This is a genomic window from Azomonas macrocytogenes, assembly GCF_014191985.1.
Taxonomy (GTDB): domain Bacteria; phylum Pseudomonadota; class Gammaproteobacteria; order Pseudomonadales; family Pseudomonadaceae; genus Azomonas; species Azomonas macrocytogenes.
This window is the reverse complement of sequence record NZ_JACHXI010000001.1, coordinates 398,794-456,464: the sequence shown is the minus strand read 5'-3', so window position 1 is coordinate 456,464 and position 57,671 is coordinate 398,794. Positions and strand designations below refer to the sequence as shown.

At 58.0% G+C, this 57,671-nt stretch carries 51 protein-coding genes, 1 tRNA gene and 1 pseudogene (2 of these 53 only partly in view); 25 read left to right on the top strand and 28 right to left on the bottom strand.

Translation table 11 applies throughout. The features are described 5' to 3' along the window. Positions 1–50 carry the 5' end (the start) of a cAMP-activated global transcriptional regulator CRP gene (gene crp / locus FHR87_RS02165; RefSeq protein WP_183165031.1) on the bottom strand. Its footprint begins 595 nt before the window's first position, so 50 of the gene's 645 nt are visible here — the first part of the coding sequence; its start codon is at positions 48–50; the stop codon falls past the left edge of the window. 178 nt (positions 51–228) lie between these two features. Between crp and FHR87_RS02160 the strand changes: the two genes are divergently transcribed. Further along, positions 229–657 (top strand): OsmC family protein, encoded by a 429-nt coding sequence (locus tag FHR87_RS02160; protein WP_183165030.1) that lies wholly within the window; start codon positions 229–231, stop codon positions 655–657. A 232-nt stretch (positions 658–889) separates the two neighbouring features. Beyond that, complete coding sequence (speD, locus tag FHR87_RS02155; RefSeq protein WP_183165146.1) at positions 890–1,684, top strand: adenosylmethionine decarboxylase; 795 nt, start codon at positions 890–892, stop codon at positions 1,682–1,684. Positions 1,685–1,772: 88 nt separating this feature from the next. Here the strand turns inward: speD and coq7 are convergent, their stop codons facing one another. From coq7 to cra, 6 genes are all read right to left on the bottom strand, one after another. After that, complete coding sequence (gene coq7 / locus FHR87_RS02150) at positions 1,773–2,426, bottom strand: 2-polyprenyl-3-methyl-6-methoxy-1,4-benzoquinone monooxygenase (protein WP_183165029.1); 654 nt, start codon at positions 2,424–2,426, stop codon at positions 1,773–1,775. 73 nt (positions 2,427–2,499) lie between these two features. Beyond that, on the bottom strand, positions 2,500–2,841 hold the full coding sequence (locus FHR87_RS02145; RefSeq protein WP_183165028.1) for a histidine triad nucleotide-binding protein: 342 nt from the start codon (positions 2,839–2,841) through the stop codon (positions 2,500–2,502). Positions 2,842–2,929: 88 nt separating this feature from the next. Further along, complete coding sequence (locus FHR87_RS02140) at positions 2,930–3,496, bottom strand: DUF4136 domain-containing protein (RefSeq protein ID WP_183165027.1); 567 nt, start codon at positions 3,494–3,496, stop codon at positions 2,930–2,932. Between the two features lie 34 nt (positions 3,497–3,530). Then, a complete protein-coding gene (locus tag FHR87_RS02135) occupies positions 3,531–4,289 on the bottom strand; it encodes a methyltransferase domain-containing protein (RefSeq protein WP_183165026.1) in 759 nt (252 codons plus the stop codon). Further along, on the bottom strand, positions 4,286–4,591 hold the full coding sequence (locus tag FHR87_RS02130) for a nucleotide pyrophosphohydrolase (protein ID WP_183165025.1): 306 nt from the start codon (positions 4,589–4,591) through the stop codon (positions 4,286–4,288). The genes FHR87_RS02135 and FHR87_RS02130 overlap by 4 nt, the downstream gene beginning before the upstream one ends. Before the next feature lie 87 nt (positions 4,592–4,678). After that, complete coding sequence (gene cra, locus FHR87_RS02125) at positions 4,679–5,698, bottom strand: catabolite repressor/activator (protein ID WP_183165024.1); 1,020 nt, start codon at positions 5,696–5,698, stop codon at positions 4,679–4,681. A 310-nt stretch (positions 5,699–6,008) separates the two neighbouring features. Here cra and ptsP point away from each other — a divergent pair, with 310 nt between their 5' ends. From ptsP to FHR87_RS02105, 4 genes are all read left to right on the top strand, one after another. After that, positions 6,009–8,885, top strand: a complete 2,877-nt coding sequence (gene ptsP, locus FHR87_RS02120) for a phosphoenolpyruvate--protein phosphotransferase (RefSeq protein WP_183165023.1) — start codon at positions 6,009–6,011, stop codon at positions 8,883–8,885. Further along, on the top strand, positions 8,885–9,853 hold the full coding sequence (pfkB, locus tag FHR87_RS02115) for a 1-phosphofructokinase (protein ID WP_183165022.1): 969 nt from the start codon (positions 8,885–8,887) through the stop codon (positions 9,851–9,853). The genes ptsP and pfkB overlap by 1 nt, the downstream gene beginning before the upstream one ends. A gap of 16 nt (positions 9,854–9,869) precedes the next feature. Beyond that, positions 9,870–11,615: a PTS fructose-like transporter subunit IIB gene (locus FHR87_RS02110; RefSeq protein ID WP_183165021.1), complete on the top strand. Its 1,746-nt coding sequence runs from the start codon at positions 9,870–9,872 to the stop codon at positions 11,613–11,615. A gap of 73 nt (positions 11,616–11,688) precedes the next feature. Next, on the top strand, positions 11,689–13,254 hold the full coding sequence (locus tag FHR87_RS02105; RefSeq protein WP_183165020.1) for an alkaline phosphatase D family protein: 1,566 nt from the start codon (positions 11,689–11,691) through the stop codon (positions 13,252–13,254). On the opposite strand, the gene FHR87_RS02100 is transcribed toward FHR87_RS02105, so the two are convergent. Together FHR87_RS02100 and FHR87_RS02095 are read right to left on the bottom strand one after the other, a co-directional pair. Then, positions 13,255–13,614, bottom strand: coding sequence for an endonuclease domain-containing protein (locus tag FHR87_RS02100; RefSeq protein WP_183165019.1), 360 nt, complete (start codon positions 13,612–13,614; stop codon positions 13,255–13,257). It abuts the gene before it with no gap. A 520-nt stretch (positions 13,615–14,134) separates the two neighbouring features. Then, on the bottom strand, positions 14,135–15,718 hold the full coding sequence (locus FHR87_RS02095) for a peptide chain release factor 3 (protein ID WP_183165018.1): 1,584 nt from the start codon (positions 15,716–15,718) through the stop codon (positions 14,135–14,137). Between the two features lie 546 nt (positions 15,719–16,264). Between FHR87_RS02095 and FHR87_RS02090 the strand changes: the two genes are divergently transcribed. Further along, on the top strand, positions 16,265–17,431 hold the full coding sequence (locus FHR87_RS02090; RefSeq protein WP_183165017.1) for a type III PLP-dependent enzyme: 1,167 nt from the start codon (positions 16,265–16,267) through the stop codon (positions 17,429–17,431). A 79-nt stretch (positions 17,432–17,510) separates the two neighbouring features. Here the strand turns inward: FHR87_RS02090 and FHR87_RS02085 are convergent, their stop codons facing one another. After that, complete coding sequence (locus tag FHR87_RS02085; protein ID WP_183165016.1) at positions 17,511–18,290, bottom strand: SEL1-like repeat protein; 780 nt, start codon at positions 18,288–18,290, stop codon at positions 17,511–17,513. Beyond that, a complete protein-coding gene (locus FHR87_RS02080; protein ID WP_183165015.1) occupies positions 18,291–18,971 on the bottom strand; it encodes a Fe2+-dependent dioxygenase in 681 nt (226 codons plus the stop codon). 154 nt (positions 18,972–19,125) lie between these two features. On the opposite strand from FHR87_RS02080, the gene FHR87_RS02075 reads away from it, so the two are divergent. Further along, on the top strand, positions 19,126–21,411 hold the full coding sequence (locus FHR87_RS02075) for a TonB-dependent receptor (protein WP_183165145.1): 2,286 nt from the start codon (positions 19,126–19,128) through the stop codon (positions 21,409–21,411). Between the two features lie 78 nt (positions 21,412–21,489). Here FHR87_RS02075 and FHR87_RS02070 read toward each other — a convergent pair whose 3' ends face one another. The 4 genes from FHR87_RS02070 to FHR87_RS02055 all read right to left on the bottom strand — a co-directional run bounded on the left by FHR87_RS02070 (position 21,490) and on the right by FHR87_RS02055 (position 25,164). Beyond that, positions 21,490–23,061 (bottom strand): sulfite reductase subunit alpha, encoded by a 1,572-nt coding sequence (locus tag FHR87_RS02070; RefSeq protein WP_183165014.1) that lies wholly within the window; start codon positions 23,059–23,061, stop codon positions 21,490–21,492. 63 nt (positions 23,062–23,124) lie between these two features. Next, entirely contained in the window at positions 23,125–24,000 is an 876-nt protein-coding gene (locus FHR87_RS02065) for a DUF4198 domain-containing protein (protein WP_183165013.1), read from the bottom strand. Positions 24,001–24,046: 46 nt separating this feature from the next. Then, the gene (locus FHR87_RS02060; RefSeq protein ID WP_183165012.1) at positions 24,047–24,559 is read right to left on the bottom strand and encodes a DUF2271 domain-containing protein; all 513 of its coding nucleotides are present in this window, start codon (positions 24,557–24,559) and stop codon (positions 24,047–24,049) included. Positions 24,560–24,570: 11 nt separating this feature from the next. After that, positions 24,571–25,164 (bottom strand): PepSY-associated TM helix domain-containing protein, encoded by a 594-nt coding sequence (locus FHR87_RS02055; RefSeq protein WP_183165011.1) that lies wholly within the window; start codon positions 25,162–25,164, stop codon positions 24,571–24,573. Positions 25,165–25,378: 214 nt separating this feature from the next. On the opposite strand from FHR87_RS02055, the gene FHR87_RS02050 reads away from it, so the two are divergent. The 3 genes from FHR87_RS02050 to FHR87_RS02040 are packed head-to-tail and all read left to right on the top strand — an operon-like array spanning position 25,379 to position 27,707. Further along, positions 25,379–26,125 carry a 5-oxoprolinase subunit PxpA gene (locus FHR87_RS02050; protein ID WP_183165010.1) on the top strand — a complete coding sequence of 249 codons (747 nt, stop codon included), beginning with the start codon at positions 25,379–25,381 and terminating at the stop codon, positions 26,123–26,125. Beyond that, positions 26,122–26,790, top strand: coding sequence for a 5-oxoprolinase subunit PxpB (gene pxpB / locus FHR87_RS02045; RefSeq protein WP_183165009.1), 669 nt, complete (start codon positions 26,122–26,124; stop codon positions 26,788–26,790). Before FHR87_RS02050 ends, pxpB begins: the two co-directional genes overlap by 4 nt. Next, positions 26,790–27,707, top strand: a complete 918-nt coding sequence (locus tag FHR87_RS02040; RefSeq protein WP_183165008.1) for a 5-oxoprolinase/urea amidolyase family protein — start codon at positions 26,790–26,792, stop codon at positions 27,705–27,707. Before pxpB ends, FHR87_RS02040 begins: the two co-directional genes overlap by 1 nt. Here the strand turns inward: FHR87_RS02040 and FHR87_RS02035 are convergent. After that, positions 27,704–28,411, bottom strand: coding sequence for an SIMPL domain-containing protein (locus FHR87_RS02035; RefSeq protein ID WP_183165007.1), 708 nt, complete (start codon positions 28,409–28,411; stop codon positions 27,704–27,706). The genes FHR87_RS02040 and FHR87_RS02035 overlap by 4 nt on opposite strands. 144 nt (positions 28,412–28,555) lie before the next feature. Between FHR87_RS02035 and FHR87_RS02030 the strand changes: the two genes are divergently transcribed. The 3 genes from FHR87_RS02030 to FHR87_RS02020 all read left to right on the top strand — a co-directional run bounded on the left by FHR87_RS02030 (position 28,556) and on the right by FHR87_RS02020 (position 31,424). Continuing rightward, positions 28,556–29,809, top strand: coding sequence for an ATP-binding protein (locus FHR87_RS02030; RefSeq protein ID WP_183165006.1), 1,254 nt, complete (start codon positions 28,556–28,558; stop codon positions 29,807–29,809). Positions 29,810–29,831: 22 nt separating this feature from the next. Next, positions 29,832–30,392 (top strand): response regulator transcription factor, encoded by a 561-nt coding sequence (locus tag FHR87_RS02025; RefSeq protein ID WP_183165005.1) that lies wholly within the window; start codon positions 29,832–29,834, stop codon positions 30,390–30,392. 90 nt (positions 30,393–30,482) lie between these two features. After that, positions 30,483–31,424, top strand: coding sequence for an AEC family transporter (locus FHR87_RS02020; protein ID WP_183165004.1), 942 nt, complete (start codon positions 30,483–30,485; stop codon positions 31,422–31,424). 155 nt (positions 31,425–31,579) lie between these two features. On the opposite strand, the gene FHR87_RS02015 is transcribed toward FHR87_RS02020, so the two are convergent. Continuing rightward, positions 31,580–32,557, bottom strand: coding sequence for a LysR family transcriptional regulator (locus tag FHR87_RS02015; protein WP_183165003.1), 978 nt, complete (start codon positions 32,555–32,557; stop codon positions 31,580–31,582). Between the two features lie 217 nt (positions 32,558–32,774). Here FHR87_RS02015 and FHR87_RS19540 point away from each other — a divergent pair. Together FHR87_RS19540 and FHR87_RS02010 are read left to right on the top strand one after the other, a co-directional pair. Beyond that, positions 32,775–33,431: pseudogene (locus tag FHR87_RS19540) on the top strand (TonB-dependent receptor); the annotation flags it as partial. 195 nt (positions 33,432–33,626) lie between these two features. Beyond that, entirely contained in the window at positions 33,627–35,378 is a 1,752-nt protein-coding gene (locus FHR87_RS02010) for an aryl-sulfate sulfotransferase (protein WP_221189704.1), read from the top strand. A gap of 84 nt (positions 35,379–35,462) precedes the next feature. On the opposite strand, the gene FHR87_RS02005 is transcribed toward FHR87_RS02010, so the two are convergent. Both FHR87_RS02005 and FHR87_RS02000 read right to left on the bottom strand, forming a co-directional pair. Then, entirely contained in the window at positions 35,463–36,305 is an 843-nt protein-coding gene (locus FHR87_RS02005; protein ID WP_183165001.1) for an ABC transporter ATP-binding protein, read from the bottom strand. Then, positions 36,302–37,894: an ABC transporter permease gene (locus FHR87_RS02000; RefSeq protein WP_183165000.1), complete on the bottom strand. Its 1,593-nt coding sequence runs from the start codon at positions 37,892–37,894 to the stop codon at positions 36,302–36,304. Before FHR87_RS02000 ends, FHR87_RS02005 begins: the two co-directional genes overlap by 4 nt. Positions 37,895–38,227: 333 nt before the next feature. Here FHR87_RS02000 and FHR87_RS01995 point away from each other — a divergent pair, with 333 nt between their 5' ends. Further along, positions 38,228–39,274, top strand: coding sequence for an ABC transporter substrate-binding protein (locus FHR87_RS01995; protein ID WP_183164999.1), 1,047 nt, complete (start codon positions 38,228–38,230; stop codon positions 39,272–39,274). 18 nt (positions 39,275–39,292) lie between these two features. On the opposite strand, the gene FHR87_RS01990 is transcribed toward FHR87_RS01995, so the two are convergent. Continuing rightward, on the bottom strand, positions 39,293–40,210 hold the full coding sequence (locus FHR87_RS01990; RefSeq protein ID WP_338021215.1) for a LysR family transcriptional regulator: 918 nt from the start codon (positions 40,208–40,210) through the stop codon (positions 39,293–39,295). A gap of 330 nt (positions 40,211–40,540) precedes the next feature. Between FHR87_RS01990 and FHR87_RS01985 the strand changes: the two genes are divergently transcribed. After that, positions 40,541–42,910: a TonB-dependent receptor gene (locus FHR87_RS01985; RefSeq protein WP_183165143.1), complete on the top strand. Its 2,370-nt coding sequence runs from the start codon at positions 40,541–40,543 to the stop codon at positions 42,908–42,910. Between the two features lie 37 nt (positions 42,911–42,947). Further along, positions 42,948–43,844 carry a TauD/TfdA dioxygenase family protein gene (locus FHR87_RS01980; RefSeq protein ID WP_183164997.1) on the top strand — a complete coding sequence of 299 codons (897 nt, stop codon included), beginning with the start codon at positions 42,948–42,950 and terminating at the stop codon, positions 43,842–43,844. 164 nt (positions 43,845–44,008) lie between these two features. On the opposite strand, the gene FHR87_RS01975 is transcribed toward FHR87_RS01980, so the two are convergent. From FHR87_RS01975 to FHR87_RS01945, 7 genes are all read right to left on the bottom strand, one after another. Further along, on the bottom strand, positions 44,009–45,403 hold the full coding sequence (locus tag FHR87_RS01975) for a cytochrome c peroxidase (protein ID WP_183164996.1): 1,395 nt from the start codon (positions 45,401–45,403) through the stop codon (positions 44,009–44,011). Positions 45,404–45,697: 294 nt separating this feature from the next. After that, entirely contained in the window at positions 45,698–47,407 is a 1,710-nt protein-coding gene (locus FHR87_RS01970) for an ABC transporter ATP-binding protein (RefSeq protein ID WP_183164995.1), read from the bottom strand. Between the two features lie 121 nt (positions 47,408–47,528). Next, complete coding sequence (spt, locus tag FHR87_RS01965; RefSeq protein ID WP_183164994.1) at positions 47,529–48,761, bottom strand: serine palmitoyltransferase; 1,233 nt, start codon at positions 48,759–48,761, stop codon at positions 47,529–47,531. Then, entirely contained in the window at positions 48,745–49,008 is a 264-nt protein-coding gene (locus tag FHR87_RS01960; RefSeq protein WP_183164993.1) for an acyl carrier protein, read from the bottom strand. Before FHR87_RS01960 ends, spt begins: the two co-directional genes overlap by 17 nt. A gap of 43 nt (positions 49,009–49,051) precedes the next feature. Then, on the bottom strand, positions 49,052–49,963 hold the full coding sequence (locus FHR87_RS01955; protein WP_183164992.1) for an NAD-dependent epimerase/dehydratase family protein: 912 nt from the start codon (positions 49,961–49,963) through the stop codon (positions 49,052–49,054). A gap of 7 nt (positions 49,964–49,970) precedes the next feature. Further along, the gene (locus FHR87_RS01950) at positions 49,971–51,722 is read right to left on the bottom strand and encodes a fatty acyl-AMP ligase (RefSeq protein ID WP_221189683.1); all 1,752 of its coding nucleotides are present in this window, start codon (positions 51,720–51,722) and stop codon (positions 49,971–49,973) included. A 15-nt stretch (positions 51,723–51,737) separates the two neighbouring features. Next, complete coding sequence (locus tag FHR87_RS01945) at positions 51,738–52,010, bottom strand: hypothetical protein (RefSeq protein ID WP_183164991.1); 273 nt, start codon at positions 52,008–52,010, stop codon at positions 51,738–51,740. Positions 52,011–52,094: 84 nt separating this feature from the next. Between FHR87_RS01945 and FHR87_RS01940 the strand changes: the two genes are divergently transcribed. Then, the gene (locus FHR87_RS01940) at positions 52,095–53,270 is read left to right on the top strand and encodes an N-acetyltransferase (protein ID WP_246335748.1); all 1,176 of its coding nucleotides are present in this window, start codon (positions 52,095–52,097) and stop codon (positions 53,268–53,270) included. Continuing rightward, on the top strand, positions 53,254–54,051 hold the full coding sequence (locus tag FHR87_RS01935) for a nucleotidyltransferase family protein (protein WP_183164990.1): 798 nt from the start codon (positions 53,254–53,256) through the stop codon (positions 54,049–54,051). Before FHR87_RS01940 ends, FHR87_RS01935 begins: the two co-directional genes overlap by 17 nt. An 11-nt stretch (positions 54,052–54,062) precedes the next feature. Here FHR87_RS01935 and FHR87_RS01930 read toward each other — a convergent pair whose 3' ends face one another. After that, positions 54,063–54,848: a phosphocholine cytidylyltransferase family protein gene (locus tag FHR87_RS01930; RefSeq protein WP_221189682.1), complete on the bottom strand. Its 786-nt coding sequence runs from the start codon at positions 54,846–54,848 to the stop codon at positions 54,063–54,065. A gap of 376 nt (positions 54,849–55,224) precedes the next feature. Between FHR87_RS01930 and FHR87_RS01925 the strand changes: the two genes are divergently transcribed. From FHR87_RS01925 to infB, 4 genes are all read left to right on the top strand, one after another. Then, positions 55,225–55,301, top strand: a tRNA-Met gene (locus FHR87_RS01925). A gap of 126 nt (positions 55,302–55,427) precedes the next feature. Beyond that, a complete protein-coding gene (gene rimP, locus FHR87_RS01920; protein ID WP_183164989.1) occupies positions 55,428–55,886 on the top strand; it encodes a ribosome maturation factor RimP in 459 nt (152 codons plus the stop codon). 47 nt (positions 55,887–55,933) lie between these two features. After that, a complete protein-coding gene (gene nusA / locus FHR87_RS01915; RefSeq protein WP_183164988.1) occupies positions 55,934–57,415 on the top strand; it encodes a transcription termination factor NusA in 1,482 nt (493 codons plus the stop codon). A 24-nt stretch (positions 57,416–57,439) separates the two neighbouring features. Then, positions 57,440–57,671, top strand: partial view of a translation initiation factor IF-2 gene (infB, locus tag FHR87_RS01910; RefSeq protein ID WP_183164987.1) — the 5' portion only. 2,297 nt of this gene lie beyond the right edge of the window; the window shows 232 of its 2,529 coding nt (coding positions 1–232); the start codon lies at positions 57,440–57,442; its stop codon lies beyond the right edge, outside the window.

Below are 57,671 nucleotides of genomic sequence, written 5' to 3'. Positions count from 1 at the left end.
ATAAACTTGTCGATATTCTTGATTTTAGGTGTAGAGGCGATAGCTACCATGCAAAATGAATCCAATTCATAAGGTTTATCCGTACTGCTCTGGTCGAGCTTAACAGAGGATTTCAATTCCCAACCAGAAACGAACGGATTAAAGCCGATGAATTGTCTTCAGCCAGGCGGGGATAACATCGGCGCAAGCGCAATATATTCCTGATCATATATACGAGGTTGCTAATAGATGAAGGCGCGTATTCAATGGGCTGGCGAGGCCATGTTTCTGGGGGAGTCGGGCAGTGGTCATGCAGTTGTCATGGATGGACCTCCCGAGGCAGGGGGGCGGAATCTGGGCGTGCGGCCCATGGAAATGCTATTGATCGGTCTGGGTGGCTGCAGCAGCTTCGATGTGGTCAGCATTCTGAAAAAATCCCGCCAGCCGGTTGAGGGGTGTGAAGCCTTTCTTGAAGCCGAGCGAGCCGCCGAAGACCCCAAGGTTTTCACTCGCATTCATCTGCACTTCGTTATCAAGGGACGCGGCCTCAAGGAGCCGCAGGTCAAGCGGGCTGTCGAGCTGTCGGCGGAGAAATACTGCTCGGCATCGATCATGCTGGGCCGAGCCGGGGTCGAGATCACGCATGATTATGAAATAGTCGATCCGGGCCAGGCCTGATGGGGCATGGGGCAGGTCGTGATCGATTCGCATACTCCTGTCCCTCAGTACTGGCATGGAATGGCATCGGTCTGCATAATTCGCCCCCCCCGTTCGCCGGTCATCATGTTTTAAAGCACATACATCCATAATCGCCAATGCGAAGAGGTGTCCAACGCCCTACGCAGCCGTTTAGTGGCTGACGGGCAGGCTCAACCGTGCGGCAGAGCCGCCTTGAAGAGAGTTTCCAATGGTGAAAAGCAAACTCAAGCTCCATGGGTTCAACAACCTGACCAAGACCCTGAGCTTCAACATCTATGACATCTGCTATGCGGAAACGCCGGAAGATCAGCAGGCCTACGTCCAGTATATCGATCAGGAGTACGATGCCGAGCGCCTGACGCAGATTCTGACTGATGTGGTTGACATCATTGGTGCCAATATCCTCAACATCGCCCGCCAGGATTACGATCCGCAGGGGGCGAGTGTGACCATCCTCATTTCCGAGCAACCGGTCACGCCGACCGACAGCCAGATCGAGGAATCGCCTGGCCCATTGCGGGATACGATTCTGGCTCACCTGGACAAGAGCCATATCACGGTTCACACCTACCCGGAAATCCATCCGGTGGACGGCATCGCCACCTTTCGTGTGGATATCGATGTTTCCACCTGTGGGGTGATTTCACCGTTGAAGGCCTTGAATTACCTGATCCACCAGTTCGATTCTGACATCGTCACCGTAGACTACCGCGTGCGCGGTTTCACTCGTGACGTGGAGGGGCGCAAGCACTTCATCGATCACGAAATCAATTCGATTCAGAAGTATCTGTCCGAAGATACCCGTGCGGCCTATCAGATGACCGACGTGAACGTGTACCAGGAAAACCTTTTCCACACCAAGATGTTGCTCAAGGAGTTCGAGCTGGAAAACTACCTGTTCGGCGATGCCACCAGCAATCTTTCCAGTGAGCAGCGCAAGCAGGTGGAAGAGCGCCTGCGCCATGAAATGCTGGAAATCTTCTACGCGCGCAACATGTCGCACTGAGGGTCATAACGGCGGCAGGCTACAGGTAAAAGCAAGAAGAGCCTGACAGGGTGGGTACCCGTTCAATCCTTCGCCTGCCGCCTGCCGCTTAGATCCTGTAAGTCGTCTTGGTCATGACTTTCGACAGCAGGCTCATGCCGAACTTGACGGGCAAGGGGAAGCGCATGCCGCCGGCATTCAGAGCCATGGCCGAATGACGAGCTTCGTCCAGACGCATTTGTTCGAGGATCGCGCGGGATTTCTCGTCGGTGAGCGGAAGCTGGGTAAGGTGGTCGTCCAGGTGCTTGCAGACCTGGTCTTCGGTGGCAGCGACAAAGCCCAGGCTTAGGCGGTCGCTGATCATGCCAGCGGTGGCGCCGATGCCGAAGGACAGGCCATAGAACAGCGGATTCAGCACACTGGTGTGACTGTCGAGCTGGTGGAGGCGCTGCTCGCACCATGCCAGGTGATCGATTTCTTCCTCGGCAGCCTTTTCCATGCGCTCGCGTACTTGTGGCAGGCGGGCGGTCAGCGATTGACCCTGGTAGAGCGCCTGGGCACAGACTTCGCCGGTATGGTTGATGCGCATCAGGCCGGCCACGTGGCGGGCTTCCTTGTCGTTGAGGCTGGCATCGTTCTTGGTCACGGCAGGGGAAGGGCGACCCGGATGCCCGCTGAACGGTAGCAACGTGCGCAAGGCCGCATCGGCCTGCATCAATAGGCGATCGGCGGGCGAGTAATGGCGTCGGTTCTGGCTCGACATGGTGCCTCCGGTTGAGTGGCGGGTCTTGGTGCCGCCGGTTGATCTGGGGTCTGCAGTATTTGGTCGGACAACATCAGCCCGGCGGCCAGTGCATCTGCCGCTGCCCCAGTACGTGCAGGTGTATGTGGTGGACCGTTTGCCCACCCAGTTCGTTGCAGTTCATCACGACCCGGAAGCCGGCCTGGCAGCCCAACTCCTCGGCTAGGCGTTGGGCGACGAACAGGATGTGCCCCACCAAGGGCTTGTCGTCTTCTTCGCTCAGGTCGTGCAGAGTGGCGATGTGTTTTTTGGGAATGACCAGAAAGTGTGCCGGAGCCTGGGGCGCGATGTCATGGAAGGCAAGCACCTGATCGTCTTCATAGATCTTGCGTGCCGGGATTTCGCCGGCCACTATCTTGCAGAACAGGCAGTCCATGATATTCCTCCACGTTGTTCGGTTCGTCAGTCTAGCAGTTGGCTTGGCTGACTCACCATCCGTCGCTTTCGCCAATCATTCCGGTAAATCAGTAGGGTGGGTAGTGCGACAGGATATCGTAGATGGTCTTGTACATGGCTGTAGTACGCTCGCCCGGGCTGGACAATCCATCTGATAGATCATGCTCGCTACTGCCACGCCAGACCAGCTTGCTATCCCGGCCATCGTAGAGGTCGATCTGCACGATGCCGATCCGGTACTCCTGCGTGCGCGACTCATTGTAGCCAGGCCCACCGCCCCAGTAACCTCCCCAGGGATAGCCCCACCAACCACCGCCATAGTTGGTCGTGATCTGCTGCTGGCGCTTTTCCACGATGTACCAGGCCTGTACCTGCAGGTTGCCGGCTGTACCCTTGCTGGCCTGGCGTAGCCCGCGCTGTTCCAGCTCATCGCCTATGGCCTGGCGGATGCGCTGCTCGATCAGATCGCTGCTGACGCGCGGATCATCAGGTCGATACTGCACGCCGGGTTCTTTCCAGCTCCAGGTCCGATAGACGGAATAGTCTCGGACCGGATCGAAATCGCGATCCACCCGATCGCTTTGGCAAGCGGCAATCAACAGCAGGGCCGCAAATAACGCGAGACGCCTTTTCATCTCTGTCTCCCGGTCGAACAACTAGGTAGGGCCGTCAATTATGAGCTTGCGGCCGGCACAGCCAGTGCAGGTAACGACCGAGTCCGGCAAAGGCCGGATGGCGGCGGTAGGCCAATTCCATTTCCAGCAGTTCGTCCAGCTCGGTACGGGTCTGAAATTCGCTTGGCATGTAGTCGTGAAATACGCGAACTCCACTACTACGGATGACTTGCCAGTTGGCGGCGAGTTGCACGCCCAGTTCGCGAGGATCCAGCGGCCGCTGGGGTGTCAGGCTCTGGCGTTCACCCGCGAACTGGCCACTGCGCAGTTTTTTGAAATGCCCCTTGAGCAGGTTGCGGTAGATCAGAGCATCACGGTTGTAGAAAGCCAACGACAGCCAACCTGCCTTTTCCGTCAGTCGGTGCAGGGTCGGCAGGATCGCCTGGGGTTCGGCCAGCCATTCCAGAACGGCATGGCAGACGACCAGATCGAAAGGGCCCTCGACCTGTGTTTCCAGTTCCTGCCAGGGAGCCTGGATGAAGGTAGCGGCTTGCCCCGCTTCGGCGAAGCGCACGCGGGCGCCTTCGAGCATCGGCGCAGCGGGTTCGGCGAGCGTCACGGCATGGCCCCGTTGTGCCAGCCACAGGCCGATATGGCCAAGCCCGGCGCCTATGTCTAGGATACGCAGCGGATGCTGCGGCAGGATTTCCTCCAGATCGGCCTGCAATACTGCCAGGCGAATCGCGCCTTTTGCGCCGCCATAGATTTTTTCCGCAAAGCGCGTGGCCAGCTCGTCGAAATGCCGGTCATTCATTGGGCGAAGCGCCGTTCGTTATCGGCCAGCTTGGCGAGCAGGGCCTGTTCCATATCGATGCCGAGCTCGGCACAGAGCAGCATCAGGTACATGAGTATGTCCGCGACTTCCTGGCCGGCATGGGCATGTTTTTCCGGGGATAAATGGCGGGATTCGTCCTCATCCAACCACTGGAAGATTTCCACCAGCTCGGCCATTTCTACGCTGGCAGCCATGGCCAGGTTCTTGGGGCTGTGGAAGCGTTGCCAGTCGTTGCGGTCGCGGATGGCATGCAGGCGCCGGAGGATTGCGTCGGGATTCATGCAGAAAGAACTCGCTTGCAAAATGCCAGCTTCCGCCAGTCTGCGAACCTCTGCAAGAGTGGCGGGGTATCTATGGCAGCAGGATATTCATGCCGCCGGAGCGTTTGAGTGCAGCGCGGTATCTTGCCGGCGAATCTTCAGGACACGCTCGATGGCGTGGATTCCGGGGTGGTACTCATTTTTCTCGATGGCGTCCAGTGCCCAGACAAGCAGCTGCTCGGCGATGCGTGCGTGTTGCTGGGTCGAGGCGTTGACCGGAACCGGCAGAAAGTCCAGCAGTTGCGAATCGCCGAAGGTGGCCAGCCGCAGGTTATCCGGCCAGAGCAGGTCGCGCTCGCGCAATGCATCGAAAACCCCTTCAAGCAGTACATAGGCAGTGGTAACCAACAGATCGGGCAGGCCTTCGTCGAGCAGCGCGAGCATTTCCGTGCGGCCGCAGGCGCGGCTGAATTGGGTTGCCTGGCGCACGCTGATGCGTCCGGTATGGCCTCGCAGCGCCGCGCGAAAGCCTTGTTCCCGTTCCTGGCTGATCAATAGCTTGGGGTGTGCGCCAATCAGGGCGGCATGCTGTAGCGATGGGGTCAGCAACGAGCTGGTGAGGCGCTCGCTGGCCTGTTGGTCGGCACTGACGACCGAGCAGAAGTGCCCGGGGTCCAGTGCTCGGTCGACCGCTATCACCGGTACGCCCGACTCTTGCAATTCCCGATAGCAACGGTCGTCCGGCGGCAGGTTGCTGGCGACGATCAGCGCATCGCAGCGGCGCGAGCGCAGCGTGCGCAGCACCTGGCGCTCGGCATCCGGATCGTCTTCCGAGCTGGCGATCAGCAATTGATAGCCGCGCTGGCGGGCGAGTTGTTCGAGCAGCTTGGCCAGGCGTGCGTAACTGGGGTTTTCCAGATCCGGCAGGATGAAGCCCAGTGTCCGGCTGTGGCCGCGGCGCAGGCCGGCAGCCTGCTGATCGGGCTGGTAACCTTGCTGGCTGACCACGGCCATTACCCGCTCCACCGTAGCCTGGCTGATTCGCCGCTGGGCAGCCTGTCCATTGACTACATAGCTGGCCGTGGTGATGGAAACTCCGGCAAGACGAGCGATGTCGGTCAGTTTCAATGATTTGTCCTATGTCGGATCGATGTGTACAAGGGGTCTGGATATTGCAACAGCTTAGCTATGGCGGCTCGCGCTTGCCTTTGGCGTACCTCCGGTGCGCCACAGTCCTGATGGCGGCGCTGCCTTGCATTGTACGCCGCCGGACGGTGCGATTGCTTCGTCATGTCAACGTTGTCGAGGCACTAGAATTATGCAAGATCGCGTTATCTTCCATTGTAGATGAAACGTTTCAGCTGGCAGGACTGTAGTAATGATCGCTTGACCGACGGATCCCGGATCTGTCTTGTAGAACAAGAAAAAGGAGAATTGCATGTTCGAATTGACGGTGCAGTGCGTCCGCATGCACCAGACCGCCGCCGACAAGGCCGCCGCACTGGAAAAACTGGCCCGAACGCTGGTTGCCGACGGCCTGGTGCGCGACGGTTATCTCGCCGGGCTGATGGCGCGTGAAGCGCAGGGCTCGACTTATCTTGGTCAGGGTATTGCGATTCCCCATGGCACTCCGCAGACGCGCGATCAGGTGCGGAGTACCGGCATTCGTCTGCTGCATTTTCCCGAGGGGGTCGACTGGGGGGATGGGCAGCGGGTCTATCTGGCCATTGGCATTGCGGCACGTTCCGACGAGCACTTGCAGGTTCTGCAGCTACTGACGCGAGCCCTGGGCGAGGATGATCTGAGTCTGGCGCTGCAAGAGGTCACCACTGCCGAGAGCATTCTGGAGCTGCTCAAGGGAGGGACGCCGGCACTGATGCTGGACGACCGACTGGTGACGCTCGGTGTCGCGGCCGACGATGTGGAAGAACTGCTCTGGCACGCTGTTCGGTTGCTCAAGCGTACCGCCTGTGTGAGCCCCGGTTTCGCCAGCGGCCTGCCATTGGTGCAGGCCTTGCCATTGGGACAAGGGTTGTGGTGGCTGAGCAGCGCGCAGGCCGTGCTGCGACCGGGATTGTCTTTCGTTACGCCAGCCAGACCGCTAGCGTTGCAAGGGCAGCCGGTGACCGGCCTGTTTTGTCTGGCCAGCCAGGGGGAAGCCAGCCAGGCCTTGCTTCAGCGCTTGTGCGATCTGCTTATTGCTGGCCGTGGAGCGGAGCTCGGCAAGGCCAGTTCCAGCTACACCGTACTTCGGGCCTTGGGCGGTGAGGTGGCGGCAGATTGGCCACAGGCCCGGGTCGCCCTGGTCAATGCGCATGGCCTGCATGCACGGCCGGCCCAGATCCTGGCCGAACTGGCTCAATGCTTCGCCGGCGAGATCCGTGTGCGTCTGGCCGATAGCGGTTGCGCTGCGGTTTCCGTCAAGAGTATGACCAAGCTGCTTGCCCTTGGGGCGCGGCGGGGGCAGGTATTGGAGTTTCTGGCCGAACCGGATATCGCCAACGACGCCTTGCCGGCGCTGATCGAGGTCGTGGCGACGGGGCTGGGCGAAGCGGTCGAGCCGCTGCCGGCTGCGCCGGAACCGTCGCCCGAAATTCCTGACCGACTGCTTGACCAAGCCCCGCCGCCGCTACCGTTGCCTATTGGCGAGCGCGTGCAGGGAGTTGCCGCCTCGCCCGGAATCGCTATCGGCCCGGCACTGATACGCACCCATCGGGCGTTGGAATACCCGCAGCGTGGCGAATCCCCCCAAGTGGAGCTGCAGCGTTTGGGCGTGGCGCTGGAACAGGTCGTGGCGGATATTGGTGCGTTGCTGGAAAAGACTCATGTACCCAGCATTCGCAATATTTTCACCACCCACCAGGCCTTGCTGCGCGACCCGGCCTTGCGCGAGGAAATCGTCGGCCGACTGGAGCAGGGTTTCAGCGCCGAAGCGGCCTGGGTGGACGAGATCGACGCTGCGGCACGCCAGCAGGAAGCGCTTGATGATGTGCTGCTTGCCGAGCGAGCCGCCGATCTGCGTGACATCGGCCGCCGGGTACTGGCTGCGCTGCTGGGCTGCGAAGCCGAAGCGGAACCGGACGAGCCTTACATTCTGGTGATGGACGAAGTGGCGCCTTCGGATGTTGCTACGCTCGATCGTGAACGTGTCGCTGGCATCCTGACCGCGCGCGGTGGGGCCACCGCACACAGTGCAATCATTGCCCGCGCGCTGGGTATTCCGGCAGTCGTCGGTGCCGGCGAGGCGGTGTTGGGGCTGGCGGGTGGAACCCTGTTGCTGCTCGATGGCGAGCAGGGTCAATTACAGATCGCACCCGATGAGGCCGGGTTGGCCCAGGCTCGCGCCGCCTGCGAGCAGCGGCGGCGGCATCAGGATGAAGCCGATGCGCGGCGACTGGAGCCGGCGGTGACCCGCGATGGGCATGCCGTAGAGATAGCCGCTAACCTCGGTAGCAGCGACGAAGCGGCCACCGCCGTGGCGCTGGGGGCAGAGGCTGTCGGTCTGCTGCGCACCGAACTGGTATTCATGGGGCATTCCCAAGCGCCCGATCAAATGACCCAGCAAGCCGAATACAGCCGCGTGCTGGCGGCACTCGACGGTCGTCCACTGGTGGTTCGTACCCTTGATGTCGGTGGCGACAAGCCCTTGCCCTATTGGCCGTTGCCCGCCGAGGAAAATCCTTTTCTCGGCGTACGTGGCATCCGCCTGAGCCTGCAACGGCCGGAAATCCTCGATACGCAGTTGCGAGCGTTGCTCGCCGCCGCCGCGGATTATCCGTTGCGCATCATGTTTCCCATGGTCGGCGGCGTCGAGGAGTGGCATGCGGCCAAGAGCCGGGTCGACCGTTTACGTGAAGCGATTCCGGCGAAGAATCTGCAAGTCGGAATTATGATCGAGATCCCTTCGGCCGCCCTGATCGCGCCGGTGCTGGCGCAGGAAGTGGACTTCTTCAGTATCGGCACCAATGATCTGACCCAATACACCCTGGCCATCGACCGAGGCCATCCTACTCTCTCGGCCCAGGCCGATGGGCTGCATCCGGCCGTACTGCAATTGATCGACATGACGGTAACGGCCGCGCATGCTTGCGGTAAATGGGTCGGGGTGTGTGGGGAACTGGCTGCCGATAATCTGGCGGTGCCGCTATTGGTCGGGTTGGGCGTCGATGAGTTGAGCGTATCGGCGCGCAGCATTGCCCTGATCAAGGCACGCGTACGCGAATTGGCTTTCGAAGACTGCCGGCATCTGGCTCGCCGGGCGTTGGTGCTGCCCGGCGCCCAGGCGGTACGGGCCCTGGTAATGGAACACTGCTGATGGCAAGGATTCTGACGATCACCCTCAACCCGGCGCTGGATCTGACCGTGCGCTTGCCTGTGCTGTGCCCCGGCGAGGTCAATCGCGGTGAAGCGCTGTACGTGCAGGCTGCCGGCAAGGGGTTGAACGTCGCCCAGGTATTGGCCGATCTCGGTCACGAGTTGAGCGTGACCGGCTTTCTCGGGGCGGATAATCCGCAAGACTTCGAAACATTGTTTGCCGCGCGCGGTTTCCACGATGCGTTCGTGCGCGTTCCGGGTCAGACGCGCAGCAACTTCAAGTTGGCCGAAAGCGATGGGCGGGTCACTGACATCAACGGGCCAGGGCTCGATGTTTCGTCAGCGGCACTGGACATGCTGCTGGCGAAAATACCGCAACTCGTCGCGGGACAGGAGGCCGTGGTGGTGGCTGGCAGCCTGCCCCGAGGGGTGACCCTCGATTGGTTCGTCGAGCTATTGACGCAGCTCAAGCAGCAAGATGCACCGCTGGTATTGGATACCAGTGGTGCAGCCTTGCATGCGGGGTTGCAGGTAGCACCCTGGCTGGTCAAGCCGAACCTTGCTGAGCTGGCCGAAGCCTGTGCGGTGCCGCTCGCCTCACCAGCGCAACTGGCGGTGCAGGCGCAGTGCCTGCAGGCCATGGGGATCGCGCATCTGGTGGTCTCCCAGGGTGCTGAAGGGCTCTGCTGGTTTGCTCCCGATGCGCACTGGCAGGCTCGTCCGCCGCCGGTCGAGGTGGTCAGCACGGTAGGGGCGGGCGACTCCCTGCTGGCTGGCATGCTGCATGGTTTACTGCAGGGCTGGCCCGCCGAGCGTACCTTGCGTCTGGCCACGGCGGTTGCTGCCCAGTCCGTGGGGCAGCTCGCTTTCGGCATTCCCGATGCTGCACAGTTGGCCAGATTGGCGGAGCGGGTGGAGGCTCGGCCGCTTGCCGGTGCCAGTACAACAGACAACAACAAAATCTCCTGATAGGAAGCGCCTACAGATGAACGTATTGATCGTCACGGCTTGCCCCGGCGGCATGGTCACCAGCATCCTGAGTGCGCGTTTGCTGGATGCGGCAGCCCGGCGCCTGGGTTGGTCGACGCAGGTCGAGGTACAGGGACGCCCGGTGGAAGGCTCGACGCTGAACGCAATCGACATCGCTGCTGCCGACCTGGTGCTGGTGGTCAAGACCGGCTCCCTGGCGCTTGAGCGGTTTATCGGCAAGCGCGTCGTGCAAGCCACTCCGGTCGAAGCGTTGCTCGATCCCCAGCGTTTTCTTCGGGAAGCCGCGGAGCATGCCGAGGTGCTGACTGGCGACGTTGTGGTTCCAGTTGCCGAACCCTCGAGCGTCGTGCCTCGGCTGGTCGCCGTCACTGCCTGTCCGACCGGGGTGGCGCACACCTTCATGGCGGCTGAAGCGCTGCAACAGGCCGCAACCAGGTTGGGCTACGACTTGCGCGTGGAAACCCGTGGCTCGGTGGGGGCGCGTAACCTGCTGGATGCCGAAAGCATTGCCAGGGCCGATGCTGTAATCCTGGCGGCAGATATCGATGTGGACCTGACGCGCTTCGCGGGTAAGCGAATCTACCCGTGCAGTACGGGCCGTGCGCTCAAGCAGCCGCAGGAAACGCTTGAACGGGCATTGCGCGAAGCCACTGTGCTGGATGGCGCAGCGGCGGCGAGCCCAGAGCCTGTGCGCAAGGGTGAGAGGCACAGCCATGTCTACAAGCATTTGCTGACCGGCGTGTCCTACATGCTGCCGATGGTGGTGGCCGGCGGGCTGCTGATTGCCCTGTCCTTTGTTTTGGGTATCGAGGCCCATCTGCAATCGGGCACGCTGGCAGCAGCGCTCTGGACCATCGGTGACCAGACCGCTTTCCTCTTGATGGTGCCGTTGCTGGCCGGTTATATCGCCTATTCCATCGCTGACCGGCCGGGGTTGGCGCCGGGAATGATCGGTGGCTTGCTTGCAACGACGCTGGAAGCTGGTTTTCTCGGCGGAATTGCCGCTGGGTTTACGGCCGGCTATAGCGCGCTGGCGATCTCGCAGTGGCTGCGCCTGCCGGTCAGCGTGGAGTCGCTCAAGCCAGTCCTGATCATCCCCCTGCTGGTCAGCCTGGTGACTGGCCTGACGATGATCTACGTGATCGGCGAGCCGGTGGCGCAGCTGCTGGTGACCCTGACCCGCTTTCTCGACACCATGGGGACGTCCAATGCCGTGCTGCTCGGCTTGCTCCTGGGCGCGATGATGTGCGTGGACCTGGGGGGGCCACTGAACAAGGCGTCCTATGCCTTTTCCGTCGGCTTACTGGCCTCGCAGAGCTACGCACCGATGGCCGCGACCATGGCCGCCGGTATGGTGCCGCCGTTGGGGATGGCGGTCGCCTGCTTTTTGGCTCGGCACAAATTCGCCGAAACCGAACGCAATGCCGGTAAGGCGTCCTTTGTGCTTGGGCTCTGTTTTATTTCCGAAGGAGCGATTCCCTTCGCTGCCAAAGATCCGTTGCGAGTCATCCCTGCGTGTGTCGCTGGCGGTGCCCTGGCCGGTGCGTTGTCCATGCTGTTCAACTGCAAGCTGCTGGCGCCCCATGGCGGTTTGTTCGTACTGCTGATCCCCAACGCCATCGCTCCGGTATTGGGCTATCTGGTTGCCATCGCTGCCGGCAGCCTGCTGACCGGTGGACTGTACGCACTGCTCAAGCGTGGCCGGAGCCCGGAGCTGGAAAAGCTGGCGGGCAAGGTCTGAGGGAACCACTGCGGCGTCACGCGACTGTCAACTGCCTGGCTTACCTTCTCGGAAAAACCGGAGGAAAGCCTGCATGAACCAGCCCGACAAGAACCGCCGCCGTTTCATCCAAGGCCTCGGCGCCGGCCTGGCACTGCCAGCGCTGGGTAGCGCACCGGCGGTCATCGCCGCGCCCAATGCACGTCCGAAAGTGACCGGCGGCGTCCAGGCCGGTGATGTGCTCGGCGACCGTGCCGTCGTCTGGAGCCGTTGCGACCGGCCGGCGCGGATGGTCGTCGACTGGGATACCAGCAGTGTGTTTGGCAACCCGCGCCGACAGGTTTCGCCAGCCACCCATGTTGGTATCGACTTCACTGCACGGATCGACCTCAAGGAGCTGCCACCCGACCAGGCGATCTTCTACCGCGTACGCTTCGAGGATGCCCGCGACGGCAGCCTGAGCAAGCCCTGGTTCGGCCACTTTCGCAGCGCACCGCAACAGCCACGCGATATCCGCTTCGTCTGGGGCGGCGATACCTGCGGCCAGGGTTTCGGCATCAATCCGGACATCGGCGGTATGCGGATCTATGACGCCATGCGCCGACGCCTGCCGGATTTCTTCCTGCACAGTGGCGATGTGATCTATGCCGATGGGGTGATCCCGGAATCGCAGGTCACCGAAGATGGCCGAGTATGGCGCAATCTGGTCACTGAAGCCAAGAGCAAGGTCGCCGAGACGCTGGACGAATTCCGAGGCAACTATCACTATAACCTGCTCGACGACAATGTGCGGGCGTTCAACGCCGAAGTGCCACAGATCTGGCAGTGGGATGACCACGAAGTGACCAATAACTGGTCGCCGGGCAAGGAGCTGGATGATCGCTACCGGATCAAGGATATCAACTTGCTGGTACGCCGCGCCCGCCAGGCCTATCTGGAAAACGCACCGATGCGCATGAACGGTCGGGATGAGCTGGGTCGGGTCTATCGCAAGATTGCCTACGGTCCGCTGTTGGATGTGTTTGTGCTGGACATGCGTAGCTATCGCGGGGCGAACAGTGCCAACCTGCAACCGCAGGAAGGCCCGGAGACTGCTTTTCTCGGGCGTTTGCAACTGGACTGGCTCAAGCGTGAACTACAGGCTTCGAAAGCTCGCTGGAAGATCATTGCCGCCGATATGCCAATCGGCCTGCATGTGCCCGATGGCAAGAACGCCCAAGGCCAGGTGCGCTGGGAAGCCATTGCCAATGGCAATAATGGTCCGGCGCTGGGGCGCGAGCTGGAAATCGCCGAGCTGTTGAATTCGCTTCAGAGAAGCGGCGTGCGCAATACCGTCTGGCTGACCGCCGATGTGCATTACTGCGCGGCGCATTACTACCACCCCAATCGCGCGGCTTTCCAGAACTTCGATCCGTTCTGGGAGTTCGTGGCCGGGCCGCTGAACGCCGGCAGTTTCGGGCCCAATCCGCTGGATAATACGTTCGGCCCGGAACTGGTGTTCCAGAAGGCTCCGCCTACGGCCAACAGCTCGCCCTTTGCTGGTTATCAGTTCTTCGGCGAGGTCGAGATCGAGGCGCAGAGCGGCGCTTTGCGGGTGAGCCTGCGGGATATTGATGGCGTGCCGGTGTTCGAAAAGCAACTGGAACCGCAGCTCGGATGATTACTGACAGGCCTGGAAAATGGTTTCCAGGACGGCTTCCAAATTGTTTAGCACCTCATGATTGCCAAAACGTAGTACACGAATAGCTGCTTTCTGCAGTGCTGCGTCTCTGTGCGTATCGTGCCGTTGTCCTGCACGGGTGTAGTGCTGACCGCCATCCAGCTCGATGGCCAATTTCAGTTCCGGGCAATAGAAATCCAGGACGTAAGGCGGGCAGGGATGCTGACGACGGAACTTGCGCCCGGCCAGCCGGCGGTTGCGCAGGTGATGCCAGAGAATTTGTTCGCAATCGGTGAGGTTATGGCGCAGATGCCGGGCAAACTGATGTTGTTCCAGCATTGGGCGGAATGGCTTGTGCATTTCACGATCCTTGTGAAAGTTGGCTGATGTTGGTTGTGTTCCCTCACCCCAGCCCTCTCCCTGAGGGAGAGGGAGCTAAAAGCTCGGTTTCAGTGTTGGCGTAGAGGTTATGGCATACGCCAATAGACTCCTTCTCCCAGAGAGGGAGCCACGTTCAAATTCAGTTTTAGCACAGGGATTTCGGCATACGCCATGGATTCCCTCCTAGAGAGAGCGAGCCACGTTCAAGTTCAGCTTTCGCGCAGGAGATTCGGCATACGCCATAGATTCCCTCTCAGAGAGAGGGAGCCACGTTCAAGTTCAGCTTTCGCGCAGGAGATTCGGCATACGCTATAGATTCCCTCTCAGAGAGAGGGAGCCATGTTCAAGTTCAGCTTTCGCGCAGGAGATTCGGCATACGCCATGGATTCCCTCCCAGAGAGAGCGAGCCACGTTCAAGTTCAGCTTTCGCACAGGAGATTCGGCATACGCTATAGATTCCCTCTCCCTTGGGGAGAGGGCCAGGGTGAGGGAGCTTTGATCAATGATGCTCCCGCGTTGCGCGGAATTTCACCTCGGGCCAGCGCTCTTCCATCAGGCTGAGGTTGACGCGGGTTGGTGCCAGGTAGGTGAGATGGCCACCACCATCGATGGCGATGTTCTCGAAGGCCTTGGTCTTGAAATCCTCCAGCTTCTTCTTGTCGTCGCATTCGATCCAGCGCGCCGACCAGACATTGATCGCTTCGTAGGCGCACTCGACCTTGTATTCCTCCTTCAAGCGACTGGCTACCACATCGAACTGCAGCACGCCGACCGCGCCGAGAATGATGTCGTTGCTACGCTCTGGGAAGAACACCTGGGTCGCGCCTTCTTCGGCCAGTTCTTGTAGACCCTGGCGTAACTGCTTGGATTTCAGTGGATCTTTTAAGCGTACGCGGCGGAACAGTTCGGGGGCGAAATGCGGGATGCCGGTGAAGCCGAGTGCCTCGCTTTCGGTGAAGGTATCGCCGATCTGGATGGTGCCGTGGTTATGCAGGCCGATGATGTCGCCGGCCCAGGCTTGCTCCAGCATCTCGCGCTCGCTGGAGAAGAAGGTCAGCGCGTCGGCGATTTTCAGATCCTTTTTGATTCGCACATGGCGCATCTTCATACCTTTCTCGTACTTGCCCGAGCAAATACGCATAAAGGCGATGCGGTCGCGGTGCTTGGGGTCCATGTTCGCCTGGATCTTGAATACGAAGCCGCTGAATTTTTCTTCAGTCGGCTCTACCACTCGCTCGCGAGCCGTGCGGGCCAGCGGCATCGGTGCCCAATCGACCACGGCGTCCAGCACCTGGTCGACACCAAAGTTGCCCAGCGCGGTACCGAAAAATACCGGTGTCATTTCGCCTTTGAGAAAGGCTTCCCGGTCAAACTCGTGGCAGGCACCCTGGACCAGCTCCAACTGCTCGACAAAACTCTCGTAGAGGTCACCCAGATGAGCCCGGGCCTCGGCAGAATCGAGCTTGTCGATGATCTTCGCTTCGATCCGCTCATGGCCGTGGCCAGGGATGTAGACGATGATTCGATCGTCGGCGAGATGATAGACACCCTTGAAATCGCGGTATGAGCCGATAGGCCAGGTGATTGGCGCGGCCTTGATCTTCAGTACCGCCTCGATCTCATCGAGCAGCTCGATAGGGTCGCGGATATCCCGGTCGAGTTTGTTGATGAAACTGACGATGGGCGTGTCACGCAGCCGGCACACGTCCATCAGGGCGATGGTACGCGGTTCCACGCCCTTGCCGCCGTCGAGCACCATCAGTGCTGAGTCCACTGCCGTCAGGGTACGGTAGGTATCCTCCGAGAAGTCCTCGTGGCCGGGGGTGTCGAGCAGGTTGATCATGTGCTCGCGGTAGGGGAACTGCATGACGGATGTGGTGATGGAGATGCCGCGCTGCTTTTCCATCTCCATCCAGTCCGAGGTGGCATGGCGGTCGGACTTGCGCGACTTCACCGTGCCGGCCACGGCGATAGCCTGGCCCATCAGTAGCAGCTTCTCGGTGATGGTGGTTTTGCCCGCGTCGGGGTGGGAAATGATGGCGAAGGTACGGCGCTTGGCGACTTCGGCGGCCTGGGTGGTCATGGCTGTCCCGGTATGAAAAGCGTAGGGGAAAAAGCCGAAATTATAATGCAAAGCCACTACCGACTGTGACCGGCATGGCCGTGGTGCTCCGATTGGCGCGAACCCTGGCCGCTAACGTCGGTCGGCAAGGTAATACGACATTGGAAAATGGTTGCGCTGAGCCTCGTTGTAACGAAATCGAGCCATGGCTTGCTGGGTTGTCCAGCCGATAGGCGCCGGCGAGGTTTTCCGGCTGGTTTCATCCTGCACGCTTCTGGGGCACCGGCTTTTTCGATAGCCCTGCGAATTCACGGGATTTTCATTTGATCTCGGACGCTTGTGGTTCTAAAGTTCGCGGCCGAACGTCCATGCTGGCAACGATCCATCCGGCTCAAGTACTGACGACGAGAGGTTGCCGGTTCTCCGGGACCGGTAATGCTCGGCGACATGCCTTGGGAAGTAGGCGAACCAAAGTGGGGAAACTGATCAGGCGTTCGGATCCGGCAATGCCGTCTGGCTTTGCACCACTTGTCCATCAATTCCTTGTTCCGCCACCTGGAGTCCAGTATGTCCGTCAAGATCGAAGACTACTATTCGCGTGAAACCTTCAAGAAAATGAAAGGGTTCGCCGACGATCGGGAAACCCCTTTCGTTGTCATCGATACCAACATCATTGCCCAGGCCTATGACGAGCTGGTCGGCAATTTCCCGTTTGCCAAGATCTACTACGCGGTGAAGGCCAACCCTGCCACCGAAATCACCGAGTTGCTGCGCGCCAAGGGTTCGAATTTCGATATCGCCTCGATCTACGAGCTGGACAAGGTGCTTGCCACCGGCGTCGAGCCGACGCGGATCAGCTACGGCAATACCATCAAGAAAGCCAAGGATATCCGTTACTTCTACGAGAAGGGTGTGCGCCTGTTCGCCACCGATTCCGAAGCTGACCTGCGTAATATTGCCAAGGCGGCCCCAGGCTCGAAGATCTACGTGCGTATCCTCTCCGAAGGCTCCACCACGGCTGACTGGCCGCTGTCCCGCAAGTTCGGCTGCCAGCCGGACATGGCGCTGGATCTGTTGATCCTGGCGCGCCAGTTGGGTTTGGAGCCTTACGGTGTCTCTTTCCACGTCGGTTCGCAGCAGCGCGATATCGATGTCTGGGACGCGGTTATTGCCAAGGTCAAGGTGATCTTCGAGCGTCTGCGTGAAGAAGACGGCATCGTCCTCAAGATGATCAACATGGGCGGTGGCTTCCCGGCCAATTACATGACCAAGACCAACAGCCTGGAAATCTACGCCCAGGAAATCATCCGTTTCCTCAAGGAGGACTTCGGTGATGAGCTGCCGGAAATCATCCTCGAACCGGGGCGTTCGCTGATTGCCAACGCCGGGATCCTGGTCAGCGAAGTGGTGCTGGTGGCACGCAAGTCGCGTACCGCTGTGGAGCGTTGGGTCTATACCGATGTGGGCAAGTTTTCCGGCCTGATCGAAACCATGGATGAAGCGATCAAGTTTCCCATCTGGACCGAGAAGAAAGGCGAGCTGGAAGAGGTGGTGATCGCCGGCCCGACCTGTGACAGCGCCGACATCATGTATGAGAACTACAAGTACGGTCTGCCGCTCAATCTGGCCAGCGGCGATCGCCTGTACTGGTTTTCCACCGGAGCCTACACCACCAGCTACAGCGCTGTGGAATTCAACGGTTTTCCACCGCTGAAGGCCTACTACATCAGCTGATGACTGGTTGTTTCCGGCTCGATGTGCCTTGCGGATTTCGGGAACATGTCGAGCCGAATGCCGGGGAACCGGCGGCGGACTACGACATGTCCTGCGGACGAGTTGTGCTACTTTCGAGGGCTTCGCAGCGACTGACATAGGCGGCGGTGATGTCCTGGATCGGCGCCAGCGCGGCGGCTAGCAGTTCGTCGCGCGCTTTACGCAGGAACTTCAGATGGCCGAGTACCAGTGCCTGTTGCAGCCAGTGGCGAGCCTCGTCCCAGCGTCCCTGATCCATCAGCACGCAGGCATGGCTGAACTGACCGCGAAAATCCCCCGCTTCGGCCGAGCATCGGTACCAATCGTACGCCACCGTGATATCGCGGGGTACGACCTGACCCTCTTCGAAATAACGCCCGACCAGGTTCATTGACTTGGCATGCCCCATTTGCGCGGCACGCTGGTACAGCTTGAAGGCCTGTAAAGGATCCTGCTTGACGCCACGGCCGGTGGCGACGAGGTTGGCCAGGTTATATAGCCCCCAGTCCAGGCCCAGGTTGGCCGCCCTCTGGTAATAGCCCGCCGCTTCTGCCGGATCGGCCGGGCAGCCCCAGCCATGTTCGAGGCAACGTCCCGCCATATTGTTGGCCATGCCATGGCCGCGAGCCGCCGCGATGCAAAACCACTTCAACGCCAACTGGGCATCCTGCTGGATGCCGCGTCCATCCAGCAGGATCTGGCCGAGCAGGACTTGGGCTTCGCAATCTCCGTGAGCCGCTTCCTTGATGATCAGCCGGGCGGCACCCAGCGGGTTATCGTGCAATTCTGCAAGGGCCTGTTCGAAAGACAGTTCCCGGCAACGATATAGCTTGTGGCTCACTCAGACCTCCACCCATTGGCGCAGCAGGTTGTGGTAGGTCCGGGTCAGCTCCACCAGGGCTGGATGGTCCGGGATGTCCTGGGTGAGCGTCTGGATGGAATTATCCAGCTCGTAAAGCAGGGTCCGCCGTGAATCCTCACGGACCAGGCTCTGAATCCAGAAGAACGAAGCCAGGCGCGCGCCTCGAGTGACCGGCTCGACCTTGTGCAGGCTGGTGCTTGGGTAGAGCACCATGTCACCAGCGGCGAACTTGATACTGGGAGTACCGTAGGTGTCCTGGATGACCAGTTCACCGCCGTCGTATTCGTCAGGGTCGCAGAAGAAGACCGTGGCCGACAGATCCGTGCGGACACGCTCGAGGCTATTGCGCACCTGGCGCACGGCGTTGTCGACGTGATAACCGAATACACCGCCTCCCGTATAGCAATTGAAGAGCGGCGGGAAAACCTTGTGCGGCAGGGCTGCCGACATGAACTGCGGGTTTTGCCAAAGCCGTTGCAGCAGAACTTCACTGATTTCACGAGCCAGCGGGTCGTCTTCCGCCAACTGCAGGTTCAGCTTGGCCTTGGCGGACTGATAACCGGCAGTGATTTTGCCATCCAGCCAGTTCGCCTGTTCCAGTGCCACACGGATTCGCTGGATTTCTTCGGCAGAAAAAAGCTGGGGTATGTGCAGCAGCATGGAGATTCCTTGCTAATGGGGAAGAATAGTGTGAATAAAAAATATTTTCATTTTCATTTGAATTTTACCGAGGATGCTCCAAAATTCAATCGAGATTGTTTCTCATTGTTTCATGTCATCAGGCAATCACTCGTTCAGGAACATATCGAGCATCATGTCTAACCAACCTCCGCCGTTTCAAAAGGGATCACGTTTGCTGGCATCCGCCATCGGAGTAGCTCTTTCCACGCTTTCCACCGCACCACTGGCCGAAACCGTAGGGCAGACAGATAAACAGATAAAGAAAGACACGTCGGAGAATCAATCTTCGGAGCCGGTAGCGCTCGAAGCGATGTCGGTAACGACTCAAGAAGAGACTCGTGGCAGCTACAAGGTGAATGAATCCGCCAACCGGCGGTATACGGCACCGCTTCGTGAAACGCCCAAGACAGTCACCGTTATTTCTGAGCAAGTCATCAAGGACACGGGTTCACTGAATCTGGTTGATTCGTTACGTACTGTATCCGGCATCACCTTCGGTGCTGGTGAAGGGGGCAATCCAGCGGGTGACCGGCCGATCATTCGCGGCTTCAACTCTGAAAGCGACATGTTCATCGATGGTCTGCGTGATGTCGCGTCCCAGACGCGTGAAGTTTTTAACACCGAGGGTATCGAGGTCAGCAAGGGCCCGGGTTCAGCCTTCGTCGGTGCCGGTTCGACTGGTGGGGCGATCAACATGCTTACCAAGACCGCCAAACAGCGTAATTTTGCTGATGTCAGCTACACCCTGGGGTCCGACCAAACCCGTCGCTCCACGCTGGACGCAAACTATATGGTGACCGATCAGGTCGCCTTTCGCCTGAACCTGATGAAACACGATGCCAACGTTGCGGGCCGCAATGATGTGGACGTAAGCCGTTGGGGGGTAGCGCCGACACTTACCATCGGTTTCGATACCCCAACCCGCCTGACGATGTCCTATTACCATTTGCGTACCGACGATATGCCTGATTACGGCCTGCCGTTGAGCCAGACGCATGGCACTGCCAAGCGGCGTCCGGTGACCGGCAGCCATGACCGCTTCTATGGTTTTTCGACCGACTATCGGCACAGCAATACGGATTATGGCTGGATCAAAATAGAGCACGATTTAGCCGAAAACCTGGTGTTGACCAATAGCTTCCGTCAAGTGCGTACTACCCTGGATTACGTTGTTACCAACCCGGATGACAGTAGAGGCAATATCGACAACAACTACGTTTATCGCTCACTTAAAAGCCGTGATTCAACATCCAAAGGTTGGGTCAACCAGACTGACCTGCGAGCCAAGTTCAATACATTCGGGATTGAGCACACCATGATCGTTGGTGCTGAATTCAGTTATGAAGATGTCCATAACCGGCCTTATGAATATCCAGATGTTTCTACAATAAATGGAGTTCGTGGTCGCGCTTCAGGGGCAGCCGCAGCAGGTGGATGTAACGCTAGTTATGTTGCACAAGGTTACTGCACAAGCTTGGGTGATCCCAGTTATAAGCAGGCCTATCCTGGAAGAATTGTTCGTGGCAGAGCCTACACCGATACTGACACCGAAACCGCTGCAGGCTTCATGTTCGATACGCTGAAATTCAACGACCAGTGGTCCTTGAACCTGGGAGTGCGTTACGACGACTTCGATACGAAGTCCTCGGGCGTTCGTTTGGTAAGTAGCAATCCGCAAGATTTCAAATTCAAGAACGACACCAACTTTTGGAGCTACCAGGCTGGTCTGGTGTACAACCCTGCATCCAATGGTTCTGTCTATTTCGCTTGGTCGACTTCATCCAACCCGGTGGGTGAAACCAGTGGCGAGGGTTCTGATGGACTCGCGGTTACGAATGCGGATTTGAAGCGCGAGAAAAGTCGTAACTGGGAAGTTGGTACCAAGTGGGACTTCTTCGATAACCGCTTGGGTATCAATGCCGCGCTGTTCCGCACCTTGAAGGATAATACCCGGCAGTTGGATCAGTCTGGTGTTACGCGCAACATTGGCCAAACCGAAGTCAAAGGTATCGAACTGGGTGTTAGTGGCAACATCACCAAGAAGTGGGAGGCGTTCGCTAACTACACTTATCTGGATAGCGAAATCAAAGATGGCCTCAACAAGGATAATCACGTACCCAGCACACCACGCAACAGCATCAGCTTGTGGTCGACCTATCATTTGTTGTCGGACTTGACTGTCGGTGGCGGTGCCTATTATGTCGACCAACGCTACGGTAATGCTCAGAACACCACCGAGGTATCCAGCTACTGGCGCTACGATGCCATGGCTGCCTACCAGGTGAACAAGCATCTGGACTTTCAACTGAACGTGCAGAACCTTACCGACAAACGTTACTTCGATCAGATTTATCCGACTCACTATGCCCATGTGGCTCCTGGCCGTACCGCATTGCTTTCGACCAATGTGCATTTCTGATCTAGTCTGATCGCTATAACGGTCGGTTTCCCCAAGCCCCTTGCCATCGATTGGCTGGGGCTTTCTTTTGTGTCCGTTTCAGTAGAGATCGCGCCGGTAGTGGCCGCTTGCCATTAGCTCGGTCATCTGTCGGGTACCGAGCAGGCCGTGCAGCAAGGTATCGATTTCGCGGCCCATGCCTTCCAGACTGCCGCACAGCAGGATATGGGCACCGTTGTTCACCCAGGCGCGTAGCTCGTCGGCGGCATCGCGCAGTCGATGCTGCACGTAGAGTCGCTCGGCCTGATCGCGGGAAAATACCAAGTCCAGCCGGGCGAGATGCCCGGTGCGGCGCCATGTCTCCAGTTCTTCCCGGAAAAAGCTGTCGTGGGCCGCATTGCGTTCGCCGAACAGTAGCCAGTGGCCGTGCTGACCGAGCTGTTGCCGTTCACGCAGATGGGCACGTAACCCGGCCAACCCCGTTCCGTTGCCGATCAGGATCAGGGGGCCGCAGTTTTCTGCCAGACGAAAACCTGGGTTGGCACGGATACGCAGATCGATTTCGGTTCCTGCTGCAGCATGCTGGCATAGCCAGCCTGAAGCGAGGCCGAGGCTGCCATCGGGATAGGTCATGCAACGAACCAACAGATCGAGATGGCCGTCTGCCGGGATCGAGGCGATGGAATAATCACGATGCGGTAGCAGGGGCAGGCTCGCCAGTAGCTGCTCGGCGGAGGCTGCTTCCAGTCCATCGAGGTCGGCAGGGAGTCGGCGGCGAGCCAGGTGCCAGGCGAGCGTCCGGCCATCCGCCAGGCAGTGCGCGCCGTTCAATTGCAACTGCTGCAGCAACGATGCCACTTTTTCCAGTGGCTGACAGGGGCCGATTTCGGCGATATCGCCAGCTTGCCAGTCGAGTCGGCCAGAGGCTGGGGTCAGCTGTAGATGGAAAACCGGCAATCCCTGGCTATCTGGGTTCAGGTTGGTACGTCGAGCCAGTGTCCAAGGCTCGAAAGCGGCTGTCTGCCATTGCTGATAAGTGGTATCGCCAGTCAACTGGCTGAGTTGTCGTTGCCACTGGCGCAGGATGGATGCATCGCCACGATCGGCGTCCAGCCGGTCGAACAGCGCCAGTGCACCCCGTTCGCGCAAGCGCAGATCGAGGCGCTTGGCGAAGCCGCAAAAATGCCGATAACGGCTGTCGCCCAAGGCAAGCATGGCGTACTTCAGTTGGGTAAGCGGTCCGTTGCTGGTGTTCAGGTATTGCTCGAAGCGTGCAGCATTGTCGGGCGCTTCACCTTCGCCGTAGGTGCTGGCCACCAGCAGCAGGTGTGAGATGCGTTGCAGGTCACGTTCGGACAATTCGTTGAGCGGCAAGGCCTGTGCCGTAAGCCCTGCTTCGTTGAGCTGCGCGGCGCTGCGTTCGGCCAGGTGCCTGGCCTGGCCACCCTGGCTGGCATAGGCGACGCAGAGAATATCGCCGCCGATAGGCGGTGAACGAAGACGGCGATGGTACTGCCAGGCCTGGGCACACAGACCGAGATAGCCCAGGCCGACCAGTGCCGCAGAGACTTCCCGTGGCGGTTGCCAGGAGAACAGGAATGCGGCCAGGGCCATGGCACCGAGCAGGGACCAGTAGCCCGGTGACCCGGCCGATGGAAGGGAAACACTCATGGCATGGATTCCCGAGACACGGGTTTTCGCGTGGCGAAAACCCTGTTTTCAGCGGCGGATGGGTCAGGGGGCCAGCACTTCCAGGGTCGCGCTGTAACTTGCACGTCGTTCGTTGGCTGGTTTGGCCACACCTTGCGTACTGGTCGTTTCGGCTTGCAGCCAGTACATGCCGGCGACCGGCCAGGTCACGCTGAATTTGCCCTGCTCATCGGTCTTTCGTTCTATCTCGCCCGTTTCGCTGCGATAGCGATTGCCGCCGGGAGTGATATTGACTTCCAGGTTCTTTGCCGGCTTGCCATCGATCAGGAGGGAAAATTCGGCTGTTTCACCTGCGAAAAGATCGTTGGGATGAGTGATCGGCACCAGTTCGAGTCCCTGGTTCGTCGGTTTCAGTACTGTTCTGGTCGGGTTGCCGGAGGTGACGAAGGTTTCCATCCGGCTGTCGCTCTGTGTCACTTTCAAGTCGGCAGCATTGGCCGGGACGTTATTGGCCAGTTCGCTGGCTTTGCCCATCCAGCGACGGGGCTGATCCTTATCCTTCCACGTGGCTAGCAAACCACTATTGGCTACGGCCAGTTTATAGGTGCCTTTTTGCTTCAGCTGTACATCGAATGTGGTTCGATAATGGCCGATATTGCCATTTTCAGCTGCGATTGAGCTGCCGTCTGGCGCTATTATCTGTAACTGGCTGGGCGGGCGGCGCATGGGCGCTTGGCCGCTGGCTGCGGGCGCTTGCAAGGGCGTACCAATACCTTCCAGCAGCAGGGGAACATGCTCGAAATAGAACAGGTCATTGGAAACCGCCGCGTCCACGGTAATCCACGAATCGTCGCCAGAAAGCACCGTGGCGGACGGTTGCATCCAGGCACGGTGGGCCTGGGCCGAGAGTGGCAGGCAGATAACCAGGGCTAGGGCAGTCCATTTAAAGGCGGGTTTCATGCAGGGCTCCTATGGTCAGGTGGCTGGGGGCAGATGGAAAGCGTGGTCAGGGTTTCAGCTGGATAGAAACGGTGCCAAGTTCCTGTTTGCCCTGGGCTTGTTGTTGTGCAGGTTGTTGCACCGGCCAGGTGAAAGGCACGCGCAGCAGTTCGCGTTCGCCGACTTCGCGGGCTGCTTCGACGACGACGAAATAGTTGCCTGGTGCCAGGTCCTTGAGCGGTGCCTTGTCGCTGGAGTAATGCAATTTGTGCGCGCCGGCGGCCTGAGTGGCACCGCTCACGCCATCCACTGGCAGCTCCAGGTTGCGTCCGCTCTTGCGCCACCATTGGCGCAGGTCTTTGAGCCATTTCTCGCCTTTTTTGTCGGCCATTTTCACGTCGTACCAGACAGCCAGATCGGCAGCATGGCTCTGATCGGATTTTTCCAGCCAGATGGCGATATAGGGGCGGTGGTATTCGGCTACGTCCAGGCGTGGGATTTCTACGCTGATATCCAGATTGGCGGCAAAAGCCGGCCCTGCGAGCAGAAGGGCAAGGGAAAACAACAGGTGTTTACGCATGAGAGAGTCCTTCAATGGATAAAAAGCAGTGCCAGCAGAACGGGAAGTACCAGGCCCAGGCCAATCAGCGGCCAGGTGGTTGGGCGGCCGGCTGCCTGGCGGTTGAGCAACAGCAGGCCGGAAATACTGAACACCACACAAAGTACGGCGAAGATATCGATGAACCAGCTCCACGCCAGGCCACTGTGGCGACCTTTGTGCAGATCGTTGAAATAAGCGATCCAGCCGTTATCGGTGGATTCGTATTCCAGCTCGCCCGAGTCGATGTTCAGGCTCAGCCAGGCATCGCCGCCGGGGCGGGGCAGGGCGATGTAGAGTTCTGGGCCATTCCATTCGGGAATGCGTGCGGCCAGTTCGACCGGCAACTCGGCTTCGAGCCAGTTGCGCAGTGTCTCGGGTAGTCCGTTCGTGGGTATCCGGGCCAGTAATTCACCTTGTAGTGCTTCAGGTAAGTGAGTGTTTCGATTGCTTACTTGAGGGCTGGATTCGATCTGGGAGGCATGGTTAAGCGTGACGCCGGTGATGGCGAACAACAGCATGGCGGCCAGGCACAGTGCCGAGCTGATCCAGTGCCACTGGCGCAAGGTGCCGATCCATAGACGCATAAATATGTTCTCAACCTGACGAGCAAGGCCGATATGGCAGCTTTCGGGGGAATCACCGCGTATGCATGAGGATTCTAAGAGTAGCCGGATATCGGTGTGAAAAATTTACCGATAATATACATTCTCGATAGGCATGAATCATGAGTTGTCGGGCTGTCGCATCTGCGAGTAATTTCCGCTTGCGCAGGGGCTCTGGACTGTCCAGGCTGGCTTTATGAAACGACGCATTCTTCTCAATTGCGATATGGGTGAAAGCTTCGGTGCCTGGGTAATGGGCAACGATGAGCACGCCATGCCGCTGGTCGACCAGGCCAATCTGGCCTGCGGCTTTCACGCGGGCGATCCCTTGATCATGCAACGCAGCGTAGCTCTGGCGGTACGCCATGGCGTAGCTGTCGGTGCGCATCCGGCCTATCCCGATCTGGTCGGTTTCGGGCGCCGTCATCTGGCTTGTTCACCGGATGAGGTAAAGGCTCAAGTGCTCTATCAGCTCGGTGCGCTGGATGCCTTCTGCCGCGCAGCTGGCACCCAGGTTGACTATGTCAAGCCGCACGGCGCGCTCTATAACGATCTGGTACGCGATGATGCGCTGCTGGAGGCAGTTCTTGAAGCCTGCGCCGCCTATCGTCCGGGATTGCCGCTGATGGTTCTGGCACGGGTCGACAATGGCCGGGAGAGGCGTCTGGCTACTGCAGCGGGAGTCCCGTTATGGTTCGAAGCCTTCGCCGACCGGGCTTATCAGGCCGATGGGCAACTGGTGGCGCGGCATCAGGCCGGGGCGGTGCACCACGATCCGCAGCGGATCGTCGAGCAGGCCGTTGCCATTGCTTGTGGCGAGCCTTTCGCCGACTGTGATGGCCAGCCATTGCGGCTGACAGCCGACAGTCTATGCGTGCATGGTGACAACGCCGAATCGCTGGCTGTGCTGGAGCGTCTGCGCGCAGCGCTCGATAGCGCATGATTCGTTGCGAGCCGGCCGGTGCCGAAGCCCTGCTGCTGGTATTGGCCGATGAGCCGGATGGCGATCTGCCGTTGCAGATCGCCAATCTGGCCGAGCGTATCCGTGTTGCACTGGGGCCACTGCTGATTGATCTGGTGCCGGGCTGGACCACACTCTTGCTGCACTATGACCTGCGCTTTACCGATCATCATGGCCTTGCCAAATGCCTGCAGCCATTGCTGGATAACTGGCGGTCGACAGGTGCAGCGGATGCCTGCATGCATGAGATTCCGATCTGTTATGACGGCGAGGATCTGGCCTTGGTGGCGCAGGCCTGTGCGTTGACCGAAGCTGAGGTGATCGCTTTGCATACCGGTCGCTCATATCGAGTCGGTGCCATCGGTTTTGCACCGGGTTTCGCCTATCTCAGCGAGCTGGATGCACGTCTGGTCCTGCCGCGCCGGGCCACGCCGCGCACGCGCGTTCCGGCCGGCAGCCTGGCCATTGCCGAGCGGCAGACGGCGATCTATCCGCAGGCTTCGCCGGGTGGCTGGCACCTGCTCGGACGCTGCCCTTGGCGCCTGTTCGACCCTGCCAGGACACCGCCATGTCTGCTGCGGATCGGTGATCGGGTTCGTTTCGTCGCAATCGATGCGGTACGTTTCAAGCAAGAGGAGCAGCGATAGTGACCGGTTTACGCGTGCTGCATACCGGTTTTCCCTGTCTGTTGCAGGATGCCGGTCGTTATGGTTGGCAGCATCTGGGCGTTTCTCCATCCGGGCCGCTGGATTGGCATGCGGCTGCCTGGGCCAACCACTTGCTGGGGAATGCCTGGGGAGCTCCTTTACTGGAAGTTGCCCTGGGTGATTTCCACCTGCAAGCCGGGGTCGATACCTGGATCGCCGTTTGTGGCGCGGACGTGCCGATAGCGGTTGATGACGTGCCGCAGCCTGGCTGGTCGCGTTTCCCTGTGTATGCCGGCCAGCATGTGCGGTTGGGGCTGGCCCGTAGTGGTCAGCGGGCTTATCTGGCGGTCGCTGGCGGGCTGGTGGCACAACCGGTACTGGGCAGCCTGGCGACGCAGGTTCGCGAAGGGTTGGGGGGGCTGGATGGTAAGGGTCGAGCGTTGCAGCGTGATGATGTGCTTGTCTGCGCCGTTGCCAGCCTGAAAGGCAAGGCTAGCGTGCCGTGGCCTTATATTCCTGATTATCGCCGGCTGTCTGAGTTGCGGGTCATTCCTGGCGCTGACATGGAGGGTTTTGCCGATGGTGAGATTGAGCGGTTTTTCAGCTGCAAATGGCGGTTGAGTCCGCAATCCGATCGCATGGGCGCGCGCCTGCTCGGCGAGCCGCTGACTGCGCCGAAGCGGCAATGGTCGCTGGGCGTGACGACCGGCGCTATCCAGGTTCCGCCCGATGGCCAGCCGATCATTCTGCTGGCCGACCGCCAGACCATGGGTGGCTATCCGCTGTTGGGCTGGCTGCATCCATTGGATGTCTGGCGCCTGGCACAATGCCCGGCGCACCGGGAACTGAACTTTATAAAAACGGAACTGGAATCGGCACAGGAGGATTTGCGCCGTTTCTACCGGTTCTTCCGTTAGGGCAGTTGCACTTCTATCGTGCCATCGGCACTGACTGTGATCTGCTGGGTTCCAGCTTCGATTTCGGGGATCGGTGCAGCGGCGGTATGCATATCGGCCTTCATTGCCATGCTGCGCATGATCGGCTGGTAACCGCTGCCGTTGTTCAGGTTCAGGCTGATCAGTTTATAACTGCTGGCGCCAAGCGCTTCGGTGACTACCTGGGCGCGGGCCTTGAAGGCCGTGACTGCGTCCTTGAGCATGGCATCCTCGTTCTGCTTGCGCAGTGCATTGGAGACGCTGAAATACATGCCGCTCATTTTCAAGGTCTTCATCAGTTCGCCAGTCAGGCTGGAAAGAGTAGAGAAATCGCTACTTTCCAGACGAATCTCGGCATGTTCGCGCCAGGCACTGATTTCCTTGCTGTCTTTTTCGTAAACGGGGCGGCTGCTGCGGCTACCCGTGCTGATTTCCACGCCCTTGGCCTGGCGGGCCTGCTGGATGGCTTTGTTCAGCGTTTGGGTGATCGTGGCGGCAAGCTTGGCCGGATCGCTGGACTGCTCCTCGGTATAGAGCGTGACGTGCATGCGGTCACGCACGACCTCGCTGTCGACTTCGGTCCGCAGCGATACCTGATTGTAGTTCTGTTCGGCAAATGCTGGATAACAGAGCAACGTGCTGGTCGCCAGGGCGAGAGATAGCGAGGCGATTTTGGGCACAGACATGTAGTTTCCTTATCGAATCCGACAAATGGCCTTTGACTTTAGCCCATCTGCACTCGTTCGGTCGCTTTTTGTGCGTCAATTCGACTCATCCCGGCAGGGCTTTCGGATCGCTTCGGTATACTCGCCGATCGTTACGGAGATCCCATGTACGCACCTGTCCAGTTGCTATCTGCCAGTCGTCTGAATTTGCATCTGCTCGTCCTGATCCGCGTGCTCGTCCTGGCTGCCCAGGCCGGCTCGGTAGGGCTCGCCTATGCAACGCACATGGTAAATCTGCCCTGGGTATCGATTGGTATTACCCTTGCCGTTTCAGGAGTCTTGTGTCTGGGTAGTGCCATTCGCCTGCGTGGACCGTGGCCGGTCACGGAGGTGGAATATGCGATGCACTTGGGAGTGGATCTGCTCATCCATGGGGTGTTGCTGTATTTCACCGGTGGTTCGACCAATCCCTTCGTCTCCTACTATCTGGTGCCTCTGACCATCGCCGCCGCTACCTTGCCCTGGCTCTTTACCATTACCCTTTCCGGGCTGGCGCTGGGCAGCTATACAGCGCTGCTGGTGTGGTACGATCCACTGAAAATCGAGCCGACGCATCAGGCGACCCTGCAGGTCTATGGTTCGTGGCTGAGTTTTGCCCTGGCGGCGGTACTGATCACCTTTTTCGTTGCCCGGATGGCCGAAGAGCTGCGTCTTCAGGATCGGCGACAGGCTGCCCGACGTGAGGAAAGCATGCGCGACCAGCAATTGCTGGCAGTCGCCACCCAGGCCGCCGGTGCGGCCCATGAATTGGGTACGCCGCTGGCGACCATGAGCGTATTGCTCAACGAGCTGCGCCAGGAGCGGGACGATCCGCAACTGCAAGAGGATCTTGCTCTGTTGCAAGCACAGGTCAAGCTCTGCAAGGAAAGCCTGCAACAGTTGGTCCGTGCCGCCGAGGCAGATCGCCGCCAGGCCATCCGCGAACAGACCGCGAGCGAATGGGTCGAGGCGGTTGTACAGCGCTGGCACCTGATGCGACCCGAAGCGCATTACAGTTACAACTGCCTGGGACCGGGCAGCCCGCCACGCTTGATGCCGCCGGCGGATCTTTCCCAGTCATTGATGAATCTGTTGAACAATGCCACCGATGCCTGCGCCGATGATCTGGATATTCGTCTGGATTGGGATGCGCAGGAAATCAAGGTCACCATCCGCGATCATGGCCCAGGCGTACCGCTGGCGATTGCCGAGCAAATCGGCAGGCCATTTTTCACTACCAAAGGCAAAGGTTTCGGGTTGGGGCTATTTCTCAGCCAGGCCAGTGTCAACCGGGCAGGCGGTACGGTCAAACTGTACAACCATGAAGATGGTGGCACCTTGACCGAACTATCCTTACCCTACGGGCTGGCGCGTGCCTGATCGCAAGCAAGGGGATATGCGAATGACTGAAGAACTGCATCAAGATGGGGAAGAGCAGCCCCTGATTCTGCTGGTGGACGACGATGCGACGTTCACTCGCGTAATGGCCCGTGCCATGGGCCGTCGAGGCTTGCGAGTGAATGTCGCGGGTTCGGCCGAGGAAGGCCTGGCCATGGCCCGGGAGGAAATGCCGGATTACGCCGTGCTCGACCTCAAGATGGAAGGGGATTCCGGCCTGGTCCTGCTGCCGAAGCTGCTCGAGCTCGACCCGGAAATGCGTGTGTTGATCCTCACGGGTTATTCGAGCATCGCTACGGCGGTAGAGGCGATCAAGCGCGGTGCCCGCAATTATCTGTGCAAGCCGGCCGATGCCGACGATGTGCTGGCCGCACTGCTGTCCGAGCATGCCGATCTGGACAGTCTGGTGCCGGAAAATCCGATGTCGGTCGATCGCCTGCAGTGGGAGCATATCCAGCGCGTGCTGGCCGAACACAATGGCAATATTTCCGCTACCGCCCGTGCCTTGGGGATGCATCGGCGGACCTTGCAGCGCAAATTGCAGAAGCGTCCGGTCCGGCGCTGATCGAGAGCTGTCTATCGTTTGGCAACCCCGCCGTCCTGCTTGCGGTGGGTAACCACCATGCTCCATTGCCGGGCTACCGGAAATCCTCGCATGTTCGCTCTTCTGCACGAAACCCTCACCATCACCGCGCCGGTCTTTTGCATGCTGCTGGTTGGCGTATTGCTCAGGCGAATTGGCTTGATCGATGAGGTCTTCATCTATAGCGCCTCATCTCTGGTGTTCAACGCTACCATGCCGACCTTGCTGTTCCTTGGCATTGTCGAGATGGATCCCGATGTACCGATACACCCAGGCGTATTGGTCTATCTCTGTCTGGCCTCGGTGCTGGGGTTTCTGTTCGCCTGGGGCTGGGCGCTGCGGCATTGCCCTCGTGCAGATCGTGGCGTCTATGTCCAGGGTGCCTTTCGCGGTAACAACGGTACCGTCGGGCTGGCGCTGGCTGCCAGTTTGTATGGCAGCTATGGCCTGTCACTGGGCAGCGTGATGGCGGGGGCAGTGATTTTGTTCTACAACGGCCTTTCCTCCATCGTCCTGGCAGTCTACAGCCCGACTGCCAAGACCGACGCCTGGAGTCTGTGCAAGACCATCCTGCGTAACCCGCTGATCATTGGCGTGCTGCTGGCGAGTCCGTTTGCCTGGTTCGATATCCGCCTGCCAACCTGGCTGCTGACGTCAGGGCACTATTTTGCGCAGATGACCATGCCACTGGCGCTGATCTGCATCGGTGCCAGCCTGTCGCTGTCTTCTCTGCGCCGCAGCAGCGAACTGGCGTTCAGCGCCAGCTTGATGAAGATGGTCTGGCTGCCCTTGGTCAGCACGTTGGGAGCTTGGCTGCTGGGATTTCGAGGTGCTGATCTGGGAGTACTATTTTTGTATTTTGCCAGCCCAACCGCCTCGGTCAGCTTCATCATGGCCCGGGCAGTGAACGGCAACCACGAACTGGCTGCGGCAATCGTCGCGATCACCACAGTGGCAGCCGTGCTCACCACTAATATTGGGCTTTTCGTGCTGCAGTGGGCTGGCTGGATTTAAGGCGCAAAAACCGCTAAAGAGCGCTGGAGGCTGGACCGAGAAGGTTTTTCGTTCAGCCTCCAGAGGCTTCCAAAAAGCTGCTCGATAGAGAGCTGAGTAAAATGAAAATACTCCTGTTCTCGGTCTCCAAGGCTGCATTATCTGCTTTGGGTTGATCATTCTCTTGCATCAGTGCTGCCCTCGTTCACCCTGTCCTGCAACGGCTGGTTGGTATCGGGAGCGCTCGGTGCTTCGTCCGTCTTGATGATGCGTTCCGTCATGGCCAGGGCCAAGGGCGATAAGGAGTAGCCGCTACGGCTGACGATGCCGTAGCGTGTGAAGTACTCCTCCAGATCGTTGGACAGATCGGCCAGTTCCAACATCACCAGGCTGTCTTGGGCGAGGAAGGGGTCAAGATTGCCCAGCCCGGCGATGCCGATGGCATCGGAGTTCAGGACCACATTGAGCAGGGCGTAGGCATGCTCGCATTCCACACTCGGCGCAAAATCCTGCCGGCCACTGGAATCCACCAGCACTTTGCGGATGTTCGGTGGGCGGAAGGTGGTGGCCAGTGGATAGTCGAAGATATCGGCGGTGCACACCGTTTGCCGAGTGCTCAGTGGATGGCCGGCGCGACAATAGAAGTGCCACCGCTGCGGCTTCAGCTTGTGTACGCGGTAATCGGGATCAACCTCGAATCGGCGGGTGTCGGCAACGAAAAATTCGATCTCTTCGCTGGCCAGGCGGCGGTTGAGCTCCTGCCAGCAGTCCACTTGGAGCTGCACCTGTGCCTTGGGGTAGTCACTGATAAAGCGACCGACGGCCCTGGGGATCAATTGAGACGCTGGTGCCGGGCCAGCGCCGAAACGCACCACCCCCATTTGCAAGCTGTTGAACTGGCTTATCTCGTTGGCCAGATTACGTGCGCCGTGCACCAGGCGCCGAGCATGTTCCAGCACTAGAAGGCCCTGCTTGGTGGGGCAGAGATCCTTATTCGTACGATCCACCAAGCGACAGCCGACGCTGTGTTCCAGGGCCTGGATGCTGCGACTGAAGGCGGATTGTGAAAGGTTCACTGCGGTGGCGGCCGCACCGAAGCTGTGGTGCTCGGCGAGGGCGACGAAGTGGCGAAGTTGACGGAGATCTATATGCATTTTCTACATTGAAAAATTCGGTGAAATGCAATTGCTGAATAGTGTGTCGGTTCCTTATAAATGCAATTGCTTATTCCTTAAATGAACAAATATAAATATATATATTCTTTTTTGGGATATGAGATTTGTTCATACCACTGTGATTCGGTTCCGCTAACGGAAGTGCTCGCTCAGGTTGCTAACCCACATGGAGTGTTGCATGAATCCCCCTACCCAAATCCGGCCAGATACACTGGCAACTTTTACCCCCTCGCTGAAATCCTGGACGCTGGCCGTGTTGCTGATCGGTGATGGCCTGATATTGCCTGGCCAGGCTCAAGAGGTAGTCGACAGTGAACCTGTCGCAAGGCAGGACACACAACTGGGTACTGTCACCGTCAATGCCCGGCGCCGCGAGGAAAGCGCCCAGGACGTGCCGACGCCGATCAGCGTGCTGGATGGGCAGACCCTAGAGAATCAGCGTATCTACCGCGTGCAGGATCTGCAGCAGTTGGTGCCCAGCGTGAATGTCTCTTACGTGCATGCGCGCCAGTCGAGCATCTCGATCCGCGGCCTGGGCAACAACCCGGCCAGCGACGGGCTGGAGCCCGCGGTCGGGACCTACCTGGACAACGTCTACCTGGGGCGCCCCGGCATGGCCGTGTTCGACCTGCTGGACGTGGAACAGATCGACGTGCTGCGGGGTCCCCAGGGCACATTGTTCGGCAAGAACACCACGGCGGGGGTGATCAACATCAGCACCCGCAAGCCGACTTTCCATCCTGAGCGCAGCGTCGAAATCTCCGGTGGCGAGGACGGCTATTTCCAGACCAAGGGCAGTGTTTCGGGACCCTTGAGCGACACGTTGGCGGGGCGTCTGTCGGGTGGTAACACCAGCCCCTATTTTGTGGCCCCTTCCTCGGCGGTTGCCGGAGCAATTTCGTCTACCGCGCCCAGCCGGTGCCTTTCGACTGGGTTCCGGACGAGTCGGTCGGCGCCTGAGTTCCCGGCGCCGACCCGGAGAGCGGGCGCCATTCACCGGCGCCCGCTCTCCGGGCCTCACACACTTACCCTTTCCAGGAGTTTCAGCATGAGTCATTCCGAACAACAGCGTTCTTCCGAGCAGAGCGGCCTGTCCGAACAGGCGCTGCCCGAGGGTGCCTGCCTCGCCGCCCGCATCCCCGACAGCGAGCAGGCCCGGTTGGGCGACATCGTCGTCAATCCCTATCGCTTGGCCCCGCTCACCGCCATCATCCGCGACGGCGGTCGGCGCATCGCCCAGGCTCGGGTGCGGGTCAAGGGCCGGGGCGAGCAGGGCGTCGACATCGACTATCAGGTGCAGGACCGCACCCTCTGGACCCACGGCGGTATCCCGGTGTTCGGTCTCTATCCGGACCATCGCAACGAGGTCGAGGTGGCCTACAGCCTGGATGGCGAACGCATCCGCGAGCGCTACTTCATCTACGCCCCGGCCGTGCGCCTGCCGGTGGTGGCCGCCCAGGAAAGCGCCTTGCCGCGGGTGGAACCGCTGAAGGTGGCGCCCGAGCTGAAGAAGCGCCTGTACCTGTTCAACCACCTGCTCACCGAGATCCCCGGCAACCGTCAGTTCCGCTGGAACGCCCAGGGGGGCGCCGCCGAGTGGGATTCGGTGGGCTTCAACTGGATCACCGATACCCGGGGCGAGGTACGCTGGTACCTGGACATCGAGCAACTCCACGACTCCAGCCGCAAAGACGGGCTGGGCGCGAGCATGGGCTTCCAGCAGACCCGCGACGGTCACCTGATCTGGGGCCAGGGCCAGCGCTACTACAAGCACGATCTGCTGGGCCGCACGATCTGGGCGCGCAGCCTGCCGGAGAAATTCGCCGACTTCTCCCACGAGATCCGCGAAACCGCCAAGGGCACCTACCTGCTGCGGGTCGGCACCAGTGACTATCGCCGCACCGATGGCAAGCGGGTACGCACCATCCGCGACCACATCCTGGAAGTGGACCAGAACGGCGATGTGCTGGACTTCTGGGACCTCAACCGGATCCTCGACCCCTATCGCGCCGAACTGCTGCACACCCTGGGACGGACCGCCATCTTCCTCCCGGAAGGCGTCGTCAAGAGCGACAGCCTGGAGGAAAACGAGCACAACGAGAGCGACGCCCTGCCGTTCGGCGATACCCCCGGCGTCGGCGCCGGACGCAACTGGGCCCACGTCAACGCCATCGACCACGACCCGGCCGACGACAGCATCATCGTCTCCGCCCGCCACCAGGGCGTGGCCAAGATCGGCCGCGACAAGCAGGTGAAATGGCTGCTGGCCGATCCGCGCGGCTGGAGCGGCGCCCTGCGCGACAAGGTGCTCGCGCCGGTGAACGCCAGTGGTCGAGTGCTGGAGCAGAATCCCGACGGCAGCTATCCCGAAGGTTTCGACTGGTCCTGGACCCAGCACACCGCCTGGCTCAGCGGCAAGGGCACGCTCACCGTATTCGATAACGGCTGGGGCCGGAACCTGGCGCCCACCCGCCTGGAAGGCAACTACAGCCGCGCAGTGGAATACCGCATAGACGAGGAGAAGGGCACCGTGCAGCAGCTCTGGGAATTCGGCAAGGAACGCGGCGACGCCTGGTACAGCCCGATCACCTCGGTGGTGGAGTACCGGCCGGAAACCGACACCCTGCTGATCTACTCGGCGGCGATCGGCTTTTTGACCCCGCAACGGCTCACCCGGCCGGTACTCAGCGAAGTGAAATACGGCACCCGGGAGGTGCTCAGCGAGTTCCGCGTGGTCAGCGGTCAACCGGGCAACGTCGGCTACCGTGCCTTGGTGATCGATTTGGACAGAGCCTTCTGACGTATTGGGCAGGTATGCAATCGAGAGCGCTGATAGCAGCGCTCTTCGCGGTTTTCGGGCAAGCGTATGGAAGGCGCTCGGCAATCACTGCCGATCGGCGACAGGAGCCGCTGCCGTGTGCGTTATGGCATGCCCGTCGCTGGTCAGTTCGAACAGCAACTCTTCGCGCAGCCGCTGGAATGCCTGGTGATTACGTTTGCGCGGGTGCGCCAGGTCGATGGTCACGATGCGCTTGATTCGCCCCGGTCGCGGTTCCATTACCACCACGCGATCAGCGAGGAGGACTGCCTCTTCGACATCATGGGTGACCAGCAGGCTGGTGATGCCGGCGCGGGTGCGAATGGCCAGAAGTTCCTCCTGCATCTGCTGGCGGGTCAGCGCGTCGAGGGCCCCGAAAGGCTCGTCCAGCAGCAGGATGCGCGGGCTGGCCACCAGGCCGCGAGCGATGGCCACGCGCTGGGCCATGCCGCCAGAGAGCTGGTGCGGGTAGGCGCGCTGGAAACCATCGAGGCCGACCAGTTGGATGAATTCGTCGATCCGGTGCAAGCGTTCGGCCTGCGTCAGTTTTTCGTTGACCAGGCCCAGTTCGATATTCTGTTCCACGCTCAACCAGGGGAACAGGCGGTGCTCCTGGAAAACGATGCCGCACTCGCCGCCGATGCCATCAATGGGCTTGCCGTCGACGTGAATTTTTCCGTGGAACTCCCGATCCAGACCCACCAGCAGCCGCAGCAAGGTGGATTTTCCGCAGCCGCTGGAGCCGAGGATGGCAATGGATTCACCTTCGTGGATATCCAGGCTGAATTCGCGAATGGCTTCCAGCTCGCCGCCTTCCACCGTGAATCGTTTGCTGACGTGCTCAAAGCTGACGATGGATGGCAGCTGAACAAAAGGTTTGGAGGCATCTGGCGAGATCAAGCTGTTCATGCGGTTCTCCAACGCGTGGCGCGCGCTTCGATCAGTTGTCCGAGGGTATTGAACAGGGCGCCGGTCAAGCCGATCAGCAGCATGCCAGCCATCACCTGATCCATGCGAAACAGCTGTTGGGCGCCGATCATCAGGCTGCCGATGCCGCCGTCCGAGGGCATGAAGTATTCGGCGCCGATAGTGCCCAACCAGGCGAAAATCAGTGCCAGACGCAAGCCAGCGAAGATCGCCGGAGCGGCTCCCGGTAGTACCAGGCACAGCAGGTGTTGGCGCCAATTCAGACGCAGTACGCGGGCTGCTTCACCAAGTTGTGGAGAAAGCCCGGCGATGCCGCGCTGGGTGGCGATGAGCAACGGGAAAAAGGTAGCCAGGCTGACGAATACCAGCTTGGCGCCTTCGCCGAGGCCGAACCAGGCAGTGAGTAGCGGCACCCAGGCGAAGATAGCGATCTGCCGCAATGCCGACAGGGTCGGGCCGAACAGCCGTTCCGCCGGGTGGCACAGACCGAGCAGCGTGCCCAGCAGCAGACCGAGCCCGCCCCCGAGCAGCAGGCCGCCCAGGGCCCGGCCGAGGCTGCGCCGCATGGCGTCGGCCAGGCTACCATCGAGCAGGCCCAACCAAGTGGTGTGCAGCACGTCCAAGGGCGCAACAAGGATATTGGCGTCCACCCAGTGCAATTGCACGCTTAGTTGCCACAGCGCCAGCAGACCCAAGGGCAGCAGCCAGGGTTGCAGGCGTTGCCAGCCGCGCCCGCCGGCGTGGCGGCGAAACTCGGCGGTGGCCGGGTGCGGCCAGAACACCAGGCGCTGATCGAGGAACTGAATGCCGCGATCCAGGGCCACGCCAAGCAGGCCGATCACCAGGATGCAAACGAAGACGATATCCAGCATGAACAACTGCCGACCCCAGACCATCAGATAGCCAAGCCCCTCACTGGAGGCCAGCAATTCCACCGCCAGCAGTGACGACCAGCCGGTGGCCAGGGCTAGGCGTAGACCGGCCATGAACGAGGGCAGTGCTGCCGGGATGACCAGCCGCCACAGACGCAGATATGGCGGCAGGCGCAGCACTGCCGCGGCTTCGTATAGACGTGGCGGAATATCGCGCACGCCAACCAGGGTATGCACGGTGATCGGCACGATAATCGCCTTGATCAGCACCACCAGCTTGAGCGCTTCGCCGATACCCAATAGCAGCATGAACAGCGGAATCCAGGCCAGGGTCGGAATCTGTGCCAGAGCGGCGAAAGTCGGGTAGATCAGGCGTTCCGCACGTGGGTTGGCACCCAATAGGGCACCGAGCAATACACCGCTGATCACGCCACCGAGTAATCCCCACGCAAGACGCTGCAGACTGATGCTGAGGTGCCACCAAAGCTCGTCCTCGCCCAGCTCTAGTAGGGTCTGCCAGACCAGGGTTGGCGCTGGCAGGATTTGCTCGCTCATCCAGTTTCGTTGACTGGCTACTTGCCACAGCAGAAACAGGCCAAGCGGCAGCGCCCAGGGCAACAGACGATCAGTCAACCGCGCCCAGCGAGGCCAGCGTCGAGGGAGGAGGGTGGGCCGCCTGAGGAAAAACGCGCGCGACATGCTCAGGCCTTCACTGGAAGAGGCGAACGATGGCAGTACGGCTTATGCCTTATCTGTATTATTGGAATATAAAAATTCATAATAAGTCATTTTGGTGATAATAAAGGCTGTTTATAAAGAGCTGATAGGTCGTTTTACCAATGCATTTCCTGAATATTTTCTATGTTCTTCATGCATTCGGCGCTGGCGGGCGTATGACTGCTGATTTATTCTTTTTTGTCCCTAAAAGATAATTTTTAATTATTTAATTGTTGTTTCATGCTGTGCCTATGGTGCGTGACCAGAGGATATCGGCCGATATCCCGGATACAGCTACGCAGGAGCAATCAGAATATGAGGAGTCTTTTCGACAGTCGCGTCAGACTGCTGGCTGTGCCGGCATTGGCCTTGCTTGGCCTGCTGGCCGCTTTTCCGGCGCTGGCTCAGGCCGTCGAGGTACCGAAGGAAATCCGCATTGCCGTGCCGGACCTGAGTGCCGGCAGTCAGCACAGTGGTGGCGGTGTGGTGGATGTGTTGCGCACCCAGCGGATCTTCGAGCAGGAGTTCGCCGCGGACGGCATCACCACCCAGTGGCGCTTCTTCAAGGGTGCCGGCCCGGTGATCAATGAAGCCTTCGCCAACGGCCAGGTGGATTTCGCCTACCTGGGCGACCTGGCGGCGATCGTCGGCAAGGCCAACGGCCTCGATACCCGTCTGCTCAGTGCCACGGCGCGCGATATCAAAAGCTACCTCGGTGTGGTGCCCGGTTCGGGAATCAAGACCCTGGCCGATCTCAAGGGCAAGCGCGTGGCGGTTTTCCAGGGCACCGCCCACCAGTTGTCCTTCGACGCCGCCCTGGACAGCCAGGGGCTCAAGGAGCGCGACCTGCAAGTGATCAACCTGGACTTCAACGCTGCCACCGCCGCGCTGGCGGCAAAACAGATCGACGCCACCTGGGGAACGTCCAATCTGGTCGCGCTGCAATCCCGTGGGCTGGCCGAATTACCCTTGAGCAGCAACGACTTGAATGGCGCCGGCAGTATCCAGCAGGTACTGGTGGGAAGCGGCGATTTCGTCGACCGGCACCCGCAGTTGACGGCGCGCCTGCTCAAGGCGCAGCAGAAGGCTGTGCAGTGGTTGCGCGACGAAGGCAACAAGCCCGCTTACGTGAAACTGATTGCGGAACTGGCCAGCTATCCCTCGACCATCCTGCAAACGGACCTCGAGAACACCAGCCTCCACGCATTATTCGCTCCGCAGTTGGATCAAGCCTTTCTCGAGCGTCTGCAACACAAGGTGCATCTTGCCGCCCGACAGCGCCTGATCCGCAAGGGATTCGATGTCCAAGGCTGGGTGGACGACCGCTTCCTGAAACAAGCGCTCGGACAGCAAAGCCAATAAGCTCTTGAAACGGCGGTTTCAGGCCGCCGTCGCCGGGTGCAGCCGGCGATCCTGCTCGCAGAGCAGATCGATCATGGCCCGCGCGGCCGCGGATACTCGATAGCCGGTACGCGTGACGATGCCGCACTGGGCTCCAGGCCGCTCGGCATGTGGCAGATCGACCGGTAGACGCACCATTCTCCGCGCCTCCAGCGACGGTTGGATCGCCTCGGTCGTGGTGATGCCGACGGTATCACTGCCACACACGATCTGCTCCAGTGCGGGCAGGTGGTCGCACTCGATATTGAGCTTGAAATCGGTGACCCCTTTCAGGTTCGCCAGTGTCTTGCGTGTCTCTAGGGGGATCCGGGCCGAAGCCAGCGGATAGTCGAGCAGATCGCCAAGCGTCAGCCGGCTCCGCTCGAGCAGAGGATGTCCCGGTCGGCAGAAGTAGACGCCTGGGCGAGGCTCCAGCGGCAAGGTCTGGAAGTTCGGGTTTGTTCTGAAGTAACGAATGTCGGCGACGAAAAACTCGATCTCATCCTTGTTCAACTGACGCGCCAGACGCTCCCAGTTGTTCACCTCGAAACGCACATGGATACCGGGATACTGGCGAACGAACAGCGCCATGGTCTCGGGCACCAGCCGCGCCGCAGGCGCCGGCCCGCAACCGAAGCAGAGCTCGCCAGCATCCAGCTTGCCCATGCGTTTGACCTCATGGGCCAGGTTGCTGGCGCCGCGCACCAGATCCTGCGCGTATTGCAGGACCACCAGGCCCGCGGGTGTAGGGCGCAGATCCTTGGCCCCCCGGTCGATCAACTGGCAACCCAGTTCCTGCTCCAGGCCTTGGATGCTGCGGCTGAAGGCCGGCTGCGTGATGCGAACGGCATCGGCGGCGCGGACGAAGCTGCGGTGTTCCACGAGGGCCAGAAAATGACGGAGCTGGCGTAGATCCACGATGTTCTCCCGGCATTCAAAATATAAATCCAGGGCATTTGTCACACCCGACGGACTGGTTTTAAATGCAGGCTCTTATTCCGTCAATGCGATAAATTTTATTTGCTTAGACTTTAAATGAATATAAGTATGCATCGTTACCGAGGTTGCCTGCCAATGAACCGATCCACACCCTCCCATCGTTGACCCGGCCCCGCCGTGAATCGCTACGGCGGGCCGGGTCCAGACCCGAGAACAGAATCCACGCGTTGCGCCAGGAAGCGCGACAGAGAGCTCTTTCGCCTTCCGAAAGTGAATGGGCCAGCTTCACCGAGGAACCAAACGATGATGATGAAAGACCGAACCACCTTCCCAGGTCCGGCACTGTACCGACCGGTCTTCACCCGGCCCGCCCTGGGTCTGGCGATTGCGTTTGCCGGCCTGGGAGTGTCCTTGCCACTCTGGGGCGACGAAAGGATCAGGCTCGAGGAAGCCGGTACCGAGCCCGCCGTCAAAACCAGCAGCGACCAGCGCCTGAGTACCGTCACCGTCAATGCCCGGCGCCGCGAAGAAAGCGCCCAGGACGTGCCGATACCGATCAACAGCGTGGACGCGCAGACCCTGGAAAACCATCGCATCTACCGCATTCAGGATCTGCAACAACTGGTGCCCAGTACCAATGTCTCCTATGGGCACGCCCGCCAGTCGAGCATTTCCATCCGCGGCCTGGGCAACAACCCGGCCAGCGACGGCATGGAGCCGGCGGTTGGCACCTATCTGGACAACGTCTACCTGGAGCGGCCCGGCATGGCCGTGTTCGACTTGCTGGACGTGGAGCAGATCGACGTGCTGCGGGGTCCCCAGGGCACGCTGTTCGGCAAGAACACCACGGCGGGTGTGGTCAACATCACCAGCCGCAAGCCGACTTTCTACCATGAACGCAGCGTCGAGATCTCCGGGGGAGAGGACGGCTATTTCCAGACCAAGGGCAGCGTTTCGGGTCCCTTGAGCGACACGCTGGCGGGGCGTCTGTCGGCCTACCGCACCCGCGACGACGGCTACGTGAAGAACCTTCACGACGGTAACGATCTCAACGGTGGCGCACGCCAGGGGGTTCGCGGGCAACTGCTGTGGAAACCCAGCGAAACCTTCAATCTGCGCTGGATCGGCGAATACAATGAGGAAGATTCCGACAACGGTACTCCAACGCTCTACAGCTCTGGCCCGACCATCAATGGCGTCAATCGCTACGAGCAGCGGGCGACCGCGGCCGGGGCGCGGCTGGTCAAGGCCAGGGAGCGCAAGGTCGACCTGGATTCCGACCAGCAGGTCACCGTGTTCCAGGGCGGCACCTCACTGGAGGCCAACTGGACCCTGCCCAACGATTTCACCTTGACTTCGATCAGCGCCTACCGCTGGTGGGACTTCACACCGCGCAACGATCTCGATTATCTGGGCATCTCGGCTGCGATCAACGCTGGCGTCGCGGTGCGCGACAAGCAGTATTCCCAGGAGCTACGTCTGGCCTCGCCCACCGGGGACGTCTTCGATTATGTGCTCGGTGCCTACTATTTCAAGAAGGACCTGGATAATGAGACGTTCTTCTCATACGGCCCGATGGCCGATGCCTATTACGGCACCGCGCCCGGCGCACTGGCCAATGTCAGAAGCACTGGCAAGGGCCGCATCGAGACCAACAGTTATGCCCTGTTCGCCCAAGGCACCTGGCACATCACCCCGAAGCTGGAACTGACCGCCGGCATCCGTGGCACCTATGAGGAGAAGGAGGCCAGGGTCAGGCGCTATGCACCGACCGGTGGCAACTCGGCGAGCGGCACCACGGCCGCCTCGGTCCGTGCTTATGACTCCGGCGATCTCAACCTGTACAGCTTCAGTCCGTCCGGACTGCTCGCCCTGAGCTACCGCTTCAACGACCGCTGGCTCGGCTATGCCTCTCTGTCCCATGGTGAAAAGTCCGACGGCGTCAACCTGAGCGTGGCCAGTGCGCCCAGCGCCGGGGCGGACTCGCTGCTGGTGGGTACGGAGCGGGTCAACAATGCCGAACTGGGCTTCAAGAGCACCCTGCTGGACGGCACCCTGCTGTTCAACGCCAACCTGTTCTGGGCCCAGGTACACGGCTATCAGGCCAACGCCTACGACTCCGAGGCGCGCTCCTCGTACCTGACCAACGCGGGCGATGTGCGCTCGCGTGGCCTCGAAGTGGAAACCACCTGGCGACCGCTGCGGGGGCTCACGATCAACGCCAACGGTTCCTTCAATGATGTCCGTTACACCGACTATAAGAATGGCCCCTGTCCGCCCGAAGTCTCTTTTCGTAGTGGAGCGCCAGCCTCCTGCGACCTCACCGGTCACCGGGTGGTGGGCTCGTCGCGCTGGATCGCCAACCTCAATGGTCACTATCAGTGGACGCTGAACAACGGCCTGCAACCCTACCTGAACGGCAGTTATGCCTTCCGCTACCGGGCGGTCGGAACCATGGAAGATTCCAAATACGCCCAGATCCCCAGCTATGCGGTGGTCAATCTCTCCATTGGTCTGCGCGGCGACCTGGGCAACAGCCAGTGGGATGTCTCCTTCTGGATGAAGAACGCCTTCGACAAGACCTACTACACCAGCCTGTGGAGCGCCTCCAACGGTGGCTATACCGGGATTCTCGGTACACCGCGCACCTCAGGTCTGACCGCTCGCCTCGATTTCTGAGTTTTTTCACAACCACCCAAACAGAGGGAATACTCCCATGAGCAATGCCGCACTGAACCTGGAATCCAATGATCTGCTCAACATTCAGCCGATCACTGGCCGCATCGGCGCCGAAATTCGCGGAGTGAAACTCTCTGCTGGACTGGATGCCGTCACCCTGGGGGCTATTCAGGACGCCCTGCTGCGCTACAAGGTGCTGTTCTTCCGCGACCAGACCCTGGACGATGCAGAACAGGAAGGGCTGGCCGAATTGTTCGGCGACCCGGCCGCCCATCCCACCGTGCCGGTGCGCGCAGGCTCCCGCTGCCTGCTGGAGTTGGACGGCACGCGTCGGGCCAATTCCTGGCATACCGACGTGACCTTCGTCGAGGACTATCCCAAGATCTGTATCCTACGCTCGCTGGTGGCACCGGCTTTCGGTGGCGACACCCTCTGGGCCAACACGGCCACCGCCTACAACGACTTGCCGGCCGAACTGCGTGAACTGGCCGACAAGCTCTGGGCAGTGCACAGTAACGAGTACGACTACACCGCCACCCAAAAGCCGGATATCGATCCGACGGTGCTGGCCGAACATCGCCGGGTGTTCACGTCCACTCTTTACGAAACCGAACATCCGTTGGTGCGCGTGCATCCGCAGAACGGTGAGCGGAGCCTGTTGGTCGGCCACTTCATAAAACGCGTCAAAGGTCTGTCGAAAGCCGACTCGCAGCGCCTGCTGGAGATTTTCCAGGGCTACGCCACCCGTGAGGAAAACACCGTGCGCTGGCGCTGGCGTGCCGGTGACGTGGCGATCTGGGACAACCGCGCCACCCTGCATCGCGCGGTGGACGACTATGGTACCCAGGACCGTCTGGTACGTCGGGCGACCGTAGCCGGCGAAGTGCCGGTGAACGTGGACGGCCGCCGCAGTCAGATCGTACGCAAGGGTTGATCCCGGCTGGAGAAGGTACATCTTGCCGCCCGGCAGCGTCTGATTCGCAAGAGCTTCAAGCTGAAAATCGCAGCCACTGAAAATGAAACACCCTGCGAAAGGTTGGTTCTCGCAGGGTGTTCATTGAGTCCGGCGCGCAGAATGCCGGTAGTTATTGCGCAGCCTTATTGCATGATTTTGCCTTGGTATTCGCCGTTCAGTGTGCGCAAGAAGGCAGCGATCTTGTCGATGTCATCCGAAGAAAGCTGAGTGCCAACCTCGTAGACAGCCATTTTGTCGACGGCTTCTTCCAAAGTCCTGGCAGTGGCATCGTGGAAATAAGGCTCGGTCAGTGCCACATTGCGCAAATTCGGTACCTTGAAGCGATGTATATCGTGCGGATCCTTGGTTGCGTTGAAGCGCCCTTGATCGACTTCCTTGATATTCCCTCGGTCAGCGAAATAATCCTTCTTCAGCCCCAGGATTTCAAAGGATTGCCCACCCATGGCTTCACCTACGTGGCAGGTTGCGCACTTATTTTCCTTGAACAGGGCATAACCTTCTTTCTCCTTGGCATTCAACGCATTTTCGTCGCCTTTCAAGTAAAGATCGAAACGGCTATTAGGCGTAACCAGTGTCTTCTCGAACTCTGCAATTGCATCGGTAATGGTGTCTGCGGTAATGCCGTTCGGGTAGATATCGGCAAATTGAGCGTGTAATTCTGGATCTTGTTCCAGCTTGCCAATGATTTGCGCCCATGAGGTCGAGCCCATTTCAATCGGATTCAACGGTGGGCCACCGGCTTGTTCTTGCAGATTGGCAGCGCGGCCATCCCAGAACTGGTGAATATTGAATACAGCGTTGAACACGCTTGGATCGTTGACCGGCCCTTTGGCACCACCGATACCGATGGACGTATCTTCGCGATCAACGCCGCCTTTATTCAGTGGGTGGCAAGTGGCGCAGGAAATGGTGTTGTCACCGGACAAGCGTGTGTCATGGAACAGCTTCTTGCCCAACTCGACCTTGGTGGCGCTTACCGGAAAGGTTGTGGTGATAGGTTGCACCGCATCGTACTTGAACTTGTCACTGACAACTCCAGCCGGATGCTGTTTGAGACGCTCGGCTTTTACCCAGTCCAGTAAGAGGCCTTTTTCTTCGTCGGATAATCTGGAGCCCCAGTGCATGGTCAGGTAAAGATTAGGCGGCATCAGGTTGTCTTGCATCACCGATTCGATTTTGGCCAGAGCCACTTCCGATATGGGTTTGCGCTGCTGTATGTTGGCCAACACTTCTGCAATGCTGAAGTGGTTCTGTGCCAACTTCACATCGTGCTCCATCAACTGCTTGGCAACGGGAAGGCCGGCGTAGAAGGGCAATTCACTGTTGCGAGTATGGCAATACTGACAGCCATTATCGTTCATGATGTTGAAGGCTTTGCTGCTCAGATCGTCTACGTTCTGTAGGTTGGCATTAGCCAAGCGTTGTTGGCTCAAGCGCTTATCAAAGCGATCAACGGTGTAAACCGTACCGAGATAGCCGGCAACGCAGATTCCTATTAAAATGAGAATCTTTCTCACAAGTTCTTCCTTATGCTTAAATTACCGATAATGTGGCGACATTGCATAAATGGCTCGACGTGCAAAAAAAGCATGCCATGACGAACCCTATGATGAAAAATTGGTAACACTTTATGTGTACCATTTTAGATAAGGAAATCTTCTCGATTAATGCCTTCCATAAACAATCTCTATGGTTGTTCAGGAAAGGTTTTACGCAATCGAATTTGCAAACCACTCAAGAAGTCTGAAACCCAGGCCAGGTCTGGGAAATCTTGGCATCAAGAGCGTAAGCATAGAAATTTCCGGATGTTATCAACCTATCAGCTTGTGGGGATAGGCATGTTCGGAAGAAGCAAGCTTACCGTCACTCAGACGATAAATCTGGTCGGCTATATCGATCAATGCGGGTCTATGGGAAACGGCAATGATGGTAATTTCCGGAGTCAATGCCTTGAGAGTCCTGCTGATTGCTGCTTCCGATTCGGGGTCCAGGGCACTGGTAGCCTCGTCTAGAATAAGCAGCGCAGGGCGATGCGCCAGGGCGCGAGCGATCACGATCCGCTGACGCTGTCCTCCCGAGAGTTTACCGCCTCGCTCACCGACAATTGCCTGCATGTTTCCCGGTAGCTTCTTGACAAATTCCCAGGCGCCGGCCTGCTTCAGGGCACGCTCGGCATCCTCGGCAGTCAAGGCTGGATCGCCCAGGGTAACGTTGGCCAGGATGCTGTCGTGCAGTAACAGGGTTTCCTGTGGAACATAGCCGATGAGATGCCGCCAACTCTGGCGGTTCAGTTCTTCGATAGGTGTGTTATCGATCAGGATCCGTCCCGACTGAGGGACAAGCAGTGCGCAAACCAGATCGAGAATGGTCGTCTTGCCTGCTCCCGACGGGCCGATGAGGCTGGTGAAACTGCCTACGGGAATTTCCAGGTCGATGGCATCGAGAATCAAACGATCCCCATAGCTGAACGAAACCTTTTCGAAGCGAATCGAGTTGTAAAGAACGGGAGTCCGGTTTCCAACATTGGGTTCAGCATCGGCAACGGCCGCCTTGATCGATTTTTGCAAGGCCCAGTAGGCGCTCTCTTGCGCAGCCATACGCTGATAGTGCTGTTGGGCTTTGTGCATGAGCCCCAGCACTCGGGCAACCAGGAAAATCAACACCATCACCGATGAAAGGGGCAGTTTCCATACTTCCAATGCCATGTACATGCCACCGGCAACAAGAATAGCCAGCATTGGCTCTTGAACGGCACGCAAGGTTTCACGGCTGACAATTTCGCGCTCCATTGCCTTGTTCAGTTCAGCTGCCTGATGTCTGAGCAACGAATCGGCGATATCGTGCCGAGCCATGGCCTTTAGTGGTTTGACCGAACTAAGGGTATCAGTCAGATAGGCCAGTAAGTCTCGCATCAGTTTAGTCTGGCTTTTCCCGGCACTACGTGAGGTTTTCACCAGATGCTGTAGAACAACCAACAGCAGAGTACCTAACAGTAGCGAAACGACTGTGGCTTCCCAGGATACAAACGAAGCGATCAAGGCATAAACGATTGCCTGGATGAGGAATGCCAGCATATTTGCCGCATATTCATAGCTTTTGGAAGCTCGATAGGCTTCGGTGGCGACAGCATTGGCCAGTGCCCCGGTTGGTTGCCGCAAATAGTATTCCCAGCGGCTACCCAGCAGGGCCTGGATCAGGTCGACTCGCAGATCGGTAGCGACGTGTGCAACTGCATACCCCACCTGGTGGTTACCCAGCATAACCAGGGCGCTGCTGATGATCATGCCAATCACGATAATGACAAGCATGGTCACAATGGTCGGCGCCAGTCCGATCATACCCAGGACTTCGATTACCTTTGTCGACAACTCCGAATGAATCTGGTCGCCCATGGCGATGGTCAGCAGAGGCAACAAGGTGGTCAGGCCGATCCCTTCGGCAATACTCGCTAATAGCAGGCTTACCAGCATTACTGTCGTTCGTGCCGGATAAGCCTGACCGAAGGCAAAAAGAATACGCATGCTCTATCCGTTAATGGTCGGCTGTAATGATGAATGCGAAGCTCGGAAAGTCGTAGCGACTCTCGTCGATTTCTTGCTGATGAAATACGTTTCGATCATGTATATCCACGTTATAAAAGATCTACCGATAACCAGGACGCGTAGCCCCCTGTGCGTTCGACACGGCTTCCTTTCTTGGTTCTGCCATCAATTGGGCGAAAGCGCCAATGATACGGTCGATTTGCTCAGGGGTATGGGCAGCACTGACACTGCAGCGAACCAGGGCTTGACCGCTTGGTGTCGCTGGCGGTAGGACCAGATTGACGTAAACTCCATGCTTGATCAGTTTTTGCCAGAAGAACATACCCTTTTCGGGGGATTCCAGCAGGACCGGAATAACCGGGCTGACCTGCGGGCCGACGCAATATCCAAGATCGACCAAGCCTTTGTGAAGGTGTCTTGCATTGGCCCAGAGGCGCGTACGCAGCTCCGGTTGATCAATCATGACTTGCAGGGCTGCTCGTACCGATGCGATGGATGCGGGGGAGGGCGATGCAGTGAAGATGTAAGGCCGGCTTGCATAGCGAAGCAGGTTGAATTCCGGATGATGGCTGGCTGCGAAGCCGCCAATGGCTCCGAGAGTCTTGCTGAAGGTGCCCAGTACGATATCTACGTCGCTTTCAACATTCAGCTCTTCTGCCAGGCCGCGCCCGTGCTTGCCCATGACGCCGACGGAATGCGCTTCGTCAACCAGTAGATAGCCACCCAGTTGCCGTTTGATCTCGGCAATTTCCTTTAAAGGAGCATAATCGCCGAGCATGCTGTAGATGCCTTCGACGATGATCAAGGCATCCTTGGCCTGCTCGCCCAGACGAAGCATCCGCCGCTCCAGATCATGAGCATCATTATGGCGGAAGCGGATGATCTGGGCACCGCTCAGCTTGCAGGCATCGTAGATGCTCGCATGGCAATCAGCATCCAGAAGGACGATATCGCCTGGTCCGGTCAAGGTACCGATGGTACCCAAATTAGCGAGATAGCCGGTCGAAAACAGTATGACCGAACGTCGTTGGAAAAAATCGGCCAGTTCCGCTTCCAGAGCAATATGTCCACTGTAGCTACCATTGGCCATTCGCGAACCAGTGGTGCCGGTACCCTCGTGCTCCAACGACTGGCGGGCCGCATCCAGACAAGTTGGATCGAAGGTAAGACCCAAATAGTTGTTCGTTCCGGCCAGGATCACTCGGCATTCGCCGATGCGACCTTCAGTTGGCGAATAGATCTCATCGATACGCGTACCGAACGGACTGAGTTCGGTCTGAATAAAAGTGGCACGTTCCTGGATCAGCTTGTTGAACTTATCGAACAGCGCCATTGGCATGCTCCATCAGTGAAAAGACGGCTTGTGCCAGTTGGGCCGGAGTACGTACATCCGTGAGGATATTCAAGGGGATTGAAATATCGAATTCATCCTCTAATTCCATCAAAAGATCCATTACCTTGATTGAATCGAGACCAAGCTCCTGTACAAGCTCAATATCAGGGCGCACAGGAGCGCTAGCGGGAACTGTGGTATTCAGATAGACAAAAAGCCGCTCCAGAATCATTTCTTGGGACACCATAAATAACTCCTTAAGATCCAAGGCCTGCTTTTTGCCCAAAGTATTAGAAAGACTGCTTTGCTAGAGAATTTTTCAGCGACATCGTTGGCTGCCAGCCAAGATCCTGAAGAATTGGCTGATTATCGCATGACCAGTCCGGATGTCTCAGCTCTCTGACCTTGGCCGGGGTCAGCATTGGGGCATGGCCGATCAGGTGCGAGCAGGTCATGTTTATCCATGCGAGCGTGTGCAATGCCGTTGCTGGAACAGGGATCTGGTGAACCGGACCATTACGGATTTCTTCTGCGATAGCGGCAAGTTCTTGCCAAGAGTACCCATTTTCCTGGCCATCATGGAGTTCATACACTCCCGATGCGACCCGTGGAGCCTCGACCCACTGCAATACGGCCCGGGTCAGATCCTCCACGTGGAGAAAAGTCAGGCGTGCGTCATTCTGTCCCAGGACCGGCAGCCATCCTCGCAACATCCATTTGAACAATGATCGCAGCTCGCGATCTCCCGGACCATACACTGCGGTAGGTCGAAAAATCGTGACGGCAAGATCGGCTGCAGCCTCACGCAATACAAGCTCTGCTTGATGCTTCGAGGCAGCGTACCAAGAGAGTTCAGGGTGTCGGGCGGCCAATGACGATACCAGCAGAAAACGCTTGCATGTACTGCTTTCCTGCGCGGCTTGTAATAGCCAGAGACTGCCATCGACATTGACACGATTAAAATACTGGGGCGATGCGCCACGTACCGCGCCAGCACAGTGCACGACTATTTCCGCACCGGCAGTTAGACGAGCCAGTGAGTCAATGTCTTCGAGTGAGCCGCGTATCCATTCCACGCCTTGGTCGAAACCTTCCTGGCTACGGCTCAAGGCTCGTAGCCGAACACCTGATCGAATCAAGTGCTTTTGCAGGTATCCACCAATAAAGCCGGTCGCCCCGGTTAGGGCAACAATCGTCACCACAACGAAATTATCCGACTGCCAGCGTCAGTTCGCAGCCAGACTGTGTTTGCAGAAAGCGCTTGCGAGCTTCGGCACGCGAAGGCTTACCGGATGATGTGCGGGGAAGAGAGTGTGGCGGAACAAGTTCTACTCGAGACGTCAGGCCAAATTCCCCGTTGATAAGCCTGGTTAAAGATTGTACCAGGCGTTCCCGTTGCTCTTGATCGGTTATGCGGCATTGCACCTGGACTACCACTTCCGGATCGGTATCGTTGGGCACGAGGAAGGCAATGACATCACCAGGGCGAATTTCCGGCTGGGATTCGGCCAGATATTCAATGTCCTGCGGCCAAATATTGCGACCACGAACAATCAAAAGATCCTTGCGGCGACCGGTAATAAAAAGCTCGCCATTGTTCAGATAGCCAAGGTCACCTGTGTCGAGCCAGCCTTCTGCTTTGTCAAGAACTGCTTGCGTGGAGTCCTCGTCTTGAAAATAGCCAGACATCAGACTTGGGCCTTTCAGCATGATACGCCCTATCTGGCGCTCAGGAAGCACGCGTCCGCTATCGTTGCGTATTTCCAGCTCATGACCAGGCAGGACGCTCCCACAATTGACAAAGACAGCGGCTGCATTGCTGTCAATGCCATCGAATGGCAGTGCCTGGGAAGTACGTTCCAGCTCCCAGCGATTGATTCGATCAACTTGAATGCCAATGTCGCGGCGGCTGAAACAGACGCCCAGAGTACTTTCCGCCAGACCATAACATGGAACGAATGACTTCTGATCGAAACCAGATACGGAAAATTGCCTAGCAAAACGCTCAAGGATTTCATCGCGGATGGGTTCGGCGCCAATGCCGGCAACACGCCAGCTAGATAGATCGAAGCGCGCAGCTTCCCCTTCGCGAAGCCGGCGTGAACAGATGTCATAACCGAAAGGTGGTGCGAAGGAGACGGTTCCTTTGTTCTGGCTGATCAGGTTCAACCATTGCCGTGGACGCATGGCGAAGTCCTGAGTACGCAGATAATCCACGGACATTTGCGAAGCCATCGGCGCAAGAACGAAACCTACCAGTCCCATGTCATGATAGAACGGTAGCCAGGAAACGCAGCGGTCGGTTGGGCCGATACCGAGACCGTCTCTGAGCATACCCTGCAGATTGGCCATAGCCGCTCGATGGGTGATGGTTACGCCGCGAGGAAAGCGGGTGCTACCCGACGTATATTGCAAATATGCCACATCATCCGGCTGCACCGATGCAAGCAGGATATCCGGAGCAGGACCAGCCTGAAGCTCCTTGGCTGAGCCGATGAACCCCATATCGAAGCACTTGGCAGCTTCTTTTGCGAACGGCACTAATTCGGCAGGCGCGAAAACAGCATGTGCATCGCAGCTTTTAAAGAAATTACTCAACTTCTTTACGTATGAATCATGAGTTCCTAGGCTGGATGGAACCGGTAAAGGCACCGGTAGCAAGCCGGCATACAGACAACCGTAGAAAACTTCCATGAATGCACTGTTTGTATCCGCAACGAGTGCAACCCGACTCCCTTTTTTCAACCCTAGTCCGCAGAGCCGCTTGGCCATGTCCAATGCTTTTCTTCTCAGTGCAGCATACTGGACAACGGCAGTCAGACGGCAGCGACCATCATAGAAATTTACGCCGGTTTCACCAAGTGCAGCGTAATCGAGAGCATCGGTGATAGTCGGAAAATCTGCAAGACGCTGGGGCAGGAAATGTTGGGTAAGCGTAGCGGACATGTAAAGTTCGGCCATATGTTCGGTCCTACTTCAGCACAGGTATGCGGCGGGCCGGTTCTCGCAGCCAGCAGTAACTGAAGTGGCCTGATTGAGGGCGGCAAAGATAAGGCTATTTATCTGGAAAAGCACAATAGCGAATTTTTCAAGCAAAATCAGAAGCGACGGACAAAATCTGAGTAAAGTAGACTGGACATGATGATGCAGAGAACCGGTTGGAATGTAAAACTTCCCTATCCTGATGTTGAAGTTTTCTTTTAAACCCATAACATCCTCAGCTATGCATATTTCAAGCAGCCTTGCCATGCCCGTTGCATGTTGGCTATCGGTATCAAGGCTGAGTCGAGGCCAAACCGAAGTATCTGAAAACGACGGCGAGCAAGATCAATAATGTTTCTTAAGGTTTCCTTAAGTAAATCGATTTCTACTAAAATGAACACTCCAGTTGTCGTCAAGCCTGTACTGACTAAAAACGAGCTGAACCTATTCATTCGCCTGCCAGCTGAGCTTTATCGTCACGATCCTAATTGGATCGAACCCTTGTATATCGAACGGCAGGAGCACCTTTCATCTAAAAATCCCGTATTCGAACATCTCGACTGGCAAGGTTGGATCGCTTGGTCTGGTCAGCGTCCTGTCGGTCGTATCAGTGCCCAGGTGGATACACTGCATCGCGAATTGCATGGCACTGATACCGGACACTTTGGCATGCTGGAGGCAATCGACGACAAGAAGGTTTTTGATGCCCTGATTGCAACTGCTGAGAACTGGCTGAGGCAAAAAGGCGCATATCGAATAACTGGCCCGTTCAATCTGAACATTAACGAAGAAAGCGGTCTGTTGATCGAAGGTTTCGACAAGCCTCCCGTATTCATGATGGGGCATGGTCAACCCTACTATGGCTGCCGAGTAGAAGAGGCAGGCTATAACCCGGCAATTGATCTGTTGGCTTACTGGATGCGCACTAATGAGCTGAGTTTCACGCCGACCATGCAGCGGATGATGGACCGGCAGCGCAAGCGCATTCATATCAGACCACTGGATCGTAAGCATTTCGATTCTGAGGTTCGGGTAATGCGCGATATCTTCAACGATGCTTGGGCGAATAACTGGGGATTCGTACCCTTTACCGAGCCCGAATTTACTAAAACCGGAAGCAGTTTGAAATTTCTGGTTCCCGAAGACCTGATGTATATCGCTGAAGTAGATGGCAAGCCAAGCGCTTTTATCATCGCGTTACCCAATATCAACGAAGTGATCGCTCCGCTAAAGGGGCGGCTATTGCCTTTCGGTTGGTTTCACTTGCTTTGGCAGCTTAAGGTGCGTAAACCGCTGACAGCGCGAGTCCCTCTGATGGGCGTGCGCCAGGAATACCAGAATAGTCGCCTTGGGCCTGCGTTGGCGCTGTTGCTGATTGAGGCTCTGAAGCCTCCTTTTGTCCGGCATGGTATCGAAGCGCTCGAAATGTCATGGATTCTGGAAAGCAATGCAGGTATGCGCAACATTCTCGAGCATATCGGAACCTATATGTACAAGCGGTATCGCCTCTATGAAAAATACCTCTAGAGCATGTTCGGCCATAGTCTTGGCGGCCGATAGAAATCCCGCAGATGCCGTTGCAGTAGCGGCCGGCGTTCAATGCAAGGCATTGGCCCCTGTTGCTGGTGTCCCAATGATTCGCCGTGTTGTGCAAGCCCTGCAATCGACAGATGCCATAGACCGGATCACTTTGGTAGGGCCTGCGCGAAATCTTCTGTGTAGTGAGGCAGAGATCGAGTATCTCCTGAGTGCTGGAGAGCTGGACTGGATTGAAAATGCCAGCTCGCCTAGCGCCAGTGCGGCTCGAGCGCTTTCAGGTGGCAATACTCAACAGCCAGTCCTGTTGACTACGGCCGATCATGCTTTGCTTGATCCTGCCATGCTGAACTATTTTCTTGAGCAGGCATTGGAAAGCGGATGTGACTTTATCGTTGGGGTTGCTAGGTTGGAAACGGTATTGGCTCGTTTTCCTGATACTCGCAGAACAGCTGCACGCTTGCGTGGAGGTCCTTATTGTGGTTGTAATCTGTTCGTTTTCGTTACAGAGCGAGGGCGTCAACTCGCTCATTTCTGGCGCAATGTGGAACAGGAACGGAAGCGCCCGTGGCGTGTCATTGCTGGTGCTTTAGGGGGGGGGGCTGTTATACGCTATGCGTGCGGACGTCTGACGCTCGAACAAGCGTTAGAGCGCCTATCGGATAAGCTTGGCATCAAAATAGGTGCAGTTGTATTGCCTTTTGCCGAAGCAGCCGTTGACGTTGATACGCCGGCGGATCTTCTTTTGGTGGAGAAGATCCTGGCAACCTAACAAAGAACTGTTTAATTCTGGGCTGCTATTGTAGTGGTCCGCCCCCACAAGCGGGCTTTGCTTCTTACTGATTCCAGATCCATGGGAAAGTCGAGCTCGCCCCAGCCGAATCCTTCGATCGATTGCACGAAAACCTTGCCAGTAGATTGAGCAATATTATCGATAACGCTGAGATACCAGCGTTGCAGGCTATCTTGTCTATGCATGCAAAGATCTAGCGCTTCACGGAACAGGGCTGCGCCTTCCGTATTGAAATACATCATGCCGATGGATTCGCCGTTTACAGTATCCAGCGGTAGGGTTTTGCCTACTTGGAGCAGTCGGTCACCGTCAAGGCAAACTTTCATGTCATCGCTATCGTAATGAGCCTTGCGATCAATAGCCAAGGTTATGGGGCGATGCGGAGAATCGAGAAGTCGCAGTAATACGGGTAAATCGAATAAAGTATCCCCGTTCAGCAGCAAAAATTCTTCTTGCATTGCTTGTCGAGCCATCCAGCAGCTCGCCAAATTGTCAGCAACTTCGTAGAAAGGATTAAAGATAGTAGAGATTGTACCTACACCATAGCGCGAATTAAGCAGTTGCTCGACTTGGTGTGCACCATAGCCAATGACAACGCTGATATCGCTGATGCTGGATGCCAATAGAGCATCTATCTGCCATTCGATAGCCGTTTTTCCATCGATATCCAGCAGGCATTTTGGTCTGGTTTCAGTGAAAGGAAGAAGGCGACGCCCCTGGCCGGCACTCAGAATGATGGCCCGACGGGGCTTGTTCCATTTATTCGTTTGATTCAATGCTATCTCCTACGGTAAACAAGCCTTGCCACCTTCAAACAGCGCATGATATTCATGTCCTCATACGAGCTACTGATTACATGATTTCGGCAAGCAAGATTAATAAGGATGCTTAAGGTTTTCTTAAATCATCTTGCTTTCGTTCTGTCTCAACATCCCATAATGCTGGATGTTAAAGCGTTTTATCGCTTGGTGAACTGATGTTACTGAGGTAGCATATGCCCTCGTAACACAGTATATATGGTTCAATTATTGGAAAGCTCTGAACAAGATCGTGTTGATAGTGCTTCTATCTTTGCGGAGTTGGATAAATTTATTCTGAGCTTTTCGGTTGACCGGAATTGAGTAGTGTCATACCATTGATGACCAGTTTAGACGCGGGGTGGAGCAGTCTGGTAGCTCGTCGGGCTCATAACCCGAAGGTCGTTGGTTCAAATCCAGCCCCCGCAACCAGTTAAAAAAGCCCCTGTACAGGGGCTTTTTGCTAGATGAGGTCAAGTCGTATCCATTCTGGATGCAACTTCGAGAATGGGCGTTTTGCCCATTTTTTATTTCATTATCCAAAAACGAGGAACTTCGTTGTCTAGCAAGCTAGAACAGTTGCAGGCTTTGCTGTCTCCTGTAGTCGAGTCCCTTGGGTATGTGTGCTGGGGTATCGACTTCATTTCGCAAGGGCGACATTCCTTACTACGCATTTATATCGATCATGCCAATGGCATTTTGATAGAAGATTGCGAAAAAGTCAGTCGCCAGCTAAGTAGCCTGCTAGATGTCGAAGATCCCATAAGCGTTGAATATACGCTGGAAGTATCTTCTCCCGGCATGGATCGGCCGCTGTTCACTCTTGAACAATTCGCAGCTCATGCCGGAGAGCAAGTAAAGATCAAACTACGTGTGCCATTCGAGAGGCGTCGCAATTTTCAGGGGCTGCTTCGAGGCATAGAAGAGCAGGATGTCGTGGTGCTGATCGACGATCACGAGTATTTATTGCCGGTCGATACGATCGAAAAGGCCAATATCATTCCCCGGTTTGAGTGAGTTGCGGATCTGCGGAACCGAAAGGACTGCAAAAGGCGAGGCGTGCGATGAGCAAAGAAGTACTGCTGGTTGTTGAGTCGGTTTCCAACGAAAAGGGCGTGCCGGCCAGCGTTATTTTTGAGGCGCTGGAGCTGGCTCTGGCCACTGCTACCAAAAAGCGCTACGAAGAGGATGTGGATCTACGTGTAACTATCAATCGCCAAAGCGGTAACTATGACACTTTTCGGCGTTGGACTGTCGTCGATGAGGCGCTTCTGGAAAGCCCTGCCGCCCAACTGACGATCGAGCAGGCACAGAAAACCAAGCCAGATGCTAAGCCCGGCGACATAGTCGAAGAGAAAATAGAATCCATAGAGTTTGGGCGTATTGCAGCCCAGACCGCGAAGCAAGTGATCGTACAAAAAGTGCGTGAAGCTGAGCGGGCCCAAGTTGTGGATGCCTATCGCGACCGCCTGTTCGAAATCATCTCTGGAACGGTCAAGAAGGTTACGCGCGACAGCGTTATTGTCGATTTGGGCAATAATGCCGAGGCGCTCTTGGCCCGGGAAGACATTATTCCCCGTGAAACTTTTCGAGTCGGCGCCAGGATCAGGGCGTTGCTTAAGGAAATCCGTAGCGAGAATCGCGGGCCGCAACTGATTTTGTCTCGCACGGCTCCACAGATGTTGATCGAGCTTTTTCGTATCGAGGTACCCGAGATCGCGGAGGGATTGATCGAGATAATGGATGCTTCCCGCGATCCTGGTTCGCGCGCGAAGATTGCCGTTCGTTCTAAAGATAAGCGTATCGACCCGCAGGGCGCTTGTATCGGCATGCGTGGCTCGCGGGTACAGGCTGTTTCCGGAGAAATTGGCGGTGAACGGGTAGATATCGTGTTATGGGATGAAAATCCAGCCCAGTTCGTGATCAATGCCATGGCTCCAGCGGAAGTGGCAGCAATCATCGTAGATGAAGATGCACATGCCATGGATATCGCCGTTGCCGAAGACAATCTTGCCCAAGCCATTGGTCGAGGTGGACAGAATGTCCGGTTGGCCAGTCAGTTGACTGGTTGGACGCTCAATGTCATGACCGAAGCAGATATCCAGGCCAAGCAGGAAAAGGAGACTGGGGACATCCTGATTCGCTTTGTCGAAGAGCTCAAGGTAGATGAAGAACTGGCGCAGGCACTGGTCGAGGAAGGATTCACCGCATTGGAAGAGATTGCCTATGTTCCGATGGAGGAATTGCTCGGCATTGAGGGCTTCGACGAAGATATCGTCAATGAGCTGCGTGCCCGTGCAAAAGATTGCCTTTTGACCAGGGCCATCGCTAATGAAGAGAAAATGGCCGATGCCCAGCCAGCCGATGATCTGCTTGCGTTGGATGGCATGCATAAAGAGCTGGCAGTCGAGTTGGCGATGCGTGGTGTCATCACCCGCGAAGATCTGGCCGAGCAATCCATTGATGATTTGCTCGATATAGATGGTATCGACGAAGAACGTGCCGGCAAGTTGATCATGGCCGCCCGAGCCCATTGGTTCGAGTGATTGGTGGCCTGAGGAGAAGAATGCATGACGCAAGTCACGGTGAAAGAACTGGCCTTGGTGGTCGACACACCGGTCGAGCGACTGTTGCAGCAAATGCGTGAGGCAGGATTGTCTCACAGCAGTGCTGATCAAGTAGTGACCGATAGCGAGAAACAAGCCCTGCTGACTCATCTCAAGAGCAGCCATGGCGACCGGCACGAGGAGCCACGCAAGATTACTCTGCAGCGCAAAACTACGACGAAGCTCAAAGTGGCAG

What these genes read in the sequence shown, in the direction of transcription:
- FHR87_RS02160 (WP_183165030.1), top strand. Translation starts at nt 229, where the DNA reads ATGAAGGCGCGTATTCAATGGGCTGGCGAGGCCATGTTTCTGGGGGAG.
- coq7 (WP_183165029.1), bottom strand. Translation starts at nt 2,426, where the DNA reads ATGTCGAGCCAGAACCGACGCCATTACTCGCCCGCCGATCGCCTATTG.
- FHR87_RS02145 (WP_183165028.1), bottom strand. Translation starts at nt 2,841, where the DNA reads ATGGACTGCCTGTTCTGCAAGATAGTGGCCGGCGAAATCCCGGCACGC.
- FHR87_RS02140 (WP_183165027.1), bottom strand. Translation starts at nt 3,496, where the DNA reads ATGAAAAGGCGTCTCGCGTTATTTGCGGCCCTGCTGTTGATTGCCGCT.
- FHR87_RS02135 (WP_183165026.1), bottom strand. Translation starts at nt 4,289, where the DNA reads ATGAATGACCGGCATTTCGACGAGCTGGCCACGCGCTTTGCGGAAAAA.
- FHR87_RS02130 (WP_183165025.1), bottom strand. Translation starts at nt 4,591, where the DNA reads ATGAATCCCGACGCAATCCTCCGGCGCCTGCATGCCATCCGCGACCGC.
- ptsP (WP_183165023.1), top strand. Translation starts at nt 6,009, where the DNA reads ATGTTCGAATTGACGGTGCAGTGCGTCCGCATGCACCAGACCGCCGCC.
- pfkB (WP_183165022.1), top strand. Translation starts at nt 8,885, where the DNA reads ATGGCAAGGATTCTGACGATCACCCTCAACCCGGCGCTGGATCTGACC.
- FHR87_RS02110 (WP_183165021.1), top strand. Translation starts at nt 9,870, where the DNA reads ATGAACGTATTGATCGTCACGGCTTGCCCCGGCGGCATGGTCACCAGC.
- FHR87_RS02105 (WP_183165020.1), top strand. Translation starts at nt 11,689, where the DNA reads ATGAACCAGCCCGACAAGAACCGCCGCCGTTTCATCCAAGGCCTCGGC.
- FHR87_RS02100 (WP_183165019.1), bottom strand. Translation starts at nt 13,614, where the DNA reads ATGCACAAGCCATTCCGCCCAATGCTGGAACAACATCAGTTTGCCCGG.
- FHR87_RS02095 (WP_183165018.1), bottom strand. Translation starts at nt 15,718, where the DNA reads ATGACCACCCAGGCCGCCGAAGTCGCCAAGCGCCGTACCTTCGCCATC.
- FHR87_RS02090 (WP_183165017.1), top strand. Translation starts at nt 16,265, where the DNA reads ATGTCCGTCAAGATCGAAGACTACTATTCGCGTGAAACCTTCAAGAAA.
- FHR87_RS02080 (WP_183165015.1), bottom strand. Translation starts at nt 18,971, where the DNA reads ATGCTGCTGCACATACCCCAGCTTTTTTCTGCCGAAGAAATCCAGCGA.
- FHR87_RS02075 (WP_183165145.1), top strand. Translation starts at nt 19,126, where the DNA reads ATGTCTAACCAACCTCCGCCGTTTCAAAAGGGATCACGTTTGCTGGCA.
- FHR87_RS02070 (WP_183165014.1), bottom strand. Translation starts at nt 23,061, where the DNA reads ATGAGTGTTTCCCTTCCATCGGCCGGGTCACCGGGCTACTGGTCCCTG.
- FHR87_RS02065 (WP_183165013.1), bottom strand. Translation starts at nt 24,000, where the DNA reads ATGAAACCCGCCTTTAAATGGACTGCCCTAGCCCTGGTTATCTGCCTG.
- FHR87_RS02060 (WP_183165012.1), bottom strand. Translation starts at nt 24,559, where the DNA reads ATGCGTAAACACCTGTTGTTTTCCCTTGCCCTTCTGCTCGCAGGGCCG.
- FHR87_RS02055 (WP_183165011.1), bottom strand. Translation starts at nt 25,164, where the DNA reads ATGCGTCTATGGATCGGCACCTTGCGCCAGTGGCACTGGATCAGCTCG.
- FHR87_RS02050 (WP_183165010.1), top strand. Translation starts at nt 25,379, where the DNA reads ATGAAACGACGCATTCTTCTCAATTGCGATATGGGTGAAAGCTTCGGT.
- pxpB (WP_183165009.1), top strand. Translation starts at nt 26,122, where the DNA reads ATGATTCGTTGCGAGCCGGCCGGTGCCGAAGCCCTGCTGCTGGTATTG.
- FHR87_RS02035 (WP_183165007.1), bottom strand. Translation starts at nt 28,411, where the DNA reads ATGTCTGTGCCCAAAATCGCCTCGCTATCTCTCGCCCTGGCGACCAGC.
- FHR87_RS02030 (WP_183165006.1), top strand. Translation starts at nt 28,556, where the DNA reads ATGTACGCACCTGTCCAGTTGCTATCTGCCAGTCGTCTGAATTTGCAT.
- FHR87_RS02025 (WP_183165005.1), top strand. Translation starts at nt 29,832, where the DNA reads ATGACTGAAGAACTGCATCAAGATGGGGAAGAGCAGCCCCTGATTCTG.
- FHR87_RS02020 (WP_183165004.1), top strand. Translation starts at nt 30,483, where the DNA reads ATGTTCGCTCTTCTGCACGAAACCCTCACCATCACCGCGCCGGTCTTT.
- FHR87_RS02015 (WP_183165003.1), bottom strand. Translation starts at nt 32,557, where the DNA reads ATGCATATAGATCTCCGTCAACTTCGCCACTTCGTCGCCCTCGCCGAG.
- FHR87_RS02010 (WP_221189704.1), top strand. Translation starts at nt 33,627, where the DNA reads ATGAGTCATTCCGAACAACAGCGTTCTTCCGAGCAGAGCGGCCTGTCC.
- FHR87_RS02005 (WP_183165001.1), bottom strand. Translation starts at nt 36,305, where the DNA reads ATGAACAGCTTGATCTCGCCAGATGCCTCCAAACCTTTTGTTCAGCTG.
- FHR87_RS02000 (WP_183165000.1), bottom strand. Translation starts at nt 37,894, where the DNA reads ATGTCGCGCGCGTTTTTCCTCAGGCGGCCCACCCTCCTCCCTCGACGC.
- FHR87_RS01995 (WP_183164999.1), top strand. Translation starts at nt 38,228, where the DNA reads ATGAGGAGTCTTTTCGACAGTCGCGTCAGACTGCTGGCTGTGCCGGCA.
- FHR87_RS01985 (WP_183165143.1), top strand. Translation starts at nt 40,541, where the DNA reads ATGAAAGACCGAACCACCTTCCCAGGTCCGGCACTGTACCGACCGGTC.
- FHR87_RS01980 (WP_183164997.1), top strand. Translation starts at nt 42,948, where the DNA reads ATGAGCAATGCCGCACTGAACCTGGAATCCAATGATCTGCTCAACATT.
- FHR87_RS01970 (WP_183164995.1), bottom strand. Translation starts at nt 47,407, where the DNA reads ATGCGTATTCTTTTTGCCTTCGGTCAGGCTTATCCGGCACGAACGACA.
- spt (WP_183164994.1), bottom strand. Translation starts at nt 48,761, where the DNA reads ATGGCGCTGTTCGATAAGTTCAACAAGCTGATCCAGGAACGTGCCACT.
- FHR87_RS01960 (WP_183164993.1), bottom strand. Translation starts at nt 49,008, where the DNA reads ATGGTGTCCCAAGAAATGATTCTGGAGCGGCTTTTTGTCTATCTGAAT.
- FHR87_RS01950 (WP_221189683.1), bottom strand. Translation starts at nt 51,722, where the DNA reads ATGGCCGAACTTTACATGTCCGCTACGCTTACCCAACATTTCCTGCCC.
- FHR87_RS01945 (WP_183164991.1), bottom strand. Translation starts at nt 52,010, where the DNA reads ATGGCAAGGCTGCTTGAAATATGCATAGCTGAGGATGTTATGGGTTTA.
- FHR87_RS01940 (WP_246335748.1), top strand. Translation starts at nt 52,095, where the DNA reads ATGTTTCTTAAGGTTTCCTTAAGTAAATCGATTTCTACTAAAATGAAC.
- FHR87_RS01935 (WP_183164990.1), top strand. Translation starts at nt 53,254, where the DNA reads ATGAAAAATACCTCTAGAGCATGTTCGGCCATAGTCTTGGCGGCCGAT.
- nusA (WP_183164988.1), top strand. Translation starts at nt 55,934, where the DNA reads ATGAGCAAAGAAGTACTGCTGGTTGTTGAGTCGGTTTCCAACGAAAAG.